The following is a 57,671-nucleotide window of genomic DNA, read 5'->3' as shown; positions in this document are numbered from 1 at the left end:
AATCATTGGTTAGACAAGCTGTATTAAATAATTTCCTTTCAAAAGATATAGACAATTACGGATTGCTAAGCTTAACCAACAATGGTCGTGGCTTTGTAGAAAATCCTTATAGTCTGAAATTTATATTGAACGAGCCCATTGAAAGCGCAGCAGATGACGATGAGGACGATGTGAAGCATGGTACTGGGACTTTAGATACCCAGTTGCTACAGTTGCTGAAAGATCTGCGTAAGAAAATAGCCAAACAGAAAAATGTACCTCCGTTTGTTGTTTTTCAAGATCCGTCTTTAGAGGAGATGTGTACGCATTACCCGATTGCCATGGATGAATTAAAACAAATCTCTGGTGTAGGTAATGGTAAAGCTTTAAAGTTTGGCGCACCGTTTCTTGAATTGATCAAGAAGTACGTTGAAGATAACGATATTGAACGCCCGATAGATTTAATCATTAAAACTCAGGCCAATAAGTCGCAGTTAAAAGTTTCCATTATTCAGAATATTGATAGAAAAATTGGACTTGAAGACATCGCAAGAGCTAAGGGAATTACTTATGATGACATCTTAAAAGAGATAGAAGCCATTGTAAACTCGGGCACCAAATTGAACCTGAATTATTTTGTTGACGAAGTGATTGATGAAGATCGTCAGGATGAGGTGTTTGATTATTTTCAGTCAGCTGAGAACGATTCAATCGATGAGGCGTTAAAGGAATTAGGCGAAACAGATTATTCACGTGAAGAGATACAGCTGATGCGTATTAAGTTCATGTCCGAATTAGGTAATTAATAGTAAAAGATAATAATGATTAACATTTCATTAGATAAATTAAAACATACAAATTCTGGTAATTTCTTTTTAATGGCTGGTCCGTGTGCTATAGAAGGAGAAGATATCGCCCTGCGAATTGCAGAGAAGATCATAACGATTACTGATAAGCTGGAAATTCCGTTTATTTTTAAAGGTTCGTATCGTAAAGCAAATCGTTCTAAAGGTGGTTCTTTTACTGGGATAGGTGATGAAAAAGCACTTAAAATACTAGAAAAGATAGGGAAGACCTTTGATGTACCTACTGTTACTGATATTCACGAAAGTGGAGAAGCAGCTATGGCAGCGGCCTATGTTGATGTTTTACAGATACCTGCATTTTTGTGTCGCCAGACAGATTTGCTAATTGCGGCTGCAAAGACCAATAAAGTGGTCAATGTAAAAAAAGGGCAATTCCTTTCTGCAGGCTCAATGAAATTTGCTGTAGAGAAGATTGTAGAATCTGGAAATAATAGGGTGATTTTGACCGACAGAGGGAATACGTTCGGTTATCAGGATTTAATCGTTGATTATCGTGGACTTCCTGAAATGCAGAGTTTTGGGGTTCCTGTAGTGATGGACTGTACACATTCCTTACAACAGCCTAATCAAAGCTCGGGTGTTACAGGTGGTAAACCTGAGTTGATAGAAACTATTGCTAAAGCAGCGATAGCAGTCGGAGCAGACGGATTGTTTATTGAAACACACCCCGATCCTGCAAATGCTAAATCTGACGGTGCAAATATGCTTCATCTGGATTTACTGGAACAACTACTAGTTAAATTAGTTAGAATAAGAAAAGCGGTTATTTAACCGCTTTTTTAGATTTTAGTAACGACAAAAGAGGTTCTTCTGTTTTGTCTTCTCTGTGCTTCTGTATCATTTGGAGCAATAGGCTTGGTTTTTCCATAGCCTTTAAAAGTTAATCTTTCTCGATCTATATCTGCTTCAATGAGGTAGTCGTAAACAGCTTTAGCACGTTGCAAAGAAAGTTTTTCGTTTTGTAGGTCGTTGCCAACGTTGTCGGTATGTCCCTGGATTTCTATATGTAGCCTTGCATTGTTTTTGAGTAAATCTTTAAGGGTACTCAATTCTGTTAAAGAGGCAGGCAAAAGCGCGTACTCGTTTGTATTGAAGAAAATATTCTTTAATACCATATTCTTTCCCGCTGTTAGCTTTTCAAGGTGAACCTCTACCAGGAATGGCTTGTTTATATAAGCACTGTCTAGCTGATAGTTTTCCGAGTAAAAAAGGTAGCCGTTTGCGATTACGTTAAAAGCGTAATTTCCCCCAATTGGCATTACTACAAGGAAGTCGCCAGTTTCCTTAGAGGTCATGTCATTATACGCTATCTTACCTGTTTTTAAATTAACTACTTGGACACTTGCCTCTAAGAATGATTTACTTTCTTTGTCTGTTACGATCCCTTTTACATAAGTAATTGGTTGAGGCTTTTTGTTTTGTGGTATTTTAAATTGATAAATATCCATGTCCCCAAAACCACCTTTAAGAGAAGAAAACAAACCAGAGGATCCATCGGGTGTAACAATTAAACCTGTTTCTTCATTAAAAGTATTAATTGGATAGCCTAGGTTTTCTGGTTTTGACCATTTGCCATTTTCATCTGCGCGACTCATGAAAATATCCTTATTCCCCATTCCTGGCCAACCATCTGAAGAAAAGTATAAAGTTTTTCCATCGGGATGAAGAAAAGGGGTATGCTCATCGTAAGGCGTATTAATTTCCGGACCAAGATTCTCAGGTATACTCCAGTAACCATCCGCTTTTAATGAGCTTTTCCAAATGTCATAACCGCCCACACCACCCGGCCTATTACTTACAAAATATAAAGTACCTCCATCTGGACTGATCGCTGGTTGTGATTCCCAATAAGGTGAATTGATTGGAGCACCTAGATTAAATGGTTCGCCCCATTCTTTTCCGTCTTTATGACTTACATAAATGTCACAGCGACCTAGTCCATCGGGTCTGTTGCAGCCAGTGAAAAATAAGTATAAGCCATCCGGTGTAATGGATTGCGCTCCTTCATTATATTTTGATGTATTGATTTTATCACTTAATGGTATAGGCTTACTCCACGTTTTATCCCTTAGTGTTGACGTAAAGAAATCCTCATTGCCTTCTATATTCCTGCTAAATATCAATTGAGTTCCATCAGCAGTGATCGAGGGGAAATAATCTCGATATTTTGAGTTGATTTCGGCGCCCATATTTATAGGCTCATATTTTACAGGGTGCTTCAATGCTTCAATGGCAAATTCGCAATCTTTTAAATATTTTTTAGCCCTGTTCATAAAGTCAGGATCTGTACCCTTATAAGTTCTTATGAATTGGTTGATATTTTTTAAGGCATTGCCATAATCCCCGCTAAAAATTCCGGCCTCAGCAAAGCCATAATAAACTCGTGGCTCTGGATTGCCACCCAAAGCCAATGCAGCAGTATAATTTTGTTTTGCCAGATCGTAAGATTTAAGCCTACGGTTAATGTCCGCAAGTTGTATAAATGCGTACTGAAACCCGGGATCGGCCTTAATGGCATCTTGAAGTAAAGTTATAGCCTGATCATAATTATCAGCGCTAAGGAATTCTTGCGCCTTATCAAAATTTGCCTGTGCTTTTTTTACTGTAGAGTTTTGAGCACTAACCGCCTGTATGATAAAATATAGGAAGAGTAAAAGCGTAGTTTTCTTCATCAATGCTACTAAATAGATTAACTATGAAGTTAAATGTAGCGAAAAAATAAATAAGCGGGTTAAGGGATGTTTAAAAACTTATGGGTTTGTAATGAGATTTCCCATTTAGGATTCGCCATTACATAATCGATAATCAAAGGAGTGATTTCTTTTGATTTCGACCATTCAGGTTGCAGGTATAGTTTGCAATTTGGTGAAACGGTCTCGGCATATTTTTCTGCCCATTCAAAATCACTTTTGTTAAATACGATTACTTTCAGCTCATTGGCAAAGGGAGTGATATCGGGACGAGGAGCTTTAAACTTTTTTGGGGATAAACAAATCCAATCCCATTCACCCGAAAGAGGATAGGCTCCAGATGTTTCAATAAAGGTTAGTATTCCTTTTTTACGAAGTTCCTTCGTCAGGTAGTCCAGGTTATATATTAATGGTTCACCACCAGTAATCACTACAGCTTTTCCAGGGAAGCTATCTGCTTTTTTTACAATATCGTCAGATAGGCTGAGCGGATGTAATTCCGCATCCCAGCTTTCTTTTACATCGCACCAATGGCAGCCTACATCGCAACCGCCTAAGCGGATAAAGTAAGCGGCTTTTCCGGTGTTAAATCCTTCTCCCTGTATCGTGTAAAACTCCTCCATTAATGGAAGTAATGTGCCGTCTTCTGGTATTTGATGTGCCATATTTAAGGTTGCAAAGGTAAATAAATAACAATCAAAATGAGAATATATGTATCTTAAGCTCAATATATGACTGACCTATGAATAAATTGATTTGGCATAAAATTGATATAGAAGTTGAGAAAGGGGAATTTGTTAGACAAATTAATGTTGATGGAAAGAAACTATGCCTGGTAAGTCATAATGATGAGTTTTTCGTTGTACAGAATTATTGTCCTCATGCTGGAGGTGTATTGAGTGGCGGCTGGTGCAAAAACGGACATCTTGTTTGTCCAATCCATCGTTGGGAGTATGATTTACATACTGGTATGGGCGCAGAAGGGCAGGGGGATTATATTGAAAGGTATCCGGTAGAAATAAAACCCGACGGGTTGTACGTCGGGTTTAAAAAAAGTTGGATAAAAAGGCTTTTCGGGGGCTAAACCAATTGCCTTAGCTGTAAATTTCTCCTTTGGCAGAGGCTAGTGTATTTTTTAGTAAACCTACGATAGTCATTAAGCCTACACCTCCGGGAACTGGAGTGATCCATGACGATTTAGGCGCTACATTTTCAAAATCAACATCCCCGTATAGTTTGTAGCCGGATTTAGTTTGATCTGAAGTTTCTCTGTTGATACCAACATCAATGATGATCGCACCAGGTTTTACCATATCTGCAGTTACAAAGTTCTTTTTACCAATTGCTGCCACAATGATGTCAGCTTGAAGTGCCAATTCTTTTAAGTTTGTAGTTTTACTATGTGTAAGTGTTACTGTACAATTACCTGGATTCGCATTACGGGCCATTAAAATACTCATTGGACTTCCAACAATATTGCTTCTGCCAACCACTACGCAATGTTTACCCGCAGTGTCTATTTGGTAAGCTTGTAACATTAATAGAATACCATAAGGAGTAGCAGGAATAAAGCAAGGAAGATTACGCATCATTCTACCTAAGTTTACAGGATGGAAACCATCTACATCTTTGCGGTAATCAATTTTTTCAGTTACTTTTTCCGGATCGATATGTTTAGGAAGTGGAAGTTGTACAATTAAGCCGTCAACACCGGCATCCTGATTGATTTCTTCAATTTTTTGTAGTAGTTCTTCTTCGGTTACCGTAACGTCGTATCTGATCAGAGAAGATTGGAATCCAACCTTTTCGCAGTTTTTCATTTTACTGGCAACATAAGTTTCACTACCGCCATCGTTACCGACTAGAATTGCTACTAAATGTGGTTTTCTACCACGCTTAGCTAAAAAATCTGCAGCTTCAGCTGCTATTTCCTGTTTTATTTTTTCAGATGCGAATTTTCCGTCTAGTAATTGCATGTAGTGATCGAGTTGTTTTTTGGTTAAAAATTTAGGAAAAGTTAAAGTTATTGGATTAATCCAGTTTAAGTACTGCCATGAAAGCCGTTTGAGGAATCTCTACGTTTCCAACTTGACGCATACGTTTCTTTCCTGCCTTCTGTTTTTCAAGTAGCTTACGTTTACGTGAAATATCACCACCGTAACATTTAGCTGTAACATCTTTACGTAAAGCACTTAGGGTTTCGCGTGCAATAACTTTTGCACCAATAGATGCCTGTATCTTAATCTCGAATTGTTGACGAGGGATTAATTCTCTTAGTTTTTCACAAATTTTCTTTCCAAAATCGTAAGCATTACTACGGTGAATCAATGATGATAAGGCATCAACCGGTTCTTCATTTAACAATACATCCAATCTTACCAAATCAGACTTGCGATAACCAATCTGATGATAATCGAATGAAGCATAACCTTTAGAAATTGTTTTTAACTTATCATAAAAGTCGAATACAATTTCACCCATCGGCATCTCAAAAACCAATTCAACTCTGTCAGAGGTTAAATAAGATTGATTTGCTATGATTCCTCTTTTCTGAATACAAAGTGACATTACAGGGCCAACAAATTCAGCTTTAGTAATGATATTTGCTTTGATGAAAGGTTCTTCTACAGAATCCAATTTACTTGGGTCTGGTAAATCTGAAGGATTGTTTACAATAATTTTATCACCCTTGGTCGTATATGCGATGTAAGATACGTTGGGTACCGTTGTGATAACCGTCATACCGAATTCACGCTCCAAACGTTCCTGGATGATCTCCATGTGCAACATTCCAAGGAATCCGCAGCGGAAACCAAAACCTAAGGCTGCAGAACTTTCTGGTTCGAAAACGATAGAAGCATCGTTCAATTGCAACTTATGCATTGCCTCACGTAATTCTTCAAATTCGTCAGTATCAACAGGGTAAATACCAGCGAAAACCATTGGCTTAACCTCTTCGAAACCTTGAATTGATACTAATGAAGGTCTATCAACGGTAGTAATGGTATCACCAACTTTTACCTCACGGGCTTCTTTAATTCCGGAAATAATATAACCTACATCACCAGTTTTAACTACTTTACGTGGCGCCATATCCAGTTTAAGGATACCAACTTCGTCAGCTAAATATTGTTTGCCAGTATTTATGAACTTAACTTTATCTCCCTTTTTAATCTCGCCATTTACTACTTTATAGTAGGCAATAATTCCTCTAAAAGGGTTGAATACTGAATCGAAAATAAGTGCTTGTAAAGGAGCCTCTGGGTCACCAACAGGAGCAGGGACACGGTCTACGATAGCCTGAATGATATCCGGAATACCCAATCCCGTTTTACCCGATGCAGGAATAATATCCTCACGTTTACATCCGATTAAATCAATAATCTGGTCTTTTACTTCCTCAGGCATTGCCCCAGGTAAATCCATCTTATTTAAAATCGGGATAATTTCAAGGTCGTGCTCTAAAGCTAGATATAAGTTTGAAATAGTTTGCGCCTGAATTCCCTGAGATGCGTCAACAATAAGTAGGGCACCTTCACAGGCTGCAATAGAACGTGAAACTTCGTAAGAAAAATCTACGTGTCCCGGTGTGTCAATAAGGTTGAAATTGTATTCAATTTCGCCGACCTTATAATTCATTTGTATGGCGTGACTTTTTATCGTGATCCCACGCTCACGCTCTAAATCCATATTGTCAAGCAACTGAGCTTGAGACTCGCGTTGAGAAATGGTATTAGTGTATTCCAGTAGACGGTCAGCTAAAGTGCTTTTACCGTGATCAATATGTGCAATTATGCAAAAATTACGTATGTGCTTCATCAGTGGCGCAAATATAGTATTTTGCCTTGATTATACGATATTAAACTGATCAGCATCTTTTAAGAAAGGGAAACTTCTACGGGTTTTTACCAATTCTTCATAGCCAATACTAAAAGTATACAGGTCTTCGTCCTCAGGTTTGTAATAAACGGTCTTACCCATAGGATCAATACACATGGAGTGTCCGCTATGATAGACCTCTTTACCATCATGGCCAATCCTATTGGCCGCAATTACATAGCTCTGGTTTTCAATTGCTCTGGCAGGGATTAATGCTTTCCAGTGCGCTGAACGCTTATCTGGCCAGCTGGCGATTAACAGTAAGATGTCGTATTCTTCATTTTGGTTGCGTAGCCATACTGGAAAACGAAGGTCATAACAGATTGCTAAACGTATTTTCCAGCCCTTTAGTTCCACAATAACTTTGTCCTTTCCGGGAGTATACGTTTTATCTTCATCACCCAATCCAAATAAATGTCTTTTGTCATAGTGACTAGAATCTCCATTCGGGAGCATCCAAATCAAGCGATTATAATAGTTTCCGTTTTCTTTAATGATCAGACTTCCGGTAACTACGCAATCATATTTATTGGCAGTTGCATGCATCCATTGCATAGTTTTCCCATTCATTTCTTCTGCAAGCTCGGCAGCATTCATACTAAAGCCAGTATTGAACATTTCAGGTAAAACTATTAGGTCTGTCTTTTCTTTTACACCCGATGACAGCCTTAAAGTAAGATTTTGAAGGTTTTTATCAATGTTTTCCCAGAACAGGTATGCCTGAAAAATAGTAACTTTAAGGTTATTTATGTTTAAGTAATTTGGGCTATCCATTATTCTAATTTATAGGGATTTAAATTATAATTTCATTAGTCTTTCAACGGCTTTTTCCAGTGTTTCTTGCTTTTTTGCAAAACAAAATCGCAACACCTGATGATCTGTATTCTTAATATAGAAGGCCGAAACTGGGATACTCGCTACGCCATATTCTTTAACCAGCCTTACGGCCATATCTGTATCTTTTTCTTTATTTAAGTGCGCATAGCTAACGCATTGAAAATAAGATCCGTTACAAGGTAGTAATTTAAAGTTAGTTTCCATAAGCAGGCTGCGGAAGAAATCTCGTTTCTGTTGAAAGAAATTGGGAAGGCTTGTGTAAGTCTCCGGGTCTTTGAGGTAGTTTGCAATCCCCAGTTGCATAGGTGTATTTACACTAAAGACATTAAATTGATGTACTTTTCTAAATTCTTTCATGAGTTGTTCGGGAGCAAGGCAATATCCCATTTTCCAACCAGTGGCATGTAGCAGCTTTCCAAATGAAGCTACAATAAAGCTTCTTTCTCTTAATTCAGGGTATAACGCAATACTTCGATACTTATTGTCATCAAATATAATGTGTTCGTATACTTCGTCGCTTAAAATCAAGATATCAGTGTTCTTGGTTAGCTTAACAAGCGCTTTGATGTCTTTTTCAGATAAGGTGCAGCCAGTAGGGTTTTGTGGACTGTTCAGGATAATCATTTTCGTATTAGCCGTAAACAGTTTTTTAACCATTTCCCAGTCTATTTCATAATTAGGTGGACATAGTTCGTAAGGTTTAACCAAGCCACCCAATAACTTAATAGCTGGAGCGTAACAATCATAAGCAGGTTCAAAAATGATTACCTCATCGCCGTGATTAATGCAAGAGCTTAAAGCTGTGAAAATTGCCTGTGTGCCACCAGCAGTAATGGTTACTTCGGTGTCTGGATGATAATTGGCTCCATATAAATTACTCACTTTCTCGGCAATCAGGTCTCTAAGGACTGGTAAGCCTGGCATTGGGGCGTATTGGTTAAAGCCTTTTTGCATTGCATCGGTTACAAAACTTAAAAGTTTTGGATCGCAATCATAGTCAGGGAAGCCCTGAGATAAGTTAATGGCTTTATGCTCTTCTGCTAATTTCGACATTACAGTAAAGATTGTAGTGCCGGTATGTGGTAATTTTGAATTTATTGATATCATGTTACAGCGAAAATAGAAATAAATATTTTATCAGCTTATGTCAGATTTATTTAATAATTTCAACCTGCTATGAGTTTTAAAACAAAAGAGAGCAAGTTATTGCTCGTTCTTGGGAGCTTTTTTGTAGCTAATGCCATATTATCAGAGTTTATAGGAGTAAAGATTTTTACGGTAGAGGGAACACTGGGAATTAAGCAATTTGACATTAGCTTATTGGGTGTACCCAATTTATCTTTTAACATGTCGGCAGGTGTATTAACCTGGCCTTTAATATTTATCATGACTGATATTATTAACGAATATTATGGCGTTAAGCAAGTTCGTTTTTTATCGGTATTGACGGCCATTTTAATTTCCTACGCTTTTATTGTAGTAGGGGCAGCAATGCATCTTACACCATCAGGTTTTTGGGTAAATCAAAATATTAATGGACAGCATGTGAATATGAATGCTGCGTTTGCAGGTATATTTGGGCAGGGCATGTGGATTATTGTCGGTTCTGTAATTGCTTTTTTAGTGGGACAGATTGCTGACGTGGTCATTTTTCACCGTATTAAGATGATTACCGGAGATAAAGCGCTGTGGTTACGTGCTACAGGCTCAACAGTTGTTTCGCAATGTATTGATAGTTTTGTGGTGATCTTTATTGCGTTCTATTTGAATCCACAGTACCACTGGAGCTGGCAAATGGTAGCCGCCATAGGCTTGGTTAATTATACCTATAAGTTTATTGTAGCCATTTTAATGACACCTTTACTTTACCTTGTGCATGGGGTTATTGATAATTACCTGGGCAAGGATTTGGCGCAACGCATGATTAAAATGGCTGGAAGGAGATAGGGCGGTGTCCCAATATCTCCCGAGTCATATTTAATAGATTACAATCTGTTAACTTCAAGAATTTTAAATTCCTGGATGCCCTCAGGCATTTCCCAATTGATGCTATCGCCCGTTCTGTATCCAAATAAAGCGATGCCTATTGGTGCGAATACAGATACTTTTTGAACTTTGATATTCGCTTCTTCGGGCATAACCAGCTTAAATGTAAATTCTTTTCCCGTTTTTACATTCGCTATTCTGGCTTCCGATTTTAAACATACAACATCTGATGGGAGTTGGTCTTCTGAATAAATTGTGGCTGCTTTTAGCTCTGCCTGTAGCTTCCCTTTATTGTAAGCGCTCATATTTGATTTTTCTAAATGCTCTTTTAGCAGCTTGAAGTCGCTTTTTGACAGTGATAATGATTTTGTTTCCATGATGATTTATATGTGTTAATATAATTATTGAACTAGGCTCAAATGCAACTGAACGATAACCTGATTTACGGGTCGCTATAATGTTCCGTTGAAAAAAAATGTATAGAATAGTTTATCAGAAAAAATCTGAGCCCCTGAATCGAAGAAGGTAAAAGAAATGATTCGGGGCTTAACTGATAAAGTCCTTACTCGTGATTTGGAAGGTGAAGCCTAATGGATAGTTTTCTCTAAAAAACTTTTTGAATAGGGCATAGGCCTGTAACTGACTTTTATTGTAAGTCACCACTAAAGCTTTATGAATCCCTTTTTGTTCCATTTCTGCTAATGTCGTTAGCTTTTTTTTAAATTCAAAGTAAAATGAATATTATGACATTTTTATCCTTTTATCAAAAATGAAATCTTCTGATTTTAATAATTTGATAGATTTAAAATCCGGATGGAGTGGATTGATAACGTAATTGTATTCGGCATGAATAATGGATGATGGAACTTTTAGGATAGCAGATTTTTTTTCTTTTATCCAATCTTCCCCTAATTTTTGAGTAATGGGTATTTGACCAAATTCGGTCCAGTTTGCCGGAAGTTTTTTTTGTTCAATGGATAGGATACAGAGGTCGTCTGGTATTACGATGGTCATTACTTTAAAAAGATGGTTCAACCCAACTTGATTTCTGTGGACCACATTTTCAAGGCAAGCCAGCGAACGTGAGCTTGCAGTGTATATCATTTCGACATCATTGGGATTCCACCGGGCAGCTCTGCCCGATGCATTTAATGTAGTCGCATATTTAGCTAATGCAATACGAAATACCTGCATAATTAGGCCAAATCACCGTACTCTATTCTGATTAGTTCTTCTTCAATAAGAGAAATGCCGGTAATCGTATCCATCAAATCAAAAGGAATTTGATTGCCAAGGCCATATGAAGGTGTATTTAGCCATTGATGAAAGGCATCTGCGGAACCAAACACAGCTATGCCTTTATCAAACAAAGAAAACGACTTTAAAAGCTTTTCGCTTAAAGGGGCATCTAGTTTTGAAGAACTAGTAACGTAATTTTGTATAGTTTTAACATTGGTTTTGAAAGTGTCTTGAAATTCTTCTTTGCTAAAACCTGATAGGGTTAAAAAATCAAGAGCCGCCTTTGCAGATAAGCCTTTTTTAGAGTTTGTAAGTAGACTTATTGAATTGCCGTATAAAGATTGATATGGGGCTATTAGCTCGGCAACAATGGATACTTTAGTTTTGGTTTTATAAGGTTTTGGAGTAGCAGCCATAATTTCTCACATTTAAGATTATTCAAATATAAGAAAATTTTCTTTAATTCATAGAATTTTTTCTTCAGATGGGTAGTTGCCCCTTAACTCGATGAATAAAATGATTAAGATCAAATGGTTTACTGATAAAATCATCTGCTCCAGCTTCATCTAGCGCCGATTTTTCAGCTGCATGGGCAGACATAATGATGATTGGAATGTTTAATGTTTCTGGATCTGATTTTAGCATACGACATATATTAATACCATTGCCATCCGGCAACATCACATCTAAAATAATCAGATTTGGCTTGTGCCTATGCAAACTTCTATAGAACGCAGCCGCAGTAGCAAAAGTCTCGACCTCATAACCTTCTTCTAAAAGTACATACTCAATAATAAACCTAATGTCTTCATCATCTTCAATAAGGTGTATTAATATAGCCATAATTGATGTTTCCTCTGGGATAATTCTGAATAGAATAACTTAGAAAGTAACCCTTTTAGGGCTCAAAAGGTTTTTAAAATAATAAAGATTGAATAGAAAAATGCAATACAGGGCAAGTTCTGTACGATTATTTGTAAAAAAAAATATATTTGGCTTAAATTAAAATGGGAACGGTATAAGCAGCTTCCATATTATTAAAAGAAAAAACACAAAAAACATGGAAAAATTTTCAAAAGTTAAAGAATTATTAGCTTCTGTTGAAGCTGATGCAGAGAAATTTTACAGTGCAGGAAACAATGCTGCAGGTACAAGAGTACGTAAAGCTATGCAAGATCTAAAAGTACTTGCTCAAGAGATCCGTACTGAAGTAACGGAAAAGAAAAATACTGGTAAATAATATCTGATGCTCTAAATATCAGTAACCAGCTTTTGTTGGTTACTGATATTTTTCAATAAAAATATGTCGTATACGCCCAACAGTTCCAGATACTCAGAGATGCAATATCGCCGATGTGGCAAAAGTGGATTAAAATTATCTGCAATTTCTTTGGGGTTATGGCATAATTTCGGTCATGTTGATCAGTTAGAAAATTGCAGTGATATTTTAAAGTTGGCTTTTGATCGGGGAATTACTCATTTTGATCTAGCTAATAACTACGGGCCGCCTCCAGGCTCAGCTGAAGAAAATTTCGGACGTTTACTAAAACGAGACTTTTCGGGGTATAGAGATGAGATGATTATTTCTACCAAAGCCGGCTATACCATGTGGGATGGACCTTATGGTGATTGGGGATCTAAAAAGTACCTGGTATCTAGTCTTGATCAGAGTTTAAAACGGTTAAATCTTGATTATGTTGATATATTTTATCATCATCGACCTGATCCTGAAACCCCTTTAGAAGAGACGATGGCAGCTCTTGACTTAGTTGTTCGTCAAGGTAAGGCACTGTATGTTGGAATTTCAAACTATCAACCGATCGAAGCCGCTAGAGCAATCCAGCTTTTAAAGGAATTCGGAACCCCCTGCATTATACACCAACCAAAGTACTCCATGTACGAACGTTGGATTGAAGACGGTTTATTGGATTTACTAGGAAATGAAGGTGTAGGCTGTATTCCATTTTCGCCTCTCGCTCAAGGTATGCTAACAGATAAGTATTTAAAAGGAATTCCTAATGATTCAAGGGCTGCAAAAGCACACGGTGCTCTGCAAGAAAACCAAATTACTGAAGAACGGTTAGTACAATTGAATCAATTAAATGCAATTGCAGAAAGCCGCGGGCAAAAATTAGCCCAAATGGCTTTATCATGGATACTACGTGATGATCGTATTACATCTGTTTTAGTTGGGGCGAGCAAGCCCGAGCAATTAGCGGATTCATTAGTCTGTTTAAGCAATACAACCTTCAGTAAAACTGAGCTTGATCAAATAGAGAATATCCTTATGTGATTTATTTCTATATTTAGAGATGGAATCTTCGCAAACTTTACCAATTCTTGATGGTGTTGAACTCCGCGTTTTAGGCGTGTTAATGGAGAAATCGAAAACAACACCAGAGTATTATCCGATGACAATCAACGCTATTACGCTTGCTTGTAATCAAAAAACATCTAGAAAGCCAGTTGTTCAATACGACGAGCAAACAGTTATATTGGCATTGGACACTTTAAAAAGAAAAAGTCTTGTCTCCACAGCTACTGGCGGTTCAAGCCGTAGTGTAAAATACAAACATAATTTTGCTATTGTATTTCCAGTTACTCCACCAGAAGTTTCTGTAATTTGCTTACTAGTATTGAGAGGGGCCCAGACTCCTGGCGAATTAAATACCAATTCTGGGAGGATGTATGAGTTTGAATCTCTTGATGAGGTACAATCTGTACTTGAAAGACTTTCGGAGCCAGAAATGCCTTATGTATTGCAGTTGCCAAAGCGCCCAGGACAGAAAGAGGTGCGCTATGTTCATTTATTAGGTGGCACCCCAGATCTTACCCAGCTTGATCAAGATGAAGCTTATACGAAGCCTGCTAGTGAACTAGAAACAAGGCTTGCTAAAGTAGAGCAGGAACTGGCGGAATTGAAAGAATCATTCGATAAACTGTTGAAAGAATTATATTAAGATTAGGGCAGGTTAAATTATGATCTGCTTTATCAATGATATATTCCTTCATGTGTGTGCCTGACAGGGGGGGGGGCTTGGATGTTGATAAAACTGTTTTTTGCCTCAGGTTTAGCGTATTCGCTAAGTAATTCAGTATACTTTTCTAAAAGTGTGATGTATTTATTCATCCAGTATTGGACAGAACAATCTTCATTTTGATCTGTTTTGCCGGGCCCAACATCCATTGAAGTATGATGTTTTGCACTAGCAAACTCCTCAGGAAATTCATTTGCAAAATCATGATTTATGGCTTGTCCAATCTTGCAAATAGTTTCAAGATTTACGTGTCCATTTTCGAACCAGTTATAAATGGATGTTCTACTAACATGTAGTATGCGTGATAGTTCACTGATTCCGATTTTTGTTCGAACAATGCGTTCTATCACATCCCCTTTATTTGATGTCATAATTAGTCCATAGTTTAGATGAAACTTACTATACTCTAAAAAAATGATCAAGATTAGAGGGATGAACTAATCTTTACCTAAAGTTAAAAAAATATTATTAAGGAAACAAGTGTTATTTAATTTTTCTCAATTATGTCAACTCATATCGAGTACATCAGTCTTGTAGATATAAACCAATGGAGATTTTTTTATACAAAAATATAGGACAATTGGGCTATTTTAGGTTAAAAAGCTTGATTTCGCTGTTTTAATAGTAGAGATAAATAAATTTCTGTAACTTCTTATAGGATTAATTGTAAAGGCTTTGTAAACCCATGTGTACAAATTATACAATTGTACGACAACTCAAAAAATCACTTATCTTCTTGTGATATATTGCATAGCTTTATTTCATCAAATTAATTGTTTAGCAGATGTTTCTAAACTGAAAGCTATATATAAACGTATAGTGAAGCTAATAATTATCTGATAGATAAATTATAACAGAGCAGAAAATATTTTATTAGATATTTTCATTCAAGAATCAGCCGATGTAACTGATGTAGCGAAGCTATATACAGCAGGAGTTAAAGATGGATTCTTTTGGGATCATAATCCTTTCCAAGATCAAATTATAAATAAAACTTATAAGATGTTAGACGCGCACACTAAAATCGCTATCATTGGCCTTGGCTATGTAGGCCTGCCATTAGCCGTAGAATTTGCAAAAAAGTATAAAACATTTGGTTTTGATATTAATGAAGCTCGCATCGCTGAGCTCAATTCAGGGTTTGATCATACACTTGAAATTAGTTCAGATGACTTAAATCATGAGCTTACTTACGATTGTACATCTCCACTGGGGTTGTATTGTACCAACGATCTTGAAAAAATAAGAAGCTGCTCCGTGTATATTGTTACTGTGCCTACACCGGTAGATAAAAACAATCGACCTGACTTAACACCTTTAATAAAAGCAAGTATGACAGTTGGTCAGGTACTTAAAAAAGGAGATATAGTAATTTATGAATCAACCGTTTATCCTGGTGTAACAGAAGATGAATGTGTACCCATTTTAGCCAAAACATCGGGTTTGAGGTTTAATATTGACTTTTTTGCAGGATATTCACCAGAGCGTATCAATCCCGGCGATAAAAGTCATACTGTGGCGAATATTCTTAAAATTACCTCTGGTTCTACTCCAGAAATAGCCGAAATTGTCGACCAACTTTACAATTCTATTATTACCGCTGGCACTCACAAGGCCTCATCTATTAAAGTTGCAGAAGCTGCTAAGATCATTGAAAATGCGCAACGTGATATCAATATTGCCTTTGTAAATGAGTTGGCTATGATTTTCAATCGTTTGGGGATTAATACTAATGAAGTGTTGAACGCTGCGAGTACAAAATGGAATTTTTTGAACTTTAGACCTGGTTTAGTCGGTGGTCATTGTATTGGCGTAGATCCTTATTATTTAGCGCAAAAGGCACAGGAGGTAGGTTATCACCCCGAAATTATCCTGGCAGGACGTAGGGTAAACGATGGGATGGGCGCATATGTTGCCGATCAGTTGATTAAACAGATGATTCAAAAGAATACACATATCATTGGCGCTAAAGTGTTGGTTTTGGGCTTTACGTTTAAAGAGAACTGCCCTGATGTGCGCAACACCAAAGTAATAGATATTATTAACCGCTTAAAAGAATATAATGTACATGTAACAGTTCACGACCCATGGGCAAACGTTGAGAATGCCAAACATGAATATGGGATTATATGTGAGAATGGAGAATCGAAAACCAGAAAGTACGATGGAATATTATTAGCTGTTGCTCATCAAGAGTTTAAAGGGATTGATTTGAGAGAGCTGTGCAAAAAAAATGGAGTAATATATGATGTGAAATCTATTCTGCCGAATGAAATGGTAAATGCTCGTTTATAGTTACCCTGCCGATAGTCCACCCCTTTTAAGGAGAAGTTATGAGTTTAAGAAGAAAAACAATAACAGGTTTGATATGGACTTTTAGTCAGCAGTTTGGCGTTCAGTCCATAAGTTTCTTTATAACGATCATACTCGCGCGGATATTAGCCCCTTCGGAGTTCGGCTTAATTGCCATGTTATCTGTTTTTATTTCGATAGGCAGTTCTTTAATGGAGAGTGGACTTACTTCGTCACTTATAAGAGCAACAGATGCAGACCAAAAGGATTACTCTACAATATTTTTTTTTAATCTGATTGGCAGTGTTGTTATATATGCAATTGTATATTTTTTGGCTCCATTTATTTCATTGTTTTACCATCAGGAAATATTAACTAGTGTACTGCGGGTTTATGCGCTGTCCTTTATTTTGAATGCCTTTTTTGAAGTTCAGAATGCACGGTTGACAAAGGATATGAATTTCAGATTACAGATGCTCATTCAAGTACCTGCAGTTTTATTTGGCGGAATTTTGGGCGTAACGCTGGCTTATTGGGGATTTGGGGTTTGGAGCCTGGTGTGGATGAATTTATTCCAGTCTTTTTTAATAACCGTTCTGCATTGGGTGTTTTCTGGTTGGCGTCCAGATTTTGTATTTGACAAAGCAAGTTTTAAAAAGCACTTCCATTTTGGTTATAAAATGACATTGTCTGGGGTGTTGGAAACGATCTATAAAAATATTTATGTACTGATCATTGGCAAAAGCTATTCTGTAACCCAGCTTGGTTATTACTCCAGGGCTGATTCTATCAGTCAGTTACCAATTGGAAACATTTCAGCAGCTTTAAACAAGGTTACTTATCCTATGTTTTCATCTATTTCCGATGATGATGGACAATTGAAAAATGTGTACAAAAAAATAATGCAGCAAGTGATATTTTGGAATGCACCCGCACTAACTTTCTTATGCGTAATTGCTGAACCCTTGTTTCGGTTTTTATTAACCGAAAAGTGGTTACCATCGGTGCCTTACTTTCAGATTTTATGCATTGCAGGCATTATGTATCCTTTACATTCATATAATTTAAACATTTTGAAAGTTAAAGGAAGAAGTGACTTGATTTTAAGACTCGAATTAATAAAGAAAACAATTAGTATAATAGGCATTTTATGTGTTATACCGTTCGGAATTTATGGGCTGTTATATTTTCAGTTGTTCTTTAATTTTGTAGGGTATTATATCAATTCAATTTATAGTGGAAAGCTGATTGATTATCCAATTAAAGAGCAAATAGAAGATATATATCCAACTTTAGGACTGTCTGCCTGCATCGGTTTAGTATGTTATTTTTTTGATGCATTTTTGGTCCATTCATTTAATCTCCCTGATCTGGCTCGGATTATTATTGACGGTATTGTGTACTCGTTTACGTATTTGGGGTGTAGTAATTTAATACAGCTAACTGCAATAAATGATTTCAAACAATTAATTCTAAGAAGATGATGTCATAATAAAACCTTCTCTATTAAAATTTGAAGGAATATGATGACTAGTTGAAAAAGCGAAAAGCACCTTAACTGATTTGTTTTATTAATTTATAACTATTTTGAAATGGATAACAATGAAATTATTGTGAGTGTTTGTTGTATAACTTATAACCATGAAAAATACATTGCTGACGCAATCGAGAGTTTTCTAATGCAAAAAACCGAATTTCAATATGAAATTCTTATTGGAGATGATTGCTCAACAGACAATACAAGAAGAATTATTGAAATGTATTGTGAAAAATATCCTGGAAGAATAAGATTAATATCTCCTTCGAAAAATTTAGGTGGTATCAGGAATCAGATTGCCTTAATGAATAGAGCCAATGGGAAATATATTGCGATGTGTGATGGTGATGATTTTTGGACAAATCCATTTAAATTGCAAAAGCAGGTTGACTTTTTAGAAGCCAATCCCGATTATGTTATATGTTGTCATTATACAAGAGTTATTGATGATAATTATATAACACAGTATGTGCATGCTTCGCCAGTACCTTTAGAATTTACTTATGAAGATTTACTTTTTGGTAAGAGAGAAGAAACCAGAATCTGCTCCTTGATGGTAAAAAACACAGAGGAAGTTAGGCGTATAGGTAATGAAAATTGGTATTTTGACACCTATGGTGCGGATGTGATATTTAAACTACATGCCACATTAAGCACAGGGAAAAAAGTTTATGTTTTACCTGAAGTAATGAGTTGTTACCGTATACACTCTGGTGGTATTTGGAGCATGGCAGCTCCAAGAATGAGGAAACGAAGGATGATCAATGATTTCAATTTAGTGATTAAAAAGTTTAAGTATTCGTCATCCCAAAAAAGAGAGTTATTGAAGATATACATGAAGCAGTACTTTCTTTTTGATCTCAGAAGTTTTAAAATTGATAACGCTTTTAAAACTATTTCGATCTTATTGTAAGCATTTCAGCGTGATCTGATCATATCGTTCTAGCTTTTAATTATAATCACCATGAGGACTAAAAGAATATTTGATTTTACGGTGTCATTAATTGGAATAATACTATTAATGCCGCTTTTCCTGATCATCTCTCTAGTGATTTTGATGGATTCAAAAGGAGGGATATTTTACAAACAAACACGTGTTGGACAAAATAAGGTTGACTTTAAGTTGTTTAAATTCAGGACAATGTGCTGCGGTGCTGAAAGCTCCGGTCTTTTAACTATTGGTGACCATGATCGGCGTATAACCCGGGTAGGTTTTTGGCTCCGTAAGTATAAAATTGATGAACTACCTCAGTTGTTTAATATTTTAAAAGGAGATATGAGTTTTGTTGGGCCAAGACCGGAAGTAAATAAATATGTAGAGCAGTACGATTTGATCCAACAGAGGGTACTTAGTGTTAAACCAGGAATCACCGATTGGGCATCTATACAATTTGTAAATGAGTCGCAACTTTTAGCAAGTTCAAAAAACCCGGAAGTTTTTTACATAAAAAATATTATCCCCTATAAAATTATGCAGAATCTAAAATATATAGATCACAATAATTTGTGGATTGATATAAAAATCATCTTGCTGACAATAAAAAGTATTGTTCTTAAACAGAGATGATGAAAAATCTGCCTTAAAGATTAAATATGAAGAGCCTTAAAATTCTCGATTGGCCCCAGAATCGATTTTACTCAGAAACACATCCATTTCATAGATGGAGTGGCCAATTAAAAGAGAACGGGATAAAGGTTGAGTTTTATTTTGATCATACTGACAAGAAGCTAAGAGATGCAGATTATTTGATTATACATTCCAGGTATTTTGAAGATGGCTGGCAAAACACCATAAAAAGAACGGTAGAAAATGAAGAAGAGCTAATAAGGTTTCTTATAGGAGTGAAGAAAACCATTGGAAAGCTGATTTGGTTTGATGCAGCTGACTCTACAGGATCTAATGATTTTGCGATTATAGAATTTGTAGATACCTTTTTAAAAAAGCAGACCCTAAAAAATACTGATTACTATTCTGAAGGAAAAAATTTACGCATTTGGTTAGATAGTAATGATTTTGAAAAAACACTCAGTGCTTTTAAACCCTGCCCAAAGGATCAGTTATACAAAATAAAAGTTGGCTGGAACATTGGTTTAAATGACTACAGACCATATGGATATAAACTGACAAGGTTAAGTAATTATTTAAGCTATAATATTTATCCAAGTAGGTTCAGTGTGGTAAATAAGGAAAGAAAGTACGACTTAATATTTCGCGGCACAACCCATAATTCCAACTCATTAGCTCAGGCAATTTCCTTTCAGAGAAACAAAGTAATAAGCATGTTTGATACACTGAATTTTAATATACTACGAGGAAATCCTGTTTCAAAAAACATATACTGGAAGGAATTAAGAAATTCTAAAGTAAGTATCAGCCCTTTTGGCTGGGGAGAAATATGCTACCGGGATTTTGAAACGCTCATTTCTGGGGCGGTATTGATAAAACCTTCTATGGAACATCTGCAAACCTATCCAAATATATACATACCGAATGAAACATATATTCCGGTTGATTGGAACTTGAATGATCTGGAAGAAAAATTGGAAGTTTTGCTAAACAATTATGCCTCTTTTAAGCATATAGCAGAAAACGCTCAGGAATTATACAAAACAAATATCAATAATGCCGAATTATTTGTGGATTGCGTAAAACGGATGATTAATTATTAATAATTCAAATAGATTAAATATGAAATTTATTACAGTAGTATTTATGATTTTGTATTTGTTTGCATTATCATTTGGAGTCTTTTTTACAGAATTCTTCAGAATTCCAGCTCCCATATTGTTTGGTCTCCCATTGGTGTTTGTTTTTAAAGAACCTGGGGCTTCTTTTTTGTACGTCAAAGAACTTCTGATTTTTTTCCTTGCATTTTTCTTTTATTACATAGTAGGGGTGGACGACTATAAACTCTTCACGGTTAATTTAATATCAATTTTCATTTGTGCCCTTTATTTTAGCTATTTCGTTGGCTCAAATTCGAAGAGATTTAAGCTTTCTATCCTGATATTCTTTTCTCTGCTAGCGTTTTCCGCGGTCATCATGGTACTTAATCATTTTAACGAGAGTTATATTAATCCTCTTAGGGCGCTATTAGCCGGTCAGGAAGTCATTCAAAGTCCTTCTGGTATAGCAGCTTATCAATTTACTTTTGGATATCAGTTGGCTGCCCTTACTCCATTCATTTTTATTTATGCGTATTTATTTAAAAAAAAATGGTTAGTAAAAGCTTTAGTCTTATCCATCTGCCTGGTTTTCATTTTTTTAGGTATGCAAAGGTCTGTATTTGTTGGGTTTATTGCTTCGGTCTTATTGTTCTCGTTAATCTACTATAAATATAAAGCGGTCTACATCATCGGGATAACTGTAATTGCCAGCGTATTACTATACACATATGTACTTAAGGATGGTTTTGACAGCAAAGGCAAAGGAGCTGAGAATATTCTGGTTAAAAATGAGCAGGATGATGGTGAATACAACAGATCAACACTCCTTAAGGAAAATTTAAGAATCTACGCTGAATACCCATATGGGCTTATATTTTATGGAAAAAACTGGGGTGATGTAATTTACCGTAACCAAGTATTCAGATCTGGAATTACCTCGCATAATGCTTATCTGATGTTTTTTACCTACCTGGGTCCATTTCTTGGTCTGGGATTTCTTATAGCCTTATACTATAAAATAATTGGGGCATTTAGAAGTGTTCTTAACCATGTACGAGAGAAAAAATATGCCTTACTTATTTGTTTGATTCTTTCTTTTCTAGCGGTCACAATTAATTCTTTGTCGCATAATGCCTGGCTTTTAAGTGCAGATGGTCCGACGGTCTTTTTATTTTTTAGCATACTTCATTATTTGAAAATTCAAAAGAATAATAAAGATTTAGAAGAAGCCGAAAATGAAGTCAATAGTCATCAGGAAGTCCATGTACAATGGAAAATGAATGGTGAACCACAGGATCGAATTTTAATATAAATCTCGGTAAATGAAAAAGAAAATATTCTTTATAGTGGCTTCACTTGGAGCTGGAGGTTCAGAACGTGTTTTTTGGATTTTGTCGCAAGGATTTAATAAAATCCTCTATGATGTCAGTGTTGTCTTCTTAGATTCACGTGATAAATGTTTCTCTATGGATATTGAAGATGTTAATTTCATAGATCTCAAAACTTCAAAAGCATCTTTATCATTCTTCAAATTACTAAGACTAATCAAAAAAGAAAAACCGTTTGCTGTATTTTCTACTACAGATCACATCAATATTCTGGTTGCATTGGTTTCCCTATTTGTAACCATACCTAATCTGATCGCCAGGGCATCCAATATTCCGGAGCAAATGAGACATTTTGAGGGATTCAAAGCAAAATTCTGGAACCTTTTTACTCAGTTTTCTTATAAAAAATTCGATACGGTTGTATGTCAATCCAAAGAAATGAAAGAAGCGATTGCCGATGAATTTGACATCCCTGATGAAAAACTTGTTATAATTCCGAACCCTGTTTTATACACAGGTTTTATTAAAGAAAGAATCTCTCCCTCCATTCAAAAGAAATTGATAATTGTTGCACGTTTGGCAAAAGAAAAAGGATTCGACCGCTTACTCAATATATTCAAAGAACTCCCTGAAAATTATACATTAACAATTGTTGGAGATGGGCCACTAAAAACTGAAATCATCTCAAATGCAAAATCATTAAAGATTGAAAACCGGATATTTTTTTCAGGTCAAATTACAGAGGTAAACAGTCTCCTTACAAAACATGACCTTATGGTACTCAGCTCATTTACTGAAGGCTTCCCCAATGTTGTATTGGAGTCATTATCGGTAGGTATACCGGTGGTTACCTTCAGGGTGGGAGGAGTTTCTGGCCTTATCCGCAATGGCTTTAATGGTTTTATTGTAGAGCAGGGCAATCTTCAGGATTTTAAAAAGCAGATTCTAAAAGCTTGTTCAATAAAATGGGATTCTTTAGCTATAAAAGAAGACGTTTATCAAAAATGTGCCCTGGATAAGGTGGCTGTAAAATATGAGAACTTAATGGCTTAATTGATTATAGACATAACAACTAAAATTATGTGTGGTATATACGGATCTACGATTAAATATAGTGATGAAATTATTAAAGCCAAATTGGCTAGAATCAATTTCCGGGGGCCTGACTATTCGGCATTTCAGCAATTTGAAGGCCTTGTACTTGGACATAATAGGTTGTCTATAATCGATCTCGATCCTAGATCTAATCAGCCATTTTCCTATCAACATCTTAAGATTGTTTTTAACGGCGAAATTTACAATTACCAGGATATTAAAACGAACCTTCAAAAGAAAAGCTATCATTTTAATACCACTTCAGATACAGAAGTTATCTGTGCTGCCTATCTAGAATATGGACCGGATTGTGTCAAACAATTCAATGGAATGTTTGCTTTCACCATTTATGATTCTATCAAAAAGGAGCTTTTTGGAGCAAGAGATAGATTTGGAAAGAAACCCTTTTATTTTAGTCATAAAGGTGCAGATTTTGAGTTTGCCAGCCAGCCATCCCAAATTAACGAAGGAAGATATTTAACGGTCGATGAACAAGCCATTAATGAATATTTTATATGGGGATATATTCCAGAGCCCAGATCAATCTGGAAAGAAGTTAAGAAGCTTCCAGCAGGTCATAGTTTTAAATATGACCTTTATACCGGTTCATTAAAAATAGATAAATATTGGGATCTGGATTATAAATGGGATAATAAGTTTGAAGGTAGTTATATCGATGCCAAAAACGAGTTAAAGGAGATATTGTATGATTCTGTTAAGATAAGAATGCATTCAGATGTGCCTTTAGGGGTATTCCTTTCAGGAGGTATTGATTCTTCCTTAATAGCTACCCTAGCTTCACAAATGGTTGATAACGTTAAAACCTTCTCCATAAAATTTAATGAAAAACGCTTCGATGAAAGTATATATGCTGAGAAGGTAGCTAAACATCTATCAACCGAACATCACATTATCGAATGTAATTACCAGGAAGGAATTGAGCTTATACATAATTTCTCTAGATACTATGATGAGCCCTTTGCAGACTCAAGTGCAATACCGATGATGCTGTTAACCAAACATACTAAAAAACATGTAACGGTAGCATTGAGTGGAGATGCAGGGGATGAAGGATACCTTGGCTATCACAGATATAAATGGATTAATACTGTTCAGTCATTGTTTAGATTTCCTCTGGCCTTCAGACAAACCATTGCATCAGTGATTAATCTTTCACCAAATTATCAGCACAAACTGATCGCTATGGGGATTTCCCTTAAGGATATAGAAACCTTGTATGTTAAAATGCTGGGTGGCATGGAGAATTCCTGGGTACTGGAAAAGGATCTGGGCCTTGATAATCCTTTTATGCACATATTAACAAATCCTGATAAACCACTATTGGAACGTATTTCTGATTTTGACATCAAAACATACCTGGTTGAGGATATCAATACTAAGGTAGATAGAGCTTCCATGGCTTTCTCTTTAGAGTCAAGATCGCCGCTAATGGATTATAGGATAATTGAATTTAGCAGGAGTTTGCCTAGCAACTTTAAGTTTAATTACGGAACACAAAAGAAAATTATCAAAGACATTCTGTTTGATTATGTACCTGCAAATTTTTTCAACAGACCAAAAGCAGGATTTACCATGCCATTTCAAGATTGGTTTAGAAACGAGTTAAAGGAATATGTTTTAGACCATCTTACTGTTTCCGAATTAAAAAATATTCCTGGTATAAATGTAAAAAGAACGCAAGAAATTATTCAAGAACACATGACCGGAAAATGGAACAGATCTCCTCAAATCTGGAAATTATTAGTGTTATCTCAATGGTTAAAAGGTCAAAAAAGTAAGTCAAAACCCGAAGCTATATTCGCTTAGTTACCTTCTATCAATATGTTTTAATTTTAAAAATGGAGTTTAGAGACCATTCAAAAAAACGGAACAAGTATTAAAAAACAAAGCTCATAAAAATGATACTAAAAAGAACATTAAGACAGATTTTGCCGGATTTTATTAAAACTAACATCCGTACATTAATCAGAACAAAAGAATTAAGAGAATTTAATTCGTTAGAAAGGCAATATTGTGTAACAGAAAACTTAATGCCTAAGAAAGATGTGTCTTTATCTGAAATTTTCAACTCCGAAGAAACCGAGCGTATTTGGGAGGAGTCGAAAAAAGACATGGACATTTTTAATGTCCCTAATGGATCTGGTGGCGTTAATCCTGGTGATAGACGAGCTATATATTACCTCATCAATAAATTTAAACCAACATCTGTTTTGGAGATTGGAACCCATATAGGAGCGTCCACGATCAATATTGCTGCGGCTCTCTTCAAAAATCAAAAAAAGAATAAACCTGTTAATTTTACCACTTTAGATATCCGGGATGTAAATTCGGCTTCAGAAAAACCATGGGAAGAATATGGGACTAAATATTCTCCGATTCAAATGATAAATGAGTTAAATTATGGAGATATAGTCAATTTTGTCACAGGTAATTCTTTAAAATACTTAAATAGTCAAAAGAAATTTGACTTTATATTCCTTGATGGGGATCATTCGGCAGCAACCGTATATAAGGAAATCCCATTGGCTCTAAAATCACTCCATAAAAATGGAGTGATTTTGCTGCACGATTACTATCCAGAGGGAAAACCTTTATGGTCTGATAACTTCACCATTACAGGGCCTTATTCAGCTACCGAACGTCTTATTAGAGAAGGCGCAAATCTAGTTGTTTTACCTTTAGGTACTTTGCCTTGGGACACGAAACTTAATTCGAATATTACGAGTCTCGCACTACTAATGAGGAAAAATTAAGTGGAATGATGCTTTAGAATTTTATCCAATTATTATGCTTCGTGTTAAAATTAAGGTTGTAAGTTTTTTTAATCGTCAGGTAGTTTGGTACAGTTCCAAACCTAGTATTTGGAACTGTTTAACTACGCTATATAAGCAAAGTGCTCATTGTGAACCTGTGTTAGGCTATAAACGGGAGAACTTTTTCACAAAAGTTGTAGATCTTACTCAAGATGAAACACAGTTGCTGGCAGGTTTTGAAAAAAATACAAGCTATGAAATTAGAAGAGCAGAAAAAGAGTCTATCACTGCTTCTGTAGAACCGGATGTTGAGCATTTCAAGAACTTTTACAATCAATTTGCAAAGACAAAGGGCCTGGGACTATTAAATAATAGCATCAACAATTACGATACAAACTTAGTCATAACAAAGGCTGAATATGACGAAAAAGAAGTTGTGATGCATTCTTATATTATAGATGAGAGTTTAAAACGTGTAAGACTGTTTCATTCAGCGTCCTTGTTTAGGGATGTAGTCGATTCTCAAACGCGGGCTATCATTGGCCGTGCCAATCGACTACTTCATTTTATGGATATGAAGCACTTCAAAAAGTTAGGCTTTGTGGAATATGATTTAGGCGGTTATGCTATGGATACAAAAGATGAATCACTTTTCCAGATCAATAAATTTAAAGACGGTTTTGGCGGTAAATTAAAATTGGAAAGTGACTACCTGCCATACCCAATGGTGCTCATGTCAAAAATTCTATAAAGATTATTACGTATTACGATTCTCCCCGAAATATTTCATAAATGTGGTAGTACTTACTGCATTAAAATTGGATATTATGTACACACCCGTAGAAAACAAAGTCATAAGCAATCTGATTGATAAATTATTCACAGCCAGCAAATGGAATATAGGTTATGTATGGCAGACTCCAGAAAGTCTGATTTCAAACAAAGGATTACGCTCGGGAATATCGTGGTTGAAAGAAGATAGAGCGGATTATTCTGCCGATCCATTTGCAATAAAAATAGATAATGATGTTTATATCTATTACGAGGAGTTAAATTTTTGGGAGGGTAAAGGGAAAATTAGAGTAATTAAGAATCTTGACTTTAAAAATAAAGAAACAGTATCCGGGATTTTACCAGAAGGTATCCATTTGTCTTACCCATACATTTTTAAAGAAGCCTCGGATTTTTATTGTATACCTGAAACTTCTGAAGCTCTGGAAGTAAGCCTATACCATCTAAAACCAGAAAGTTCTATTCAATTGCAAAAAAAAAGAATCCTTTTGGAAGGTGCTGCCTATGTAGACAGCTCTTTAATATTTTACAAGGATAAGTATTGGCTTTTTACCAGTATATCACAAAAGAAGAACGAGTTATATATTTTTTATGCAGATACATTAGATGGGGGATTTACCGGACACGCTTTAAACCCAATTTCTGTTGAAAGTAAAGAATCCAGGGGAGCAGGAAACCTATTTATTGTCGACGGGGAACTTTACAGACCATCTCAAAATTCGAATCACCGTTACGGTGGTTCGATAATGATTAATAAAATTACGCAGCTTACTGAAAATGCTTTTTCACAAAAAGCTGAATTTGAATTATCTCCGGAAGCGCCTTACAACATGGGACTGCATACCATAAGTTTCGTGAATGACAGGATATTTTTGGATGGCAAACGAAAAGTGTATTCAGCCTTTATGCCTTTGAAAAAAATGGTAAGACGAATCCGTTCCTAATAATTTATAAAATGAATTCTCCTTCTCAAAAGTTGCTATTTATTTCCATGTCTAATTATGCAGGTGGAGCGGAAAACATCTTGCGCATGGCAGCTGGTGTAACGAATAACCCTTTGATATTTCTGAAACGTTTGTTTAATTCCCGTCTGTTGATACCTAAAGAACAAAGCGTACAATATTTAACAGAGGGGCCGATGTTCATCGGGTTTTTAATCCTTGTAAAAGCGCTTTTTCCCTACAGAAAGGGATATACAATTATAAGTACGCATCCTTATCTTAATTCGTATTTAGGTTTGCTCAAACGCATAGGATATATAAAATCAAATTTGATTGTCCGTGAATGTACCTCCGTATTTACCCGTTACACAGGTGTTAAGAAAATAAGTTATCAAATTGCATATAAATTGGGGTATCCGGCAGTTAATTTAATCGTATGTCAGACGGCAATAATGCGGAATCAACTGCTGAAACAAAACAAGTTTATACCAAATAACAAAGCCGTAATTAAAGAAAACCCGATTGACTTAAATCAGATATTAAAGAAAGCTGAGGAGTCTTTACCTGAAGATCTTGCGAATGAAGATTTTGTTTGCACTGCAGGGCGCCTGATTCCTGAAAAGGGGTTTTCAATATTAATTCACGCATTTGCAAATATTGCAGATCAGCATAAAAACTTAAAGCTATTGATTTTAGGGGAAGGCCGGGAACGAGCGCATCTTCATCATTTAATCAATGAAATGGGCCTGGATGGACGGGTGATTCTGAAAGGGCATATTGACAACCCCATTCCATATTTTAAAAAAGCTAAACTATGTGTTGTTTCTTCAATAATGGAAGGATTTCCAAATGTTTTACTTGAAATGATGGCCGTAAATGACGCAGTTATTTCCACACTTTGTGCAGGAGGTATTGAAGATATTCCATCAATTATTAAAGTAGAAGTTAACAATACTCAGGCCTTGACACAGGCCTTAGAATCACTGATAGTAGATCGGGAAGTAAATAAAGTGGTTGATAGAATGAAATACCTGGAGAGTCGAACACCGAAAACCTTCATCAATTCTATTTTAAATAATCTTAATTCATAATTAAACCTTAATCGTATGAAAATTTTAGTAACAGGCACTGCGGGCTTTATTGGCTTTCACTTGGCAAACCGTTTATTAGAAAGAGGGGATGAAGTGGTTGGGATCGACATAATCAACGACTACTATGATGTTAATTTAAAATATGCCCGTCTGGAAGAGAGTGGTATTTCCAAGGAGCTAATTGCATACAATACAGCTGTAAAAAGTACAAAATACAGCAACTACACATTCGTTAAGTTGGACCTCACTGATAAAGTAGGCCTGCTTGATCTTTTTAGTACTTATCATTTTGACGCCGTATGCAATTTAGCAGCCCAAGCCGGTGTACGATATAGTTTAACAAATCCAGAGGCCTATTTAGAATCGAATATTCATGGATTTTTAAATATTCTGGAATGTTGCAGGTATGCAAAAATCAAACATTTATTGTACGCAAGCTCCTCAAGTGTTTATGGTTTAAATAAAAAAATGCCTTTTTCTGTCAATAACAATGTCGATCATCCGATTTCCTTATATGCCGCATCTAAAAAAAGTAATGAGTTAATGGCACACGCATATAGCCACCTTTTTAATATTCCAACTACGGCTTTACGGTTCTTTACTGTTTATGGTCCATGGGGTAGACCAGATATGGCTTTATTTATATTCGCCAAAGCAATAATGGAGGGTAAACCAATAAGAGTTTTTAATAATGGAAATATGAGCAGGGATTTTACGTACGTAGATGACATCGTTGAGGGCATAGTGCACCTAATAGATAAACCAGCAGTACATAATGCAACCTGGAACGCCTTTGAGCCAGATCCTGCAAGTTCTAGAGCCCCATACAGTATATTCAATATAGGAAGGGGAGCACCTGTAAGTCTTTTAGAGTTTATAAATGAAATAGAGCGCAATATTGGCGTTATTGCTAATAAAGAATATTTGCCGATGCAAGATGGTGATGTAGCAGACACCTGGGCTGATATCTCCAGATTAAAGGACGAATTAGATTATACGCCTAAAGTATCCGTAAAAGAGGGGGTACATAACTTTATAGAATGGTATAAAATGTTCTATTGTTCAAATAAGGAGGTGAAAAAGCGTTCAAGAATCAAAATGGTTGATCAAAACGTCATATTTAGCACAAGAATTTAACTTATATTTCACTGTGATATGTCATATTAAAGTCATATAGAGTGAGCGTTTAATATTTGTAAATCTACTTTACACATGCTGTAGCTGCAAAAAATCGGCCGCAAATTATAATTGGGGACATTTTTCCCCGTTTTGTGGACTTTTTTAGCTTTTTCTTCTGTAACTTTTAAGATACAATTTTTTTTTAGGCCCCCCGTTAAAAGAGGGTATTTAAAAAAAGAATGTATTAATGGAAAGATTGAGAAAAAAATTAACAAGGGTATTTATGTTAGGGATAGTATTATCCACAATTTTAATGTTTAGCCAATGCAAGAAGGATGCTCCCGTGGTTCCTGACTTGTCTGGCAGTAATGATATTGAAAATTCGACTGGAATAGGAGCTGTATCAAATACAACAGCAACAGCGATAGATGTATCGGGTGCCACTTCAGAAGGTGGCTTCGCATATGCTGTTTACCGTGATTTTGGTACGACTGGAGATTCGAATACTCAGCCAACTATTTCAACACTAAGAGTTTTTGAAGATGGTAAAGAACTAGGAGCAGCTCATACTAAACATGCTGACATCGCTTCAATTGGTAAGGGTAAATTCAGTCATTGGGGAAATGGTTTAATATTCTCTGCGTCTGACAATACAGATCCGAGAAAAAATGGCAGGAAATATACCTTCACAACAGGAGGAACTCCGACTGAGATATTACCTGGTACACCTACAGCACCTACAACAGAAACAGTGCTTGATTTGTCTGGTCTTACAGCAGAAGGTGGCTTTGCTTATGTGATTTACCGTGATTTTGGTACCACTGGCGATTCGAATACTCAGCCAAGTATTTCAACACTAAGAGTTTTTGAAAATGGCAAAGAACTGGGAGCAGCTCATGCTAAGCATGCTGATATCAGTTCAATAGGTACAGGTAAATTTAGTCATTGGGGAAACAGTTTGATATTCTCTGCATCAGATAATACAAATCCGAAGACAAATGGAAGGAAATACACTGTTACAATTGGCGGATCTGCAACAACTACACCTCCAGAAACAGTTACACCTCCAACAGGTGGTGGCGGTACTGGTGTTATAGCTACAGGTTTAATTGGTTATGCAGCAGTAAATGGAACAACTACAGGTGGTAAAGGTGGTTCAGAAATCACAGTATCTACTTTACAGGCATTAAAAAGTGCGTTAAGTTCTGATGGTCCAAAAATTATTTATGTATCGGGTGCCATTAAAGGAGCAGGTAATGATCCTATGTATGTGAAATCAAATAAATCAATTATTGGTTTATCTGGTGCATCAGTAGAAGGCGCATCGTTTATGTTGTATACTGTTAACAATATTATTATTCAAAACCTTAGAATTAAAAATTATGTAACCAATGCTGGTGTTCAGATAAAAGAAGGTTCACACCATATCTGGGTAGACCACTGTGAATTCTCAGCCGATCGTGATCATGGATGGGAATATTATGGTAAAGATATTAGCATAACCAGATATTCAGATTATGTTACGGTTTCCTGGAATAAATTCAGTAATAACAACTTATCGGTATTGATTAGTGCAGGAATTAGCGCAGAGATCGCATCTCAGGATATTGGTAAATTGCATGTTACACTTCACCATAATTTCTGGAACAATATTTCAGAAAGAGAGCCAACAATGAATTATGGAAGTGTTCACTTGTTTAACAATTATCACTTAAACAATAGCGGTTACTCAATCAGTGCACGTGCCGGTGGAAATGTCCGTACTGACAACGATTACTTTGCAAATTGTAACAAACCAATTGCAACCAACTTAGCGGGTGATCCTCCGGGATACATTAGTGGATCAGAGACAAATATCTATGTAAATTCAGGTAAAAATGAGATTACTACGCCACTTGCAAACTGGGCACCAACTTATGAATATAAATCAGTGCTTAATGCAGCAGCAGATGTTCCTTCAATCGTAACAAAAGGAGCAGGTGCAACATTATAATAAATAGAAATAAAGAAAATACCCAACCACAAGGCCATCTGACTGTAAGTCAGGTGGCCTTGTGGTTTAACGACCTTTTTTATATCCGTTGTCATGACAGAAAACAGAAAGAAAGTATTGATTGCTTGTGATTCATCACGAACCTTACTTGATTTTCGCGGTAAACTCATTGAAGAGCTTATCAAGAAAAATGACGTATATGTTTTTACTCCTAAAATTTCACAACAGCATGTTAGGGAAAAACTAAGAGATATGAATGTTACTGTATGTGAGAATGCACTAAATGGGAGTAATGTTTCTATTATATCCGACCTTAAGTATATCCTTAAATTATATAATTTGATTAGAGAAATTAAGCCTGATATTTTTTTTCCATATACGTTTAAGCCTGTAATATACGGAACCATGGTGGCAAGGCTATGTAAAATAGATTGCATTACGCCCATGCTCACCGGTCTGGGTTACAACTTTACAGATAGCAGCTCTAAAAGCAAATTGGTTAGTTCGATAACTAAATTTTTATTAAAGTTTAGTTTAAGTGCAAACAAAAGAATTCGAGTTATTTTTCAGAATAAAGATGATTATAACAAATTACTGGAATGCAAAATAATCGGAGCAAAACACCAGGCATTTGTAGTTAATGGTTCAGGTGTTGATTTAAGTCATTATGACTACTCCGAACCCGAAATTTCACACATAAGTTTCTTAATGATATCCCGCTTAATCAATTCAAAGGGAGTAAACGAGTTTTATGAAGCGGCAAAGATAGTTCGCAATAAATATCCAGATGTAAAGTTTAAACTTATTGGCTCATTTGATGACAATATAGACTCAATCACTACAGCACTATACGCTGAAATTCAATCGGGGGACACTATAGAATACATTGGTCAGGTAGATGATGTCAGATCATATATTAAGGATGCTTCAATTCTCGTTTTACCTTCTTATTATGGAGAAGGAGTACCTAGATGTATATTAGAAGGCATGGCTATGGGGAGGGCAATTATTACCAGTAATTCTGTGGGATGCCGAGAAACTGTAGATGCGTCGCCTTCAGGTGTAAATGGTTTCTTAGTTCCTATAAAAAATATTTCAGTCCTTGCCTCAAGGATGGAGTATTACATTAACAATACCAAAGACATTATTTTATATGGTATTAATGGAAGGAAGTTCGCTAAAAAGAAATTTGATGTGAACCTGGTGAATTCCGAAATGCTTAAAATTATGAATGTCGGTTAGTAGAAAGGTTATGATTGTGTAGTATTAAAATTTTTTAATCATATGGCATATCATTTAATCAATTTCGAACAATCAGAAGAATGGACTACATATGTTCATAATTCTGTTAGCTATGACTTTTATCACACCTGGCATTACCATTCTTTAGAGAATAGTGGTGAACCTTTTCTTTTTGTATATGAAGAAGCTGATATTTTTATAGCGCTTCCATTATTGAAAAGAAAAATTGCCAATTCAGATTTGTTTGATCTGACATCGGTTTATGGATATTCTGGTCCAATTTCTAATGTGAAATTCTCAGATATTGATGAACAATTACTTGAAAGCTTTAAATGCTCCTTTTTAAGCTTTATGGAAGCTGGTCGATATGTTTGCGTTTTCTCCCGTCTCAATCCATTTATTGATCAAAGGGTATTAATAGAAAAAATCGGTGGGGTAATGAATAATGGTCGGACTGTATATATGGATCTGTCTATTCCTCTTGAGGAACAACGGGCAAAGTATGAGAAAAAACTAGCGCAACAGATTAGGCAATTGAGAAAAATGCCTTATGATATCAAAGAAGCGAGTAGCCAGGATGAGATCAAATTGTTCACAGCTATGTATACAGAAAACATGCTTAGACTGGGGGCTAAGGAGAGCTATTTTTATGACGAAGCCTACTTTACGCAGCTCATCAAAAGCAAAGAAGAAAACTGTAAATTAATTGTAATCTACCATGGCGATGTGATGATTTGCGGGGCCGTTATCATGTGCGCTGGAGATGTAATCCGTAATCATTTATCTGCCACTGCTAACGCTTACATAAATCAGTCTCCGAGTAAATTATTAACCGACGAGATTAGTGTCATCGGAAGACAACTCGGAAAGAGATATTTCCACCTTGGTGGTGGCTTGGGCGGTAGGGAAGACTCATTATTCAAATTTAAGTCTTATTTCTCCTCTCTTTTTCTAGAGGATAATACCTGGAGATTTATATCAGATACATTTAGTTACAACGATCTAGTTAGGGAACGGAATGATGATGTCAGACCTGATTACTTTCCTCTCTACCGCAGTCCTGCGGTATCCCATTAAATAGAAATAGCCATATATCTTTTAAAATATTGGAAATCAATTAAAGTTTAACCCTTAAATCTTTATGCAGTGAAAAATAAATTTAATTATTCCGAAGCCACTATAAGTGATTTCGAGAATGCAATTGATGAGTTTGGTTGGGTCATTTATGAGAACGCCGTAGATGAAAGAATGATTAATACTATAATTAATGATCTGGAGCCTGCCTATCAATTGAGGAGAGATATTCAAATTAAAAATGGCATTGAAACTAATATGGAGGGTACATTGCACCACCTCTTGGAAAAGGATAATTTTAGTATGCCCTTTTTAGGACAAATGTATTGCGATAAAGAAATGAGACATTTTTTGAAAGGAAATTATATTATAAATGGGATAAGTGGTGTTCTCAATTTTAAAAATTTCAAAGCATATGTCCATAATGTTCATCGCGACATTAGGAGTTTTACAGGTGATTTTAAAATTGCAGTCCAGATGATTGTTTTGTTGGATGATTATACCTTGGATAATGGAGCAACTTACTTTCTTTCTGGATCACATAGACAAGAAGATAAGCCTGATGATGAGTTTTTTTACGCGCATGCTGATAGGGCTGTTGCGAAGAAGGGAAGTATTGTCTTATTTGATTCCAATATTTGGCATGCAGCAGGAAATAATAGTACTGACGGCCCCAGGAGGGCATTAACACTTACCTTTACAAGGCCCTTTTTTAAGCCACAGTTTGATTTTCCAAGGTTTTTGGGTTACGAGTTTGGTGAAGGTTTAGATAATCACCTACGGCAAGTAATAGGGTATAACGCCCGTATTTCGGCTAACCTTCAGGAGTTTTATCAACCACCGCATTTAAGAATGTATCAGCCTGGCCAGGGCTAAGCAAATCCCTTAAATAAATGATCTTTTAAACAATATATTATGAATGATGCTGTCTACCTAAGACCATTGAATTTAGAGGATGCGAAAACTTCTTATCAATGGCGTAAAGATCCTGACATATGGGTGTATACCGAATTTAAGCCTAATGCTGATTTTACTTTGGAACAAGAAACGGAATGGCTTCGTGCTAAATTAAATAAAGCGAATGACAGCCGTTTTGCCATATGTTTACATGGTACAGATCAATACATTGGTAATGTACAATTAATAAATTTGGATGATGCTGAGGGCGAATTTCACATGTTTATAGGGGAAAAACAATTATGGGGAAAGGGGATAGGAAAGTCTGCTTCTAAACTAATTCTCGAGTTTGGGTTTTCTCAAAGAAATCTTGAAAGTGTATTTCTTTTTACACACGAAGATAACATTGCAGCGCTTTCTATTTATGAAAAATTGGGATTTATTACAGTTGGTAAGCATAATAACCAACTCAAAATGGTACTGACAAAGCATATGTTCACAATGGATAATTGATTTGTTGTTTTATCTACCTGTTTAACTTAAAATTTCATAGCGTTATGATGAAATTAATCAGCATTCTTAATAAGGAGCAATGGATAGCCTATGTAAAAGGTTCTGTTGAACATGATTTTTATCATACCTGGCACTATCATTCTATGGATGAAGGTGGCGATCCTTTTCTTTTTATTTATGAGGAAGGAAAGGACTATATCGCATTTCCATTATTGAAAAGGGAAATATCAGGCTCTCAATTTTCTGACCTTGGATCTGTATACGGATATCCAGGGCCCATATCTAATCGAAAATTCGAAGATCTGGATGAAGCGCTTATGGATAACTTTAAAGAATCATTTCTGGATTTTTTAGAGCGGGAGCGCAATATTTCAGTCTTTTCACGATTAAATCCATTCTTTAATCAAAACTTGTTAATTGAACGCTTTGGGGGGATTCATAAAAATGGAAGAACCGTAGCTATCGATCTAACAACAACTATTGAAGAACAACGTAAAAAATATAGAAGAACTACTTTACATAATGTAAAGAAGGCAAGAGACTATGGTTACATTCTTAAGGAAAGCAAAAACCTTGAGGATATCGATTTGTTTTTTGATATCTATACAGAAAATATGACCCGAATTGGTGCAAAAGAACAGTATTTTTTTAGTAAAAAATATTTTGTTGACCTTATTCATAATGACGAATTTGATTGCAGGCTTTTGCTTGTTTACTTTAATAATAAGGTAATTAGCGGGAGCATTATTACCTGTACCTGTGGCATTATCCAAAGTCATTTAGTGGCTACTTCCTCTAAATTCCTTTCTACATCCCCGGCAAAATTTTTAATAGATGAAATAAGTATTCTGGGGCGGAAATTGGGAATGAAATACTATCATCTTGGCGGTGGTTATTGCTTTAAAGAAGATACTTTATTTAAATGGAAAAGGGGTTTCTCGGATTTGCTTTTGGAATATGAAAGCTGGCGTTATGTGACCAACCACTCTGTCTATCATTCTCTGGTTAATGAACAAGGAATCGATAAGGACTCTAACATAGATTTCTTCCCCCTTTATCGCGCATTGGCTAATATTTTAACTTGCGGTTATTTTCAAATGATGATTTAAAACTCTAATATTATGAAAAAGTTAATGTTCGGCGACAAAACGTATTCTCGTTGGTTGATTTTAATGATTGATCAAATTATTATATCCTGGACACTTTTTATGTCCTTCTTGTTAATTAATAAGTTTGAATATCAAGAGCTGTTTTATTCAAATACCTTTATTTATATAGCACTATATAGTTTTATTTCCATTTGTGTATTCATGAGAATGCGTATACATACCGGTATCATTAGATATTCCAATACCGAAGATATCATTCGAATATTTATGGCGGTATTGTTAACTAATTTTGTTTTCACCATTATTTGCAATATATGCTTGGCGTTTGGCTTCGCGATGCCCTCTAAATCGGTTACCGAGGTCCTGATTATGAACTTTTTTGTATCATCATCACTCTTAATCATCCTAAGGGTTGTTGTAAAAAGCCTATTTGCTTACATAAAAGCTTTGGAGCCTACAGAGAAGAAAGAGAATATTTTAATATATGGTTCAGGTAGTGATTCCATTTTAGTAAAAAAAGCTCTGGAAGGTAGTCAAGGCAATACATTAAATGTAATCGCTTTTGTAGATGACAAGCAAGACAAGCTAAACAAGCAGATCGAACAAAAAAAGGTGTATCATTCAAGGTCTATTGAGACTTTAAGAAATAAGTTTAACATCAGTAAAGTCCTTTTTGTAAGCGATGATTTAAACATCAATGGCAAAAAAAGCACTTTAGATAAATGCATTGAGTTAGGCATAAAAGTGGTTACTGTACCACAATCCAATAAATGGCTGTATGGTAAACTAACGCTAAATCAAATTAAAGATTTAAAAATCGAAGATTTATTAGATAGAGAACCCATTGTACTTATCACCAATAATATTTTAAGGGAAGTATTTGGAAAGCGGATTTTAATTACTGGAGCAGCGGGGTCCATTGGATCGGAGATTGTCCGTCAGCTTGTAAATTTTAATCCGGAGTTTGTTGTCCTCTGTGATCAGGCAGAAACACCTTTGCACGATTTACAATTAGAGATTGAAGATGATTTCCCTCATGCAAAAACACATATAGTGATGGCAAATATTCAGAATAGATGCCGTATGAAAGCCATTTTTGATGAATACCGCCCTCAAATCATTTTTCATGCAGCGGCCTACAAACATGTGCCTATGATGGAAAACAATCCTTCCGAAGCCATATTAACCAATGTACTTGGGACAAAAAACCTGTCAGATTTAGCGATAGAGGCTGGGGTCGAAAAGTTTATCATGATTTCAACAGATAAAGCCGTGCGGCCTACGAATATAATGGGAGCATCTAAACGCCTGGCCGAAATGTATATACAATCCCTAAACAATGATAAAGCGCTATCCATATCAAATGATGAAGTAGGGGCAAATATTACAGAAAACAGAACTAAGTTTATTACCACCAGGTTCGGCAATGTATTAGGCTCTAACGGCTCCGTTATACCCCGCTTTAAAGCACAGATCGAACGAGGTGGACCGGTTACGGTTACACATCCAGAAATAACGAGATATTTTATGACTATTCCCGAAGCAGTACAATTGGTACTGGAAGCTGCGGCGATGGGAAATGGGGGCGAGATTTATATTTTTGATATGGGCGACCCCGTTAAAATAGTCGATCTGGCAACAAATATGATCAAATTGGCAGGTCTGTCTCCCGATAAGGATATTAAGATTGTATTTACCGGTTTAAGGCCCGGTGAAAAGCTATATGAAGAACTTTTACTTGTAGAAGAACAAATTATACCTACTTATCATCCAAAAATTAAAATATCTAAAACAATTAGTCTTAGCATCCGTTATGTCCAAGAAGTGATCGAAGAATTACTATCTCTTAATAACCTAAACAACGATTATGCGATGGTTAAAAAGATGAAAGAAATCATACCAGATTATAAAAGTAAAAATTCGAGATATGAAGAAATAGACTATTACATTATCAATTAACGGAGAAGATTCATCCCTGTGAATTTAAATGTCATCAATTTATGAACTAAATTAATAATTTGTCATGGATTTAAATGTAGGTAAAGTAATTGAGCGTGCGGTTAGGAGAGACCATATGGGGATAAGTGCGCTATCAAGAAAATTACATGTGAGTAGAAGAACCATATACAACTGGTTCGATCAGGAATCTCTAAGTTTTGAGATTATATGTAAGATTGGAAATGCCATTAAGTATGACTTTTCAAAGGAATTTCCAGATGATTTTGCTCGTGTAGATGATGAAATAACGAGCAATGTCAATCAATTTAAGAATGGAGACGACAATACGGCAGAATCTTTTTCAGTCAATTACTGGATGAACAAGTATATCAAGCTACTCGAAAAATACAATGAGCTATTGAGTCATAAGTTTCCAACTTGATTTACATAGCGTAATTTTCTTAAACAACACAAAAAAAGGGCGGTATCATGCATGATACCGCCCTTTTTTTGTGTATTTACGAGTCAAAAGTATTACTTATTCAACGTGTGATAGTTGTTGTAATTTGCTGTTTTTAAGTTGTAATTGTACTGCACTGATAACCGCATCAATAACGTAATCGGTATCTTCATTCGTTAAATTTGGATAAATAGGCAATGATATCTCGCAGGCATAATTTTTATAGCTATTTGGATAGTCGGCAATATTGTAACCTGTTTTTTTAAAGTAAGTTAACATGGGCATAGGTATGAAGTGTACATTCACAATCACTCCATGCGAAACGATTTCATCAATGATTTGATCTCTTTGTGCTTCCGTAATGTTCTTTATCCGTAAAGGGAAAATATGATAGGAGCTCTCTCTGGTAAAATCCTCTAGTGACGGTGGAATGAACCAACTATAACTGCTAAAAACATCGCAATATTTTGAGGCGATGGTTTTACGTGAAGGCAGTAAAATATTTTTGTATTGTCTTAGCTGCGCCAAACCTATTGCCGCACAAATATCTGGCATATTGATTTTTAGCCCCTCATATAAAATGTCGTATTTCCAGTTGCCACCCTTCGATTTGGTATAGGCGTCTTTATTTTGGCCATTCAAGGAGAATATCTTTAAGAATTTATATTCTTCTTCATGATCAAAATTACCAGGTAAATTCAGACATATGCAACCACCTTCCGCCGTAGTGATATTTTTTACGGCATGGAAAGAGAATATCGTAACATCACTACATATCGCAGCAGAATGGCCCATGTACGTTGCGCCAATAGAATGCGCAGCATCCGAAATTAAAAGTATTCGGCCGAGTCTTCTTTGTTGTTCCGAATTCGGCACAAATAAACCTCTAACTCTGGGGCTCTTCAGTAAAGCTTTGATCATATTGTAGTCACATGGCCAACCCGCTATGTCAACAGCAATTATCGCCTTGGTTTTAGAAGTAATGGCCTGTTTTATGCGCTGCGGGTCTATAGTTAGATCATCTGATATATCTACCATAACCGGGGTGGCGCCACAATGCAATACGCACAAGGCAGTGGCACAGTAGGAATATGCAGGTACAATAACCTCATCACCTTCTTTTACCCCAAACCATTTTAACATCATGATAGCGCCCGAAGTCCATGAATTTACACAGACTGCCGATTTGGACTTTGTCAAACGAACAATCTCCTGCTCTAACTCTTTAACCTTCGGACCAGAAGTAATCCAACCGGATTTTAGGGTGTCCATTACCTCATTGATTACGTTTTGGTCAATAAACGGTGGTGAAAATGAAATGTTCATATTCTTAAATTTTAAAATGAAAAGAATTTTATGGTATCGATTGGTTATTAATGGGCTCCGGCTATATACTTTGCAGAACTAGTTTTTCCCATTTTTCTGAAGTGTTTTCCGTAGAATTGGCATGAATAATCAGCCTTGCATTGCTCGCCATTTTGGCTTTAAGTACTGTATCTTCCAGGGCGCGATTCATTGCCTCAGCTAAATGAATAGGACTATTTGCTTTAACAAGAAGTCCATTCTTTTCATGCTCAATAATATCTGCTGGCCCAAATTCACAGTCTGCAGCCACACAAGCACAACCTAAACTCATGGCTTCCACCAATACGTTAGGATAGCCTTCAAGCCTCGAAGAAAGTACAAACAATTGAGCTTGTTTATAATAATCCTGTAAGTTTGATTTAAATCCTATTAATTTTACCCGGTGCTCCAGGTCCAAATCCAGGATCTGGTCTTCAAGTTTTTTACGATCGGGGCCTTCTCCGGATATCAATAAATCTACATCCTTGCGTTGTACACTTTTAAACGCAGTAATAAGTAAATCAAAACCCTTTAGTTCATCTAACCTACCAACAGCAAGGATAAATTTTCTTTTGTGTACGCCTGTAGCTACCGAGGGTTTAAATTGGTTTATAGGATTATTGATGACCTCAAAATTCTGCAGCTTCCTAAATGATTTGTTCTTTCTGAAACAAGGAATCATACCCTTAGAAGGGACAACAATCATCTGTGCTTTATTGTAAATTTGATAGGACAACCATCTAAACAAGTAATTAAATTTATTTACTGTATCATCCGGTGAAGTTCGTTCGGAAACTATATACGGTATACCGAGCACGTTACAAGCAATGCCTGCCCATAAATTAGCGGTGGTCATAAATGATATCATCATTTTCGGCCTGTGGCTCATTAGTAAATTAAGCAGTTTAAAGAAAGTTACTCCGCTATACCATATTCTGAATAGAAAGTTTGATTTTCGTTCTGTATCAACTAAAGTATAAACTTTTATTTCCGGTGCGAGATAGTAGGCTGGCTCACTTTGATTCAGGCAAACTATACTTACATCAAAGTTGCGGCTGTTAAAATAGTTGCACAAATTAGAAATTACCCTTTCTGCACCACCTGCATTAAGTGTATTAATTATAAAGAATAGTTTTCGTGTAGGAGTTGCCATAATGCGTTATAATGATGCACTCACTTGTGTATGTACGAATGTCCATTAATTGCTGTGGCAGCTTTATTGGCTAATATTCCACCCAAACCATCTATAACCTTAGGTTTTACTTTCTGGTTGTTTTGCACTCTTAATATAATACGGCATATTAAATCCAGATCCGATACGGTTAGGGTATGATAAAGCGGCAAACAGACGATTCTTCTTGATATGTCTTCACATACAGGCATAACTGAATATTCTACATATGGCAACGCAGAAAGAGGAGGGTAGAAGTACCTTCTGCAGTAAATCTTATTCAATTCCAACATATTCAGGCAGTTCAGCATGAGTTCTTCAGAGTCGAACAGAACAGGGAAGTAAGCATAGTTGTAATCCTTACTTGAGTTTAATTTTGGGAACTTTGCTTTTAAACCTTTTAACCTGGCGAAATAATGTAAGGACAGACTTTTTCTTTTATCCAATATTTCGTCTACAGATTCCAGATTGCATAAGCCCATTGCTGCATGGAACTCGCAGTTCTTCCCATTCACGCCAAGACCAGAAAAGGTGTCAGGGCCACTATGTCCAAAATTGCGCATACTGGCCATCTCCATTAATAGATCCGGGTCCCGGGTAAATACTGCACCACCTTCAATGGTGTGAAATAATTTGGTTGCATGAAAGCTTGTTGTACTGATATCACCATATTCAAAAATCGATTTGTTTTTATAATGCGTACCAAAGCAGTGCGCACCATCAAAAATTACTTTTAATCCATGTTTATCGGCGATTTGCTGGATCGCATCTATGTCGCATGGATTTCCATAAACATGGGTAGCCAGTATAGCCGAAGTACGAGGTGTGATTGCCGCTTCAATTTTTGATGGATCAATGTTAAAAGTTTCACTGTCTATGTCAACATATACAGGCTTACAACCCTCCCAAACAATGCTACTTGTGGTAGCAACATAAGAGAATGGTGTAGTGATCACTTCGCCGCTAAGGTGTAAGGCTTTAATGGCCAATTGTAATGCAAAAGTGCCATTGCATACGTATAACAAATGTTTTATATCTAAATACTCCTTAAGTCTTAGTTCAAGGTCATTTAGCAATGGGCCGTTATTAGTAAGCCATTGACGTTCCCAGATACTATTTAGATATTCTATAAATTCTTCTTCCTTTGGAAGAAATGGTTTGGTTACAGGAATCATTTGTTTAAGATTAAATGTTTGAAATCTGTTATTGACGTAATTCGAACTATATTGCCGTGTTCAACATTACGTCAGCCAGGGGGACATTGGAGACCAGGGCGCAATTCAGATGATCAAAAACCATTAAAACAGTTTTACCATGTACTTTGATAACTGTTCCTTCCTGATTGTAAAATATGCCGCTTTTAATGCGAATGCGGTCGCCATGATTTATTTCCTGCGAATTGATAACCTCATAGTCAGAATGCGTGCTAAGCAGATGCTCAATATTCTCTATTACATTGTCCCTAATTACAGCGGGTTTTCCCATGTAATAGATAAAATTTAGTACGCCTAGTGTCGCCCTTACTTTATACTCCTCACGTTCACTAACCCATACAAACACGTAACCACTAAAGAGGGGTAGATCAACAATTTTCTTTCTATCCGCCCATTGATTCGTTACCTGTTTAATCGGACAGTAGGATTTGATATCCTGTTCTTTTAATAGCTTGTCCACTTTTTTTTCCCATCTCGGACGGGTATAAACAACTAACCAGCGTCTGGTCCATGGGTGTCTGGAGCCGAATTGATTTTCCATTATGAGAATTTTTAGATTACAAAGACAAATTGGAAGGAATTGTCAAAACCACCGCACAGCTTCGCTACATCACTTACATGACAATTTCTTCATAAACTAAATCAGGGATGATTTTTGTTAATTCTTTGATACCTCCAGGCTTAAGCCATATCCATATCCACCATATCCGTATGTTGTACTGTTATTAATTTTTGCGTCATTGAAAACTACCATAGGGTTGGTTAGTTTTTTATAATAGAGGATGTCTTTCAAAACATTAAGTTGCAATTTATCGGTATAATTATAGCGAACCAGATATATACTCAGATCTATGTATTTAGACAAGCTAAAAGCATCCGCAACCTGGCCAACAGGGGCAGTATCAATGATCACATAATCAAATCTGCATTTCAATTCTTCCAGCATTTGTCCGATTTTTGGATGCATCATCAATTCAGCGGGGTTTCCCGGTACCTGACCGCAGTCAATCAGCAGCAAGTCATGGTATCTTCTAGAGTTTAAAATGAGATCATCAATAGTAACATCATCTCTTAATAAATAATCTGTAATGCCAATTTTTGAGCTTAAATGCATTTTTTGAAGTAATTGCGGTTCGCGCATATCAAACTCCAGCAACACAACTTTTTTGTTTACCGATGCTAAAGTCATACCCAGGTTAATAGAGAAAAAGGTCTTTCCTTCCGACTTCATGCAAGAGGTGATCAGCATGACCTGATCGGGTAGGCCAGAGTTCATGAAATGCAGGTTACTTCTTATGTATCTAAACAATTCAGACATTGTAGACCTACTATTTTGTTCGAGTACTGGTGCTTCGTGTTTTTCAAGGTGATTTAATACCCCCAAAACGGGTACTCCAGTAAGCAGTTCAATATCTTTTACATCTGTGATCTTACTGTTCATTGCTGATCGGCCGTAAATTGCAGCTCCTGGTATAAAAAAGCCTAAAATACCGGCCATAAGGTAAATTAATTGAGTTTTAGGACTTACAGGTATACTATTGTAAGCTGGTTTGTCAACTATTTGAGATGTTGGTGCAGTTCCAGAAAGCAAAAGGGTTGTTTCTTCTCTTTTTTGCAATAGATAATTGTACAAATTCGCTTTTACACTTTGTTCTCTGCTTCTTTCTTGTATTCCCCGCTCTACAGCAGGTACCAAACGAGTTTTAGAATTTAAATTGGAAGTTGTTGCTTGCAGGTTATCCCTTTCAATCGTTAAGCCTCTTCTTATGTTTGCAAGATTTTCCCTAATATTTGATTTTAAACTAATTAATTGAGCTGTTAAATTCTCTACCAGTGGATTTGCTTCCTCAGAAGTGCGTAGCATCCGATTTCTTTCCTGTTGTATTGCATTAAATTTACTGGTCAATTCGTTTAAGGTCGAGTTGTTTATACTCAATGAGCTAGGCACCAGGTTCAAACTATTGTTATTAACGTATTTTTCAAGAGAAGCCAGTACATTAAGCTGCATGTTCGTCGAAGAAAGCATTTGATGATATTCACTGGATTTTGCAATGTTTGTTTGTGCATCCATGTTTATATCTGTGATCATATTGCTTTGTTTGTAATTTTCTACATCATGTTCAACGTTGCTCAAATCTTGATTTAAGTATTTCAATCTTTTATCTATAAAATTGACTGTATTTATCGCAGTGGCGTTTTTCTTAATTAGATTTTCCTTGTTGTAAGTGTCTATAAGGTAGGTTAGTATTTCCATGCCTCTTTGAGGAAGGTTATCATTCAGACTGATTACAATTGTACTTGCGTCCTTTTCAATAGCCAGAATTTTTAGACCACCTAAGCTATACGATTCTGCCATGAGCTCCAGATCTTTAAACTTCAGCCTTACCGGCTTAGTCGTTTTTTTAATTGCGGGCCCTTTACTGACTATTATTTTGTATCCGGGTTTCTGAATTAATGAATCATAGGAAAACACAAATGTCTTGTCTTTATCCTTCAGGGTAAATTGCTGATCATTTAAGGGGCTTATCTCTAATGCCTTTCTATAGCCTGTAGGGTTTATTCCAACAATCTTAACTTTAAACGGCAAGTTTTTACCATATAGCTCTTTATCTCTAAAGGTGCCTTTTTGGAAATAGGCTACATCGAGAGAAAGTGCTTTTACCGTTTTGTAAATAAGCTCCCTGGAGCGCAAGGCTTCCATCTCATTGTATGCCTTCCTATCTGTTTTAAACATGTTAAGATCGCTAAAGGCAGTCTCTTTTTGTACACCATCACTATTTCTATCGTCTTGTACATATAAAGTACTGCTTACCTTATATTGAGGTGTTGAGGTTTTCAGGTAAAAGAAAGCCCCTAATAAGCACAGTGCTATACCTATTAAAAAGAAATACCATTTTTTTAAAAAGACCTGCAAAATGGCCTTGTAATTCTCTGTAGGTGTCGTATTTTGATAAGATGGAGTGTTCATGTGTATGTAATTATAAATTGAACGTATTATCTTAATAATGCAGTTAGTAATACAGCTATGGCCGATATGCAAGTCGTTATGATCGGTAATGCACGGACGTTTGGATTGAATTCTTTTTCTTTAGATTTATCGGGCTCAACATAAACTATGTCATTCTGTTTTAAGTGAAAAAAGGGCGAGCCATATATGTTCTTATCATTGAGATTAAGTCTGGTCATTTGGCGTGTTCCGTTTGTTTCCCTGATCACCAGCACATTCTCCCTTTTGCCATATACGGTCATGTCACCAGCCATACCTAATGCCTCCAATAAGTTAATCTGATCCCCAGGGACGGTTAGCGAGGCCGGATGGTTCACTTCTCCAATTACAGTGATTTTGAAATTAACCAGTTCAAGATCTACTACAGGATTTTTAATCTGCTTTTTAAGCTCCTTTGTAATTAAATTTTGGGCCTCTTCAACGGTTAGTCCTTCAACCTTTAAATCACCTAATAATGGTAAGGTGATCATTCCATTGTTGTTTATTCTAAATACGGCCTTACCAGGAGTGGGACCATTGGTGGGGCCGGCAAATAGCGCATTATACTCCGCATTCAAGCTGGTCAACGACATGCTTAACTGATCGTTTTTTTGTAGCTTAAGTTCAGGTATATTTTCTATTTGGCTGTTAGAAACTTCAGAAAGGTTGCTAAAGTAAACAAGATTTCTGTGCGGTGCGCAGGCCATTAAGACCATTGACATTGACAAAGCAAAGCATAGTTTTTTCATTTTGTTCAAGGCTAGAATTTCACAAATGATAATCTTTAATTTGTTTAATAAAGTTATAGAAATAATAAGCCAGTATGCTCTGGGGATGCTCTGTTGTATTTCAAATTGTAAATGTTTACACTAAGTTTTACGGAAAAGAATGGTAAATTGTTCATAGATTTTACAAGGTTTACAAAGTATGAGTACAATGTTTACATTTCCGTTATCCTCAATTCTTGATAACGACTTTTACAAAGTGACCATGCAACAAGGAGTGATTAGATTATTCCCTGGGGCAAAGGCACGGTATCAATTTATAAACCGCGGAAAACATCTATTTCCTCCAGGGTTTGCCACAGCTTTACGAAGCGCTGTCAATAGTATGGCCTTATTAAAGCTAAGTCGCGAAGAGAAACGGTTTCTTCAACTCAACTGCCCTTATCTCGATCCAGTGTACCTTGATTTTCTCGAAGGTTATCGTTTTAATCCCGATGAAGTGCACATAGAGCAGGAGGGAGATCAGTTAAAGGTAAGTGTCGAAGGCTTATGGTATCGTACCATTTTATGGGAAGTTCCTTTAATGTCTCTCATTTGCGAACTGTATTATGTTTTGGGGAATGCTACCAGGATCAGCGATCAGGAGGTGATTGATTTGGCCAGGCATAAAATAGAAAGCTACAGAGATCTTGGAGTAACCGTAGCGGAGTTTGGTACACGTCGACGATATTCATATCAGGTGCAACGCTTGGTGCTTCAATCTTTAAGTACATACGGAAAGGGCTCTTTTATTGGAACCAGTAATGTGCATATGGCCATGCTACATCAAACAAAGCCAATAGGTACCCATGCACACGAATGGTTTATGTTTCATGCTGCAAGATATGGTTTCAAAATGGCCAATGCGATGGGCTTGGAGCATTGGGTTCAGGTTTATCGTGGTGATTTGGGAATTGCACTATCTGATACCTATACTACAGATGTTTTTTTTAAGCAGTTTGATAAGATGTATTCTAAACTGTTTGATGGCGTGCGGCATGATAGCGGCGATCCGCTGATATTTGCAGATAAGGTAATTGCCCACTACCAGGGAATGGGCATCGATCCTAAATCGAAGACTATTATCTTCTCGGATGGATTGGACTATGAGAAGGTAGTCCGTATTGCAGATCACTGTGGCGATAAGATAGGGATGTCTTTTGGTATAGGGACTAACTTTACCAATGACGCGGGGCCTGAGCCGATGAATATCGTAATTAAAATGACAGAAGCACAACCGCAGGATGGGGAATGGACAGAGGTGGTTAAATTGTCTGATGAACCAGGTAAATACACCGGCAATCCAGAAATGATCCATCTTGCTAAAGTTATTTTAGGCATCAATTAATGAATTGAGCCAGTTTTTTAAGGTTGATTGTAAATAATCTGTCTGGTAATAAGTGGATTATAAGTTATGTCTCTTTTTTTTGAAAAAATATTTAGTAGAATAAATTAATAATTCTATCTTTGCACCCTTATCAAACGATAGATGATTCCGTAGCTCAGCTGGTAGAGCATTACACTTTTAATGTAGTGGTCCTGGGTTCGAATCCCAGCGGGATCACAGAGAAGAATATCTCAAACGTATAAAAGCTTGCAAATCAAATGATTGCAAGCTTTTATTGTTTTCCGGGAATACCCGGAATATCTAATAAATTACAAATAGAAACACCCATCCTTTGCGAAATATGCTATAAGTAGGTTTCAATAGGTTAGTTTTAATGTTAATGTTTGGGCTTTTTGTTCAGGCCGAAATTGAAACTTGCTAGATTTTAATAGTAGGTTATTTTTCGGACATTGCTTGTAATCATAGCGTTATCTTTATCATATTGAATACTTTTTATTAAGCTGCCTTTTGCATCATATGATTTAATTACTTTTCCGCTCTGGGCCTTATCATCTGGATAATAGTAAATTAATACTTCAATTGAATTTGCTTTGTCATCGTAACTGTATTTTTTCTTTGAATACCAATCATTTCTGTTAGCACCATATTCAATCTCTTCCGCTAGTTTTCCAAGTTTGTTATACTTAAAACTCCTTATTGTTTTGTTGATTTTTTCAAATTCTTCAATTTTATTTGATGAATCATCATATTTATATTCGGTTTCAGCTACAACACGCCCATTATTATATTTTGTAGTTTTTTGCAGTCTTTTTTTACTGTCAAATTCTTCAATTAATTCCCATCCTTTCTCATCTTCTTTATTGCTAGGTCGCCAAGGTTCAGTTTTTTGGAACTTACCATTTTCATACATTTTTGTTTCTATAGGTGCTCCGTTTATATAAAATGAAGTGGTGGTGCTATAGTTTGCTTTGCCAGCTGTAGTTAGGGCTTCAATGTCGGTATGTATTTCTTTAACATTTCCTTTTACTCCAAAAAAATCCTGGATTTCATTTTTTTCTTTAGTGGTAAGGGTGGGGGCTTCTTGCGCCATGCACGATGTAAAACTTTGTAAAACAATTAAAAAGATATATTTTTTCATTTTTAGTAATTTTTGGAAATGATTAAAGCTAAGGATTTTGAGCTTTGTATTGGGTTAAATAATCCCTGCCTATAGGCAGGATTGGACTACAAAATCCGCCACCTTTCCTGATGTTTGTGGCGTTTTTTTTATTTCGTTTATCATTGTTTGCCTCCTTTATCTTCATATAGATATTTGCTGTCTAATTTGTATTGATAGGTTTTTTTATCAAATTTATAAGCTGTTATTTGAATTTTAGAAGGGTTGTACGGTTCTATTTCTTCTGACGATTTGATCGTCCATAAACCATTTTTTTCTATTTTAAATTCCACATTTTTTAAATAGTCTAGATACGCCAATTTGTAATAGTTTTTATATTGATTTAAAAACAAGCCATACATACAACCACCTGTTCCGCAAGCCCCCAAATACACTAAGATATCTTTTTTTCCATCTGCATTAAAGTCTCCATATTTAAAAGCTTCAGTTTTTGCCGAACTGTCTGGAAGTTCAAATTTTGAATTTTTAGGTGGAATAATGCGAACAAAATCTTCGCTATTTTTTTTGATAAGTATGAACAAACCGTCTTGTTTATTTATTGATTTGTCAAGTTGCTCAGGATTTAACTTTTTTGCAACAGCTATGAATGCTTGCTCGCTTTGAAAAGAATTTATAATTAGCAATAGGGGTATGATGATATTTTTCATTATTTTCTGTTTTTAAGCTCGTATTCATAAAACCTTAATTTATTAGCTGATGTTTTTAATCAGTTCGAATATTCTTTTCTCTGTTTTTGTTTTGTAATTGGTTTCGTATTTATCCTCTTTTTGTAACTGAAAATATGCTTTAATGGTACTCAAAAATGTATCATCAAAATTATAAAACGAATAACTGTTTTTCTTTGTTTTGATTTCCAACTCAATGGCACTTTGATCTTTTTGCACGATGATTATTTTTTCTACTTGAACTTTATCAATGGTAGCCAGCTTGCTTGTTTGGATCCTTATTTGTGTTGGTGAAAATTCGAAACCTAATACTTTACCTTGGTAGTACACCCATAATGATATCATTATGGAAGCGGTAATGATGAATGGAAAAATAGTAAATCCTGCAAAAGCTTTAGAACGACGTTTTATTTATCGGTTAATTTCAATTCATGTAAGCTGGCTTTATAAAGTTAGATCCTTTCAATAAATCAAGCTTGCAATCCTATGATTGCAAGCTTTTTTTTATCCGGAATCTCAAATTACTTTGATTTACCTAAGATGTCGGCTAGCTTTTTTTCAAGCTCGGCGCCCTTCAGGTTCTTTGCAATAATCCGTCCGTTCGGATCTATTAAAAAGTTTTGCGGAATGGCTGTCACTCCATATAATTTTGCAGCCTCATTTTCCGCCTTTAAATCAGAAACCTGTGGCCAGAGCAGCTGATCTGTATGAATGGCTTCAATCCAGTCATTTTTTCCAGATTGCGCATCCAGCGACACACCCAGGATTTCAAAATTTGATCCTTTATAAGATTGATATAACCTGATCAGCGTTGGATTTTCCTTCCGGCAGGGACCGCACCAGGATGCCCAGAAATCAACTAATACATACTTCCCACGAAATGAAGAAAGCTGTACTGCTTTCCCCGTCGTGTCGGCCTGTGAAAAGTCAGGGGCCGTTTGACCTATTGCTACTCGTTTTAGCCCCTGAAGGGTAGACAAAAGTCCTTTGCCATCGTTGCTCTGCTGAATCTTCGGAGATAAACCCAGGAACAGAGACTCCAGCTTTTGAGGCTCAACATTAGCAATGTCCGCATATAAAGCTCTCAAACAGATAATGGATGATGGATTTGCTTTGATGAACTGCTCTACAGTTCCCTGTGCCAGCGCAGCCTGGTAAGCAATATCTTCGGCTATGATTTGTGTTCCGGTAGCTGTGGCAGCTCTGGCAGTCCCAGTACTATTCAATACCGTAGTGCCCTTGTCGATATATAAATAGCGGTAATCTTCGCGCGATGTTCCCGTACCTTTAGGATTTACATAAAAGATTCCCCGGTTGATGTCACTTAAATAACCATGAATTTCAAACTTGCCTTTTTTCAGTACCGCCGAATCAATTTTTGTCTGCGTACCCGTGTAATATTTTAAATAAACCTTAGCCGGTGCACTTAGCTGCCCGATTGTACCCTTTACAACAAAGTTGTTTTTTTGTGAAAAACCTACATATGGTATAGCCATAAACAGGATGAAGATAATTCTATACATAATAAAAGAAAATTAAAGCATTAATGATAATCTGGATTTTGGATGATGTTGGGATTTACATTGATTTCTCCCAATGGCATTGGCATTACTCTTCGGTAATCGCCCGCCTCAATGATGCCACTCGGATATTCCTCAGTTCGCATAATGTCTTGATTTAACCTGTTCAAATCGAAAAAACGGTCACCTTCGAAAGCAAGTTCTTTACGCCTTTCTTGCACGATATCAGCCAACAAGGCTAATCCAGATGAATGGTAAGTTAAAGAGGGATCACGCTGAGCCATTAATGCGTTTAATAAAATTATAGCTTCAGGCTCCTTATTGATCCTGTAGGCGGCTTCGGCCGCAATGAGCTGTACTTCCGAAAAGCGGATCACCTTTTTTTCATTAAAATCACCAACCAACACCGGGTATTTATTAACAATATAGGCAGGATTTTCTCCGCCAACTCTGTTTCTAACACCTTTAAGGATGAGGCTTTTCCTCACATCAGTAGCTGTGTAAGCATCATATAACGACTGTGTAGTCAACATCTCGCCTTCGCTGTTATCCGCTTGAACGAAATGCATGGAAAGTTCGTCAGAGCCGTTATTGTTAAATACGTCTGATGCCAGTTCAAAAAGTGTTTCAACTTTGTTGTCTCCATCATGCGGTGTAGCTGAAGCCCAGTAACCTGTAAGGGCAGCTCTGTTAACAGGCGTAAAGCCACTGTTGCTTAATACATCCTTTGCCAGGTCATAGGCATTCTGATAATCGCCATTATATAAGCTTACTTTGGCCTTTAAAGCGATTGCCGCGTATTTGGAAAACCTGGCCGAGCCATTGTATTGCGACATCAAGTTGATCGCCTTGTCCAGATCCGAAAGAATTTGCGTATAAACCTCTGCAACAGTATTTCGTTTTGGTAGGGCTGCAGGGTCGTAATGCAATACAACAGGCACGCCCAGACTGTTAGGATCGGTAGTGTAGGGTTTTCCAAATAAACGTACCAGGTCAAAATAAACCAGGGCGCGGATCGCATAAGCTTCACCTTTATATTGCAAAACATCAGCTCCCTGGTTCAGCTCAGCATCGATGATGTTATTCGCCTGGAGAATATTAGCATACGCAAAAAACCATACCCGGTTGCTATAGGCACCGTCTGTAGTAATTGAATAAGCATTCTCGCCATTAAACAAACCAATGTTAACGGTAGACAGGTAAATGTTATCAGCTAGTAGATCGCCGAGTAAAGGAACGGCAGCGCCCCTGAGCTCACCATTGCGTAAATTTGCATAGGTGCCATTCAGCGCTGTTTTGATATCGGCAGCAGTTTTTAATGCATCTTCCCTGGAAATGCTGGTATATGGTTTTTGGTCTAAAAAGCTTTTAGTACAGGAAACAATAGAAAGCATCGTCACAAAGCTCCCAATCAATAGTATATTTTTATTTAGATTCTTCATTTTCGTTAGTATATCACTCCATTAAAACTTTAGGTTAGCGCCCAGCGTAAGCACTTTTGGCATTGGGATATTGTAGTTGGATTGCCCGGTTAATCCGGCCTCCGGGTCATATGGCAATTTCTTATCCCTAACCCAGGTTGCCAGGTTTGTGCCGCGGATATATATACTTAAGCCATCAATTTTTGTCTTTGATAAAATACCCTTCTGGAACGCATAAGCCAGGGTTAATTCCCTTAACCTGATATAGTCGCCACGGTATAAAAAGCGGCTTGATGCCCGGCTGGAGTTGTTCGTATTGTTAAAGATGTAAATTGGAATATCGGTTACATCGCCAGGTTTTTGCCATGCCCTTAATTCTGATGCAAAATGGTTGAATGAACTGTTGTCGCCGTCAGATTGGGTATACCTCGACCAAAGATCCATCACATGATTGCCAAAATTATAATACAGTAAACCGTCAAGTGTAAAGCCCTTATAGCTAAAGGCAGAAGTAAAACTTCCGAATACTTTAGGCGTAGCCGAATGATTAGGTACCAGCTGAGCCAGATTATAATTACTTGTTGTCTGTGTTCTTGTTTCATCTGTATACCAAAGCGGTTTACCATTGGCTGGGTCTACACCGGCCCACTGGCGCAGGTAAAAAGTTTGAAAGTCGAGGCCAACTCTTCTGATCACAGAAGAACCTTTCATATCTTTTCCGTCAACCAGGGAAGTAATTTTGTTGATGTTCCGGGAGATATTGAAACCAGCAGTCCATTTAAAATCTGAGGTTTGAACAGGTGTTCCGTTAATTGAAAATTCAACACCCCGATTCCTCATCGAACCAATGTTATTTAAAAAGGCTCCTGAACCTGTAGTTCCCGATGTAGGCTGACTAAGCAGCAAATCGGTTGCTTTTCTATTGTAATAATCGAAGGTAAAAGACAACCTGTTGTTAAACAGGCCTACATCAAGGCCCAGGTTCAATTGCTTGTTTGTTTCCCAGGTAAGGTATGGATTTCCAACAGAAGTAGGGCCGCTGCCTACCTCGCCATTGTAGTTGAAGTTATAATAGGCTACAGAATAATCGCTCGAAGTTCCGTAACTGTACAGTTGTCGCCAGCCGTAATCGTCAATATTTGCATTCCCTGTCAAACCGTAACTTGTCCTGAGCTTTAAGATGTTGATGAACGGCACCGACTTCATAAAAGCTTCCTCCTGAACATTCCAGGATGCACCGACAGACCAGAAATTGCCGTATCGGTTTTTCTCGCTGAAACGTGAGGAACCATCACGACGGAAACTTCCCGAAATAACATATTTGCCTTTATAAGAGATGTCGGCAAGACTCAATAAGGAAGCTATGGTGTAATCTGTATTTGCACCTGAGGCTTCAAAAGGAGTAGTCCCATTTGATGGAACAGTAACTACAGGGTTTAAAGGCAAACCAGTGGTAGCTGCTGTTGAAGTATAATTCTGTGATTTTTGTGCTTCATAGCCCACTTTTAAATTACCTGTCCAGGTTTGATCCTTTTGAAGATCAAAATGATAGTCTACCATATTCGTCCAGGTCCAGTTAAAATAACGGGTATAAGCACGCGAAGAGAGGCCATTGTCATAAAAAGCTCCGGCTCCATGTGTTGGGTTATAATAAGTATCTTCCTCCAGGTTGTTGTAGTCTGTACCGAAACGGGAAGTGAAGCTTAGGTTGTCAGCGATCTTGTACTCGGCAGATAGCGTTCCTAAACCTTTGAACTGGTTGAGCTTGTTCTTATTGTATTTAGCAGTATAAAGAGGGTTCGATTTTGAACCAAAAACAGCTGCATCTATATTATAGGTTCCATCGGCATTATAAGGAGAGATGAATGGGAATAAATGTACCGCGGCAGTGATGGGATTATCTGAAGAACTGCCATTTGACGGTGAATTCTGTCCGTTTGCACCAATAATTATACTGGTACTCAGTGAGAACCGATCGCTTACCTTAGTCTTTAAATTGACCTTAAATGAGTAACGGTTGAAATCTGAGGCAATCACAGTTCCCTGTTGATTAAAATAACCACCCGATACATGATATTGCGTAGCACTCGTTCCACCGCTAATACTCAAGTTATACTGCTGCTGGCGGCCATCTCTTTGTACCAAGTCAAGCCAGTTGGTATTTAAACCACTTCCAGAACCAAATTTTTTATCCAGAAAGGTGAATACATTGTCGGCAGTCACGCCATTTAGCTTGGCATAAGCAGGATTGTTAAGTACACCCTGAGCAGTTAGGGTACGCCATTGATCTGTAGTTAAAAGTTTACCGGCTTCGGGCGTTGTACCCAGCTTTGTCAGGCCGTATTCCATGTCAAAATTAACTTTTGTTTTGCCCTGAACACCCTGTTTGGTAGTAATAACGATTACCCCGTTAGCGGCCCTCGAACCATATATTGCCGAGGCTGCAGCATCCTTTAAAACATTGATGCTTTCAATGTCGTTGGGGTTAATTGCAGATAAAGCATTTGAAGTGGTGGTTGCCCTCGACAATTGCCCCGAGCTTACTATAACACCATCAATAACAAATAGGGGATCAGAGCCGGCAGAAATGGAACCAATCCCGCGGATACGGATCTGTTGTAAAGCGCCCGGCTGACCTGATGAACCAACAGACTGCAGTCCTGCAACTCTACCTTGAAGCGATTGGTCTACAGAAGTATATGCCCGGTTTTCCAGTTCCTGAGATTTAACCAAACCCACAGCCCCTGTGGTGATTGCTTTAGCCTGCTTACCGTAACCGTTGATCACCACTTCGCTTAATAAACCACCCAATGGTTTAAGGCTTATCTTTACATCTCCAGTTACCGGTAAAGCCAGTTCCTGGGTCTGGTAACCTATGAAGCTAAAAAGCAGTACATCAGAAGCAGTTGGTAAACTAAGCTGAAATTGCCCTTTTGCATCTGTCACAGTCATCAGAGATGGATGCACTTTTGACCTTATGTTTACGCCCGGCATGGGTACACTCTGCTCATCGGTTACGATTCCCTGTACTACAATGTTGTTTTCTGCAACGGCCCCCTTATCCGCACTGATCACCACCACATTTTTGATCACATCATAGGTTAATGGGAGTTTGTCTAACAGCTTAGCCATTACATCAGCAATATCCGCGTCTTTAACATCAATGCTGATCAACCTTTTAAAAGGTACAACTTCATTGTTATAAGCAAAGCGGTAGCTGGTTTTCTGTTCAATTTTTTTGAGTGCATTGCTCAATGTGGTGTTCTTTAACTCGATGGTTACCCGGGTTTGAGAATACAACGACGCTCTGGTATTTAAAGTGAGCAGCGCAAGTAGGACAAGTAGCTTCATTTTTAGAAAATGTTTTCGATAGCGCGAGGCATAGTGGTTCTCAAAGAAAAGTTTGTTTTTCTTCATATATTTGTTTTGAATAGTTGATTAATAAAGGTTGATATTTTCTCTTTCCGGGGAAATCATCAGACATCAGTTATTTGATAACGGGGAATGGTCCAACATTTCCCGTTTATAACGCTATCTGGCTTTAGTTCGTTATCGTCAGTTTTTTTCCATTCAGCTTGTAATTAAAAGGTTTAGAAATTTTCATTATTTTAAGGATGTCATCAATGCTTTCATCGTCAAATATGCCCGTATAACGGTATTTCATCACATCCTGACTTTTAAATTCGACACTGATATCAAAGCGTCTTTCGAGCATTAAAGCAATGTCCGACATCAGACAGTTGGAGAATGCTATCTTATTTTCCATCCAGGCAGTTTCTACCAGCGGGCTATGCTCGTTCGGGCGCAGGAGGTTATCCAGCTTAATTTTAGGTGTATTTTCTGCATTCAAGCCCGAGTGTATAGGTTCGGACTGATCCTTCCTTACGGTAAGCTTTTCGTTTGGGCGTAAAATGATGGTTTCCGAAGGCCTGTCGTTAAAGCTAACTTCAATCCGTCCCTTGATAAGAGAAGTTTCGATCAGCTGGTCAGTAGGGTAGCTTTTTACGTTAAACGACGTGCCCAGTACCCTGATGTTGATTTTATCCGTATGGATCACAAAGGGATGTGCAGGATCTTTCTTTACATCAAAAAAAGCTTCGCCATCCAACCATACTTCCCGTAGTTTGCCCTTAAAATTATCAGCATACTGTAAACGGCTGTCAGCATTTATCCATACAGAGCTACCGTCAGGAAGCTTTACCATGGTTTTAGAACCTTTTTTGGTAACCACCTGACTTTTTAATGGACTATTCGAAGTAAAAGGAGAAAACAACCAGAGCAACAGCAAACAAACAAATAAAAAACTGACACTGCTAAGCCAAAGTAGGCGAGGGTTGATGGCTCTGGTAGAAGCATCAGGTGATGACTCAGAAACATGTAAATGCATTTTTAAAGAATGTAATGCAAAGGCCTGTTCAGCTTTACTCAGGTCTTCTTCGCGAACTTCCTCGTCGGGGGTGTTAAACGACAGGTAGACTTTTTTCAGCTCAGGATCGTTATCAATGATTTTTTTCAATTGATGTAATTCCTTTTCGCTCGCTTCACCTGCGAGCTGCCTGCTTAAGAGTTTAAAAAAAATATCTTCGGACATGGATTTCCTGTTGTTTCAATTAAGAGACAATAAAATCAATGCGAACCACCGGTCTGTTTGAAAATATTTTTAAGAATTTAAATGTTCCCTCATA

Annotated in this window: 55 protein-coding genes and 1 tRNA gene (2 of these 56 cut by a window edge); 30 read left to right on the top strand and 26 right to left on the bottom strand. The window is 36.7% G+C overall.

Features of this window, described 5'->3' with window-relative positions:
* Window positions 1-785: the final stretch of a DNA helicase RecQ gene (gene recQ / locus BLS35_RS06315; RefSeq protein WP_090778913.1), read on the top strand. Its footprint begins 1,405 nt before the window's first position; the window shows 785 of its 2,190 coding nt (coding positions 1,406-2,190); its start codon lies beyond the left edge, outside the window; the stop codon is at window positions 783-785.
* A 15-nt stretch (window positions 786-800) separates the two neighbouring features.
* Window positions 801-1,616 (top strand): 3-deoxy-8-phosphooctulonate synthase, encoded by an 816-nt coding sequence (gene kdsA / locus BLS35_RS06310; RefSeq protein WP_090778911.1) that lies wholly within the window; start codon window positions 801-803, stop codon window positions 1,614-1,616.
* 8 nt (window positions 1,617-1,624) lie between these two features.
* On the opposite strand, the gene BLS35_RS06305 is transcribed toward kdsA, so the two are convergent.
* Window positions 1,625-3,517 carry an OmpA family protein gene (locus tag BLS35_RS06305; protein ID WP_090778910.1) on the bottom strand — a complete coding sequence of 631 codons (1,893 nt, stop codon included), beginning with the start codon at window positions 3,515-3,517 and terminating at the stop codon, window positions 1,625-1,627.
* A gap of 59 nt (window positions 3,518-3,576) precedes the next feature.
* Entirely contained in the window at window positions 3,577-4,200 is a 624-nt protein-coding gene (locus BLS35_RS06300) for a 7-carboxy-7-deazaguanine synthase QueE (protein WP_090778908.1), read from the bottom strand.
* A gap of 77 nt (window positions 4,201-4,277) precedes the next feature.
* Here BLS35_RS06300 and BLS35_RS06295 point away from each other — a divergent pair, with 77 nt between their 5' ends.
* On the top strand, window positions 4,278-4,619 hold the full coding sequence (locus tag BLS35_RS06295; protein WP_090778906.1) for a Rieske (2Fe-2S) protein: 342 nt from the start codon (window positions 4,278-4,280) through the stop codon (window positions 4,617-4,619).
* A gap of 10 nt (window positions 4,620-4,629) precedes the next feature.
* Here BLS35_RS06295 and BLS35_RS06290 read toward each other — a convergent pair whose 3' ends face one another.
* The 4 genes from BLS35_RS06290 to BLS35_RS06275 are packed head-to-tail and all read right to left on the bottom strand — an operon-like array spanning window position 4,630 to window position 9,358.
* Entirely contained in the window at window positions 4,630-5,511 is an 882-nt protein-coding gene (locus BLS35_RS06290) for a bifunctional 5,10-methylenetetrahydrofolate dehydrogenase/5,10-methenyltetrahydrofolate cyclohydrolase (protein WP_090778904.1), read from the bottom strand.
* A gap of 55 nt (window positions 5,512-5,566) precedes the next feature.
* Complete coding sequence (gene lepA, locus BLS35_RS06285; RefSeq protein ID WP_090778902.1) at window positions 5,567-7,354, bottom strand: translation elongation factor 4; 1,788 nt, start codon at window positions 7,352-7,354, stop codon at window positions 5,567-5,569.
* Window positions 7,355-7,384: 30 nt separating this feature from the next.
* The gene (locus tag BLS35_RS06280) at window positions 7,385-8,188 is read right to left on the bottom strand and encodes a nitrilase family protein (protein WP_175459573.1); all 804 of its coding nucleotides are present in this window, start codon (window positions 8,186-8,188) and stop codon (window positions 7,385-7,387) included.
* Window positions 8,189-8,212: 24 nt separating this feature from the next.
* Window positions 8,213-9,358, bottom strand: a complete 1,146-nt coding sequence (locus tag BLS35_RS06275; protein WP_090778900.1) for a methionine aminotransferase — start codon at window positions 9,356-9,358, stop codon at window positions 8,213-8,215.
* Window positions 9,359-9,427: 69 nt separating this feature from the next.
* Here BLS35_RS06275 and BLS35_RS06270 point away from each other — a divergent pair, with 69 nt between their 5' ends.
* Window positions 9,428-10,198 (top strand): queuosine precursor transporter, encoded by a 771-nt coding sequence (locus tag BLS35_RS06270; RefSeq protein WP_090778898.1) that lies wholly within the window; start codon window positions 9,428-9,430, stop codon window positions 10,196-10,198.
* Between the two features lie 38 nt (window positions 10,199-10,236).
* Here BLS35_RS06270 and BLS35_RS06265 read toward each other — a convergent pair whose 3' ends face one another.
* The 5 genes from BLS35_RS06265 to BLS35_RS06250 all read right to left on the bottom strand — a co-directional run bounded on the left by BLS35_RS06265 (window position 10,237) and on the right by BLS35_RS06250 (window position 12,319).
* On the bottom strand, window positions 10,237-10,614 hold the full coding sequence (locus BLS35_RS06265) for a GreA/GreB family elongation factor (RefSeq protein ID WP_090778896.1): 378 nt from the start codon (window positions 10,612-10,614) through the stop codon (window positions 10,237-10,239).
* Between the two features lie 169 nt (window positions 10,615-10,783).
* Window positions 10,784-10,930 carry a hypothetical protein gene (locus BLS35_RS27685; RefSeq protein ID WP_165973234.1) on the bottom strand — a complete coding sequence of 49 codons (147 nt, stop codon included), beginning with the start codon at window positions 10,928-10,930 and terminating at the stop codon, window positions 10,784-10,786.
* A 48-nt stretch (window positions 10,931-10,978) separates the two neighbouring features.
* A complete protein-coding gene (locus BLS35_RS06260; protein WP_090778894.1) occupies window positions 10,979-11,431 on the bottom strand; it encodes an RES family NAD+ phosphorylase in 453 nt (150 codons plus the stop codon).
* Window positions 11,432-11,433: 2 nt separating this feature from the next.
* Entirely contained in the window at window positions 11,434-11,892 is a 459-nt protein-coding gene (locus tag BLS35_RS06255; RefSeq protein WP_090778892.1) for a type II RES/Xre toxin-antitoxin system antitoxin, read from the bottom strand.
* Between the two features lie 64 nt (window positions 11,893-11,956).
* Entirely contained in the window at window positions 11,957-12,319 is a 363-nt protein-coding gene (locus tag BLS35_RS06250) for a response regulator transcription factor (RefSeq protein ID WP_090778890.1), read from the bottom strand.
* A gap of 217 nt (window positions 12,320-12,536) precedes the next feature.
* Between BLS35_RS06250 and BLS35_RS06245 the strand changes: the two genes are divergently transcribed.
* From BLS35_RS06245 to BLS35_RS06235, 3 genes are all read left to right on the top strand, one after another.
* Window positions 12,537-12,716, top strand: coding sequence for a histone H1 (locus BLS35_RS06245; RefSeq protein WP_090778888.1), 180 nt, complete (start codon window positions 12,537-12,539; stop codon window positions 12,714-12,716).
* 63 nt (window positions 12,717-12,779) lie between these two features.
* Window positions 12,780-13,769, top strand: coding sequence for an L-glyceraldehyde 3-phosphate reductase (gene mgrA / locus BLS35_RS06240; RefSeq protein ID WP_090778886.1), 990 nt, complete (start codon window positions 12,780-12,782; stop codon window positions 13,767-13,769).
* A 19-nt stretch (window positions 13,770-13,788) separates the two neighbouring features.
* Window positions 13,789-14,436 (top strand): YceH family protein, encoded by a 648-nt coding sequence (locus tag BLS35_RS06235; RefSeq protein ID WP_090778884.1) that lies wholly within the window; start codon window positions 13,789-13,791, stop codon window positions 14,434-14,436.
* Between the two features lie 32 nt (window positions 14,437-14,468).
* Here BLS35_RS06235 and BLS35_RS06230 read toward each other — a convergent pair whose 3' ends face one another.
* The gene (locus BLS35_RS06230) at window positions 14,469-14,885 is read right to left on the bottom strand and encodes a helix-turn-helix domain-containing protein (protein WP_132225945.1); all 417 of its coding nucleotides are present in this window, start codon (window positions 14,883-14,885) and stop codon (window positions 14,469-14,471) included.
* Between the two features lie 631 nt (window positions 14,886-15,516).
* Between BLS35_RS06230 and tviB the strand changes: the two genes are divergently transcribed.
* The 21 genes from tviB to BLS35_RS06125 all read left to right on the top strand — a co-directional run bounded on the left by tviB (window position 15,517) and on the right by BLS35_RS06125 (window position 39,358).
* Window positions 15,517-16,809: a Vi polysaccharide biosynthesis UDP-N-acetylglucosamine C-6 dehydrogenase TviB gene (gene tviB, locus BLS35_RS06225; protein ID WP_090778880.1), complete on the top strand. Its 1,293-nt coding sequence runs from the start codon at window positions 15,517-15,519 to the stop codon at window positions 16,807-16,809.
* 38 nt (window positions 16,810-16,847) lie between these two features.
* Window positions 16,848-18,290 (top strand): lipopolysaccharide biosynthesis protein, encoded by a 1,443-nt coding sequence (locus tag BLS35_RS06220; protein WP_090778878.1) that lies wholly within the window; start codon window positions 16,848-16,850, stop codon window positions 18,288-18,290.
* 108 nt (window positions 18,291-18,398) lie between these two features.
* Entirely contained in the window at window positions 18,399-19,256 is an 858-nt protein-coding gene (locus BLS35_RS06215) for a glycosyltransferase family 2 protein (RefSeq protein ID WP_090778875.1), read from the top strand.
* Between the two features lie 51 nt (window positions 19,257-19,307).
* Window positions 19,308-19,910 carry a sugar transferase gene (locus BLS35_RS06210; protein ID WP_090778873.1) on the top strand — a complete coding sequence of 201 codons (603 nt, stop codon included), beginning with the start codon at window positions 19,308-19,310 and terminating at the stop codon, window positions 19,908-19,910.
* A 26-nt stretch (window positions 19,911-19,936) separates the two neighbouring features.
* Window positions 19,937-21,013, top strand: a complete 1,077-nt coding sequence (locus tag BLS35_RS06205; RefSeq protein WP_090778871.1) for a glycosyltransferase — start codon at window positions 19,937-19,939, stop codon at window positions 21,011-21,013.
* Window positions 21,014-21,032: 19 nt separating this feature from the next.
* Window positions 21,033-22,322, top strand: a complete 1,290-nt coding sequence (locus BLS35_RS06200; protein ID WP_132225944.1) for an O-antigen ligase family protein — start codon at window positions 21,033-21,035, stop codon at window positions 22,320-22,322.
* 10 nt (window positions 22,323-22,332) lie between these two features.
* Window positions 22,333-23,391: a glycosyltransferase gene (locus tag BLS35_RS06195; protein WP_090778869.1), complete on the top strand. Its 1,059-nt coding sequence runs from the start codon at window positions 22,333-22,335 to the stop codon at window positions 23,389-23,391.
* Window positions 23,392-23,418: 27 nt separating this feature from the next.
* Window positions 23,419-25,260: an asparagine synthase (glutamine-hydrolyzing) gene (asnB, locus tag BLS35_RS06190; RefSeq protein ID WP_090778867.1), complete on the top strand. Its 1,842-nt coding sequence runs from the start codon at window positions 23,419-23,421 to the stop codon at window positions 25,258-25,260.
* A 92-nt stretch (window positions 25,261-25,352) separates the two neighbouring features.
* A complete protein-coding gene (locus tag BLS35_RS06185) occupies window positions 25,353-26,207 on the top strand; it encodes an O-methyltransferase (protein WP_090778865.1) in 855 nt (284 codons plus the stop codon).
* Window positions 26,208-26,241: 34 nt separating this feature from the next.
* A complete protein-coding gene (locus BLS35_RS06180) occupies window positions 26,242-26,958 on the top strand; it encodes a hypothetical protein (protein WP_090778862.1) in 717 nt (238 codons plus the stop codon).
* Between the two features lie 76 nt (window positions 26,959-27,034).
* Window positions 27,035-27,943, top strand: a complete 909-nt coding sequence (locus tag BLS35_RS06175; RefSeq protein WP_132225943.1) for a glucosamine inositolphosphorylceramide transferase family protein — start codon at window positions 27,035-27,037, stop codon at window positions 27,941-27,943.
* Window positions 27,944-27,954: 11 nt separating this feature from the next.
* A complete protein-coding gene (locus BLS35_RS06170; RefSeq protein WP_090778858.1) occupies window positions 27,955-29,031 on the top strand; it encodes a glycosyltransferase in 1,077 nt (358 codons plus the stop codon).
* A 15-nt stretch (window positions 29,032-29,046) separates the two neighbouring features.
* Complete coding sequence (locus BLS35_RS06165; RefSeq protein WP_090778856.1) at window positions 29,047-30,168, top strand: NAD-dependent epimerase; 1,122 nt, start codon at window positions 29,047-29,049, stop codon at window positions 30,166-30,168.
* Window positions 30,169-30,433: 265 nt separating this feature from the next.
* The gene (locus tag BLS35_RS06160) at window positions 30,434-32,143 is read left to right on the top strand and encodes a pectate lyase family protein (protein ID WP_090778996.1); all 1,710 of its coding nucleotides are present in this window, start codon (window positions 30,434-30,436) and stop codon (window positions 32,141-32,143) included.
* Between the two features lie 93 nt (window positions 32,144-32,236).
* Window positions 32,237-33,385 carry a glycosyltransferase family 4 protein gene (locus BLS35_RS06155; RefSeq protein ID WP_090778854.1) on the top strand — a complete coding sequence of 383 codons (1,149 nt, stop codon included), beginning with the start codon at window positions 32,237-32,239 and terminating at the stop codon, window positions 33,383-33,385.
* Window positions 33,386-33,427: 42 nt separating this feature from the next.
* Window positions 33,428-34,462 (top strand): GNAT family N-acetyltransferase, encoded by a 1,035-nt coding sequence (locus BLS35_RS06150; RefSeq protein ID WP_090778852.1) that lies wholly within the window; start codon window positions 33,428-33,430, stop codon window positions 34,460-34,462.
* A gap of 69 nt (window positions 34,463-34,531) precedes the next feature.
* Window positions 34,532-35,335, top strand: a complete 804-nt coding sequence (locus tag BLS35_RS06145) for a phytanoyl-CoA dioxygenase family protein (RefSeq protein ID WP_090778850.1) — start codon at window positions 34,532-34,534, stop codon at window positions 35,333-35,335.
* Between the two features lie 39 nt (window positions 35,336-35,374).
* Window positions 35,375-35,869: a GNAT family N-acetyltransferase gene (locus BLS35_RS06140; protein ID WP_090778848.1), complete on the top strand. Its 495-nt coding sequence runs from the start codon at window positions 35,375-35,377 to the stop codon at window positions 35,867-35,869.
* A 44-nt stretch (window positions 35,870-35,913) separates the two neighbouring features.
* Entirely contained in the window at window positions 35,914-36,978 is a 1,065-nt protein-coding gene (locus tag BLS35_RS06135; RefSeq protein WP_090778846.1) for a GNAT family N-acetyltransferase, read from the top strand.
* A 12-nt stretch (window positions 36,979-36,990) separates the two neighbouring features.
* The gene (locus BLS35_RS06130) at window positions 36,991-38,937 is read left to right on the top strand and encodes a polysaccharide biosynthesis protein (protein ID WP_090778844.1); all 1,947 of its coding nucleotides are present in this window, start codon (window positions 36,991-36,993) and stop codon (window positions 38,935-38,937) included.
* Between the two features lie 64 nt (window positions 38,938-39,001).
* Window positions 39,002-39,358, top strand: coding sequence for a helix-turn-helix domain-containing protein (locus BLS35_RS06125; protein WP_090778842.1), 357 nt, complete (start codon window positions 39,002-39,004; stop codon window positions 39,356-39,358).
* 96 nt (window positions 39,359-39,454) lie between these two features.
* Here the strand turns inward: BLS35_RS06125 and BLS35_RS06120 are convergent, their stop codons facing one another.
* The 6 genes from BLS35_RS06120 to BLS35_RS06095 form a co-directional block, all read right to left on the bottom strand.
* A complete protein-coding gene (locus BLS35_RS06120; RefSeq protein ID WP_090778840.1) occupies window positions 39,455-40,702 on the bottom strand; it encodes a DegT/DnrJ/EryC1/StrS family aminotransferase in 1,248 nt (415 codons plus the stop codon).
* Between the two features lie 61 nt (window positions 40,703-40,763).
* Window positions 40,764-41,873 carry a glycosyltransferase family 4 protein gene (locus BLS35_RS06115; protein ID WP_090778838.1) on the bottom strand — a complete coding sequence of 370 codons (1,110 nt, stop codon included), beginning with the start codon at window positions 41,871-41,873 and terminating at the stop codon, window positions 40,764-40,766.
* A gap of 20 nt (window positions 41,874-41,893) precedes the next feature.
* Window positions 41,894-43,066 (bottom strand): DegT/DnrJ/EryC1/StrS family aminotransferase, encoded by a 1,173-nt coding sequence (locus tag BLS35_RS06110; RefSeq protein ID WP_090778836.1) that lies wholly within the window; start codon window positions 43,064-43,066, stop codon window positions 41,894-41,896.
* 46 nt (window positions 43,067-43,112) lie between these two features.
* Window positions 43,113-43,646, bottom strand: coding sequence for a UpxY family transcription antiterminator (locus tag BLS35_RS06105; RefSeq protein WP_090778834.1), 534 nt, complete (start codon window positions 43,644-43,646; stop codon window positions 43,113-43,115).
* A gap of 117 nt (window positions 43,647-43,763) precedes the next feature.
* Window positions 43,764-46,073: a GumC family protein gene (locus tag BLS35_RS06100; protein WP_090778832.1), complete on the bottom strand. Its 2,310-nt coding sequence runs from the start codon at window positions 46,071-46,073 to the stop codon at window positions 43,764-43,766.
* A gap of 26 nt (window positions 46,074-46,099) precedes the next feature.
* Window positions 46,100-46,840, bottom strand: coding sequence for a polysaccharide biosynthesis/export family protein (locus tag BLS35_RS06095; protein ID WP_090778830.1), 741 nt, complete (start codon window positions 46,838-46,840; stop codon window positions 46,100-46,102).
* A 178-nt stretch (window positions 46,841-47,018) separates the two neighbouring features.
* Between BLS35_RS06095 and pncB the strand changes: the two genes are divergently transcribed.
* Both pncB and BLS35_RS06085 read left to right on the top strand, forming a co-directional pair.
* Window positions 47,019-48,203 (top strand): nicotinate phosphoribosyltransferase, encoded by a 1,185-nt coding sequence (pncB, locus tag BLS35_RS06090; RefSeq protein WP_090778828.1) that lies wholly within the window; start codon window positions 47,019-47,021, stop codon window positions 48,201-48,203.
* A 143-nt stretch (window positions 48,204-48,346) separates the two neighbouring features.
* Window positions 48,347-48,419: transfer RNA gene (locus tag BLS35_RS06085), tRNA-Lys, on the top strand.
* 208 nt (window positions 48,420-48,627) lie between these two features.
* Here the strand turns inward: BLS35_RS06085 and BLS35_RS06080 are convergent.
* The 8 genes from BLS35_RS06080 to BLS35_RS06045 form a co-directional block, all read right to left on the bottom strand.
* The gene (locus BLS35_RS06080) at window positions 48,628-49,341 is read right to left on the bottom strand and encodes a hypothetical protein (protein ID WP_132225942.1); all 714 of its coding nucleotides are present in this window, start codon (window positions 49,339-49,341) and stop codon (window positions 48,628-48,630) included.
* Between the two features lie 140 nt (window positions 49,342-49,481).
* Complete coding sequence (locus tag BLS35_RS06075) at window positions 49,482-50,027, bottom strand: hypothetical protein (RefSeq protein WP_090778824.1); 546 nt, start codon at window positions 50,025-50,027, stop codon at window positions 49,482-49,484.
* Between the two features lie 42 nt (window positions 50,028-50,069).
* A complete protein-coding gene (locus tag BLS35_RS06070) occupies window positions 50,070-50,390 on the bottom strand; it encodes a hypothetical protein (protein WP_090778822.1) in 321 nt (106 codons plus the stop codon).
* Window positions 50,391-50,566: 176 nt separating this feature from the next.
* Window positions 50,567-51,568: a TlpA disulfide reductase family protein gene (locus BLS35_RS06065; protein ID WP_090778820.1), complete on the bottom strand. Its 1,002-nt coding sequence runs from the start codon at window positions 51,566-51,568 to the stop codon at window positions 50,567-50,569.
* 20 nt (window positions 51,569-51,588) lie between these two features.
* Window positions 51,589-53,007 (bottom strand): RagB/SusD family nutrient uptake outer membrane protein, encoded by a 1,419-nt coding sequence (locus BLS35_RS06060; protein WP_090778818.1) that lies wholly within the window; start codon window positions 53,005-53,007, stop codon window positions 51,589-51,591.
* Between the two features lie 21 nt (window positions 53,008-53,028).
* Window positions 53,029-56,403: a TonB-dependent receptor gene (locus tag BLS35_RS06055; protein ID WP_090778816.1), complete on the bottom strand. Its 3,375-nt coding sequence runs from the start codon at window positions 56,401-56,403 to the stop codon at window positions 53,029-53,031.
* Between the two features lie 124 nt (window positions 56,404-56,527).
* Window positions 56,528-57,577 carry a FecR family protein gene (locus tag BLS35_RS06050; protein WP_090778814.1) on the bottom strand — a complete coding sequence of 350 codons (1,050 nt, stop codon included), beginning with the start codon at window positions 57,575-57,577 and terminating at the stop codon, window positions 56,528-56,530.
* 69 nt (window positions 57,578-57,646) lie between these two features.
* On the bottom strand, window positions 57,647-57,671 hold the end of the coding sequence (locus BLS35_RS06045) for a sigma-70 family RNA polymerase sigma factor (protein ID WP_090778812.1). The gene runs 536 nt beyond the window's last position; the window shows 25 of its 561 coding nt (coding positions 537-561); its start codon lies beyond the right edge, outside the window; its stop codon occupies window positions 57,647-57,649.

It is taken from the genome of Pedobacter sp. ok626, assembly GCF_900100435.1.
Lineage (GTDB): Bacteria > Bacteroidota > Bacteroidia > Sphingobacteriales > Sphingobacteriaceae > Pedobacter.
The sequence above is the reverse complement of the archived record's forward strand: the minus strand, read 5'-3'. Positions and strand labels throughout refer to the sequence as shown.

Bases quoted from the DNA above. Each gene is read 5' to 3' on its own strand.
- kdsA (WP_090778911.1), top strand. From the start codon at position 801: ATGATTAACATTTCATTAGATAAATTAAAACATACAAATTCTGGTAAT.
- BLS35_RS06305 (WP_090778910.1), bottom strand. From the start codon at position 3,517: ATGAAGAAAACTACGCTTTTACTCTTCCTATATTTTATCATACAGGCG.
- BLS35_RS06300 (WP_090778908.1), bottom strand. From the start codon at position 4,200: ATGGCACATCAAATACCAGAAGACGGCACATTACTTCCATTAATGGAG.
- BLS35_RS06295 (WP_090778906.1), top strand. From the start codon at position 4,278: ATGAATAAATTGATTTGGCATAAAATTGATATAGAAGTTGAGAAAGGG.
- BLS35_RS06290 (WP_090778904.1), bottom strand. From the start codon at position 5,511: ATGCAATTACTAGACGGAAAATTCGCATCTGAAAAAATAAAACAGGAA.
- lepA (WP_090778902.1), bottom strand. From the start codon at position 7,354: ATGAAGCACATACGTAATTTTTGCATAATTGCACATATTGATCACGGT.
- BLS35_RS06280 (WP_175459573.1), bottom strand. From the start codon at position 8,188: ATGGATAGCCCAAATTACTTAAACATAAATAACCTTAAAGTTACTATT.
- BLS35_RS06275 (WP_090778900.1), bottom strand. From the start codon at position 9,358: ATGATATCAATAAATTCAAAATTACCACATACCGGCACTACAATCTTT.
- BLS35_RS06270 (WP_090778898.1), top strand. From the start codon at position 9,428: ATGAGTTTTAAAACAAAAGAGAGCAAGTTATTGCTCGTTCTTGGGAGC.
- BLS35_RS06265 (WP_090778896.1), bottom strand. From the start codon at position 10,614: ATGGAAACAAAATCATTATCACTGTCAAAAAGCGACTTCAAGCTGCTA.
- BLS35_RS27685 (WP_165973234.1), bottom strand. From the start codon at position 10,930: ATGGAACAAAAAGGGATTCATAAAGCTTTAGTGGTGACTTACAATAAA.
- BLS35_RS06260 (WP_090778894.1), bottom strand. From the start codon at position 11,431: ATGCAGGTATTTCGTATTGCATTAGCTAAATATGCGACTACATTAAAT.
- BLS35_RS06255 (WP_090778892.1), bottom strand. From the start codon at position 11,892: ATGGCTGCTACTCCAAAACCTTATAAAACCAAAACTAAAGTATCCATT.
- BLS35_RS06250 (WP_090778890.1), bottom strand. From the start codon at position 12,319: ATGGCTATATTAATACACCTTATTGAAGATGATGAAGACATTAGGTTT.
- BLS35_RS06245 (WP_090778888.1), top strand. From the start codon at position 12,537: ATGGAAAAATTTTCAAAAGTTAAAGAATTATTAGCTTCTGTTGAAGCT.
- mgrA (WP_090778886.1), top strand. From the start codon at position 12,780: ATGTCGTATACGCCCAACAGTTCCAGATACTCAGAGATGCAATATCGC.
- BLS35_RS06235 (WP_090778884.1), top strand. From the start codon at position 13,789: ATGGAATCTTCGCAAACTTTACCAATTCTTGATGGTGTTGAACTCCGC.
- BLS35_RS06230 (WP_132225945.1), bottom strand. From the start codon at position 14,885: ATGACATCAAATAAAGGGGATGTGATAGAACGCATTGTTCGAACAAAA.
- tviB (WP_090778880.1), top strand. From the start codon at position 15,517: ATGTTAGACGCGCACACTAAAATCGCTATCATTGGCCTTGGCTATGTA.
- BLS35_RS06220 (WP_090778878.1), top strand. From the start codon at position 16,848: ATGAGTTTAAGAAGAAAAACAATAACAGGTTTGATATGGACTTTTAGT.
- BLS35_RS06215 (WP_090778875.1), top strand. From the start codon at position 18,399: ATGGATAACAATGAAATTATTGTGAGTGTTTGTTGTATAACTTATAAC.
- BLS35_RS06210 (WP_090778873.1), top strand. From the start codon at position 19,308: ATGAGGACTAAAAGAATATTTGATTTTACGGTGTCATTAATTGGAATA.
- BLS35_RS06205 (WP_090778871.1), top strand. From the start codon at position 19,937: ATGAAGAGCCTTAAAATTCTCGATTGGCCCCAGAATCGATTTTACTCA.
- BLS35_RS06200 (WP_132225944.1), top strand. From the start codon at position 21,033: ATGAAATTTATTACAGTAGTATTTATGATTTTGTATTTGTTTGCATTA.
- BLS35_RS06195 (WP_090778869.1), top strand. From the start codon at position 22,333: ATGAAAAAGAAAATATTCTTTATAGTGGCTTCACTTGGAGCTGGAGGT.
- asnB (WP_090778867.1), top strand. From the start codon at position 23,419: ATGTGTGGTATATACGGATCTACGATTAAATATAGTGATGAAATTATT.
- BLS35_RS06185 (WP_090778865.1), top strand. From the start codon at position 25,353: ATGATACTAAAAAGAACATTAAGACAGATTTTGCCGGATTTTATTAAA.
- BLS35_RS06180 (WP_090778862.1), top strand. From the start codon at position 26,242: ATGCTTCGTGTTAAAATTAAGGTTGTAAGTTTTTTTAATCGTCAGGTA.
- BLS35_RS06175 (WP_132225943.1), top strand. From the start codon at position 27,035: ATGTACACACCCGTAGAAAACAAAGTCATAAGCAATCTGATTGATAAA.
- BLS35_RS06170 (WP_090778858.1), top strand. From the start codon at position 27,955: ATGAATTCTCCTTCTCAAAAGTTGCTATTTATTTCCATGTCTAATTAT.
- BLS35_RS06165 (WP_090778856.1), top strand. From the start codon at position 29,047: ATGAAAATTTTAGTAACAGGCACTGCGGGCTTTATTGGCTTTCACTTG.
- BLS35_RS06160 (WP_090778996.1), top strand. From the start codon at position 30,434: ATGTTAGGGATAGTATTATCCACAATTTTAATGTTTAGCCAATGCAAG.
- BLS35_RS06155 (WP_090778854.1), top strand. From the start codon at position 32,237: ATGACAGAAAACAGAAAGAAAGTATTGATTGCTTGTGATTCATCACGA.
- BLS35_RS06150 (WP_090778852.1), top strand. From the start codon at position 33,428: ATGGCATATCATTTAATCAATTTCGAACAATCAGAAGAATGGACTACA.
- BLS35_RS06140 (WP_090778848.1), top strand. From the start codon at position 35,375: ATGAATGATGCTGTCTACCTAAGACCATTGAATTTAGAGGATGCGAAA.
- BLS35_RS06135 (WP_090778846.1), top strand. From the start codon at position 35,914: ATGATGAAATTAATCAGCATTCTTAATAAGGAGCAATGGATAGCCTAT.
- BLS35_RS06130 (WP_090778844.1), top strand. From the start codon at position 36,991: ATGAAAAAGTTAATGTTCGGCGACAAAACGTATTCTCGTTGGTTGATT.
- BLS35_RS06125 (WP_090778842.1), top strand. From the start codon at position 39,002: ATGGATTTAAATGTAGGTAAAGTAATTGAGCGTGCGGTTAGGAGAGAC.
- BLS35_RS06120 (WP_090778840.1), bottom strand. From the start codon at position 40,702: ATGAACATTTCATTTTCACCACCGTTTATTGACCAAAACGTAATCAAT.
- BLS35_RS06115 (WP_090778838.1), bottom strand. From the start codon at position 41,873: ATGGCAACTCCTACACGAAAACTATTCTTTATAATTAATACACTTAAT.
- BLS35_RS06110 (WP_090778836.1), bottom strand. From the start codon at position 43,066: ATGATTCCTGTAACCAAACCATTTCTTCCAAAGGAAGAAGAATTTATA.
- BLS35_RS06105 (WP_090778834.1), bottom strand. From the start codon at position 43,646: ATGGAAAATCAATTCGGCTCCAGACACCCATGGACCAGACGCTGGTTA.
- BLS35_RS06100 (WP_090778832.1), bottom strand. From the start codon at position 46,073: ATGAACACTCCATCTTATCAAAATACGACACCTACAGAGAATTACAAG.
- BLS35_RS06095 (WP_090778830.1), bottom strand. From the start codon at position 46,840: ATGAAAAAACTATGCTTTGCTTTGTCAATGTCAATGGTCTTAATGGCC.
- pncB (WP_090778828.1), top strand. From the start codon at position 47,019: ATGAGTACAATGTTTACATTTCCGTTATCCTCAATTCTTGATAACGAC.
- BLS35_RS06080 (WP_132225942.1), bottom strand. From the start codon at position 49,341: ATGAAAAAATATATCTTTTTAATTGTTTTACAAAGTTTTACATCGTGC.
- BLS35_RS06075 (WP_090778824.1), bottom strand. From the start codon at position 50,027: ATGAAAAATATCATCATACCCCTATTGCTAATTATAAATTCTTTTCAA.
- BLS35_RS06070 (WP_090778822.1), bottom strand. From the start codon at position 50,390: ATGATATCATTATGGGTGTACTACCAAGGTAAAGTATTAGGTTTCGAA.
- BLS35_RS06065 (WP_090778820.1), bottom strand. From the start codon at position 51,568: ATGTATAGAATTATCTTCATCCTGTTTATGGCTATACCATATGTAGGT.
- BLS35_RS06060 (WP_090778818.1), bottom strand. From the start codon at position 53,007: ATGAAGAATCTAAATAAAAATATACTATTGATTGGGAGCTTTGTGACG.
- BLS35_RS06055 (WP_090778816.1), bottom strand. From the start codon at position 56,403: ATGAAGAAAAACAAACTTTTCTTTGAGAACCACTATGCCTCGCGCTAT.
- BLS35_RS06050 (WP_090778814.1), bottom strand. From the start codon at position 57,577: ATGTCCGAAGATATTTTTTTTAAACTCTTAAGCAGGCAGCTCGCAGGT.